The organism is Flavobacterium bomense, assembly GCF_003970355.1.
Genome location: NZ_RYDJ01000005.1, coordinates 155,374 through 199,820, shown reverse-complemented (window position 1 = coordinate 199,820; position 44,447 = coordinate 155,374). Strand labels below are relative to the sequence as shown.

Here is a 44,447-nt window from a genome sequence, read left to right as displayed (position 1 = left end):
TCGAATCTTTTTTTGAAAATAAATTTTCCTTTTGATCTAAGTAACTTGCCAGTATTTTAAAGAACTTCTAAACCATTGCGGGTGCAAAACTACACCCTTTATTCGCTTTTACAAGCTTTTTAATCCCTTTTTTTTGACCTTTTCTTAACTTTTTCTTTAACTAGCTGATATCTCGTTTTTTGAAGATCAAAGTTTTTTCTTTATAACCCTACCCGCCTCCAAAGTATACCCTTTCTTTCTCTAAAACGACTATTCCAACTGCAATACTAACACTTCGATTCCTTTTCTTTCTTTGCCAAATATTTCGAAATACAGCTATAGCTGCTCTTTTACCCGCTCTTCGTTTCGCTTTTCTAATTCATAGGGTGCTTTACCTCCATTATTGAAGTCTAAAATTAATCCAACTAATGGTTTTGTGCTATATAGATGGGATAGTGTGTTAAATTGTACTATTGCTTTTATATCCTATATATAAGGTATCATTATATACATCAAAACAACTAAAAGTTCTAAACTAAGAAAGCACGCGTTAGGGATAGTAGTGAAAAGCCCGCAAGAAAGTGGAGTGCAACGCAACTTTATGAGGACTTGTAGCGGATAGCCCGACTCCTTATATAAAAAGAGACTACTACACGCTATAGTAATTCCTCTTTTTATATATGGAGGAACGCTCAAATAATAGCTTAACGCCTTTAGTTTTCTACCTTTTATAGGGTCACGTTAGAAATTACGGATTTGTCTTGTAGCAAAATGTCACTATCACCGGCATATTGATCTTTTGATTTTATTAAAAGCCAGGTGTTTTAGTGTTTCGTTTTTAGTTTCACTAATATGAATTTGCTTTTGAGTTTTTTTTCATTAAGAATAAAACTGAGATGTCCTTTTTGTAAATCGGTTATTAGTTTGCATATCCAGTTTTACCATGCTCCGAGATTTATTTGCTTTAAACAGAATAGAAGTAATCCATTTAAACAACATAAATTTATTTAATGCATATTATTACAAACATTAATAAAAACTTATAAATAAAAAAACCCACCTTTGTAATTAGATAATTAATATATTCCCTCAGCTAAAAAAAAGAATAATTAAGGATTTTAATGAGTGGGTTACAAAAAAATTGTTGACGGAATTGCAGTATGTCCTTTCATGCTAAAAATTTGCGCTGTAATATTTTCCTTTTCTAATATTTTGAATTAGTAAACAAATACTAGAATTTTAGCGATGAAAACAGATGCCTATTGTATTCGCTTAACTTTTAACCAACCAAAAGTTGAGCGGTGCAATTCCTCTTCCACTGAATATTCCGGGGCAAACTGAACACCCTATTCCGGTTTAAACTGTACATGTGATTGCTGATGGCGATTTTATGGGTGTATCTCCCCGAATATTCCACCACCTGACTTGAACCGCCAAAAGGTTGCTTAGCAAATACCATGAATCCTGCCGGATTTGTTAGTATTCATTGCCATTTCCTAAAAGGATCACTTTATGTTTTGTGATGTTAAGAGCAATTTTCAACCCTTTTTACGGACTGTTTTATTTTAATAATCATAAGCGACTTTTACCAGAACGAATTTTAATTGTAGTTTAAATAACATATATTTACTCAATGATTAACAAAATACAGTTCGTTTAGAGGTTTTTATCCCGATCCTTCAGGAGAATTGACGTTATGTGTCAAGTATACCTAAAATCGGAGAAAAATAACGAATTATGACTGAACAATTTTCACAAAAGACACAAGAAGAATTAAAATCTTATGTTTATATTCTAATTGACCCAAGAGATAACAAAATATTCTATGTTGGAAAAGGTTATGGAAATCGTGTTTTTTCTCATATTAATGAAGCAATATTTAATCCAAGCGAAACTGAAAAATTAGAAATTATCAGAGCAATTAAAATAGAAAATTTAAAAGTAAAACACTTTATAATTAGACACGGATTAGAAGAAAATGAAGCTCTAATAGTTGAATCTGTTTTAATTGATTTTTTGACCTTTAGGGATTTTGCAGAAATTGCTAAAATTTCAAATATCGTCGCTAGACATAATTCATTTAACCAAGGAATTAAAACTGTTAATGAATGTGAAATACTTTACAATTGTGAAGAATTAAAAAAAGAAAATATTGAACATACAGTTTTAGTAATTAATATAAATAAAACATACGATAATAAACGAAAAAAGAAAAGTGAAAATCCAGTTTATGACAGACCCAATATTTACGAAGCAACTAGAGGTTGGTGGGTATTAGACAAAACAGAGCAGAAAATTCAGAGCTTGTTTTAGCCGAATATAAAGGTGTAATAAGAGCAATATTTAAACCTGAAAAATGGGTTCAAGATATTGAATATAGAGGCACAAAAAGATGGGGATTTGAAGGTTCAGAAATTATTTCAAAAGAAATTCTTGATATATATGAATAAAATAGTGCCTAAAATTAGAGGAATGGCAAATCCTATTCGTTATTTTGAAAAAATATAATAGTAAAAAAAACCAGCCAATAACATTTAGCAAACTAGAACATTTAAAACAGCCGTTCTTATGAAGAAACTCGATTGATTTCTTTCCTAAAAGCAGCCTGTTATTTTTTATTAACTTTATTCTAGTCCTTATTATAGTATTCCTTTTGCCCTATAAACCTTTATTAACCTACATTAAAAAAAAATGAAAAAATTCTCTTTATTATCCTTCATGATTCTTCTAACCATCAGCTGTGCTTCTCAAGAATCTAGCGTTGCTCGTGTTGATCCTACAAAATACATGAATACAATAACAGCTGACGAACTTAAAACGCACCTTTATATTGTTGCTTCAGACGAAATGGAAGGCCGTGAAACAGGATCTGCCGGACAAAAAAAAGCGGGGATGTACCTCATTGATCAATATAATAAAAATGCGGTTCCCTTTCCTACAGGCGCTTCCGACTATTACCAAAAAATTCCTGCTGCCTTCCTAAATGCAAAACGCAATGAAAACTTACCGGATTCTGAAAACATTTGGGCCTATATTGAGGGTTCTGAAAAACCAAATGAGGTCTTGGTCATTTCTGCCCATTACGACCACGTAGGGACAAAAAACGGAGAAATTTATAACGGCGCTGATGATGATGGTTCCGGAACTGTTGCTTTGTTAGAAATTGCACAAGCATTCCAAATAGCTAAAAAAGCAGGTCATGGTCCAAAACGCTCCATCCTATTTCTCCATGTTACCGGCGAAGAACATGGTCTACATGGCTCCCGATATTATTCTGAAAATCCTCTATTCCCATTAGCCAATACAATAACTAATATCAATATTGACATGATAGGCCGTCGCGATGATGCCCACGCCAGCAGCAATAATTACGTATACGTCATTGGTGCCAATCGATTATCAACTGATCTGGATAACATTTGTACCTTTGCAAATGCTAAATACACCAATCTTGTTTTGGATTACAAATTCAATGACCCAAAAGATCCAAATCATTTTTACGAACGTTCTGACCATTATAATTTTGCCAAAAACGGTGTGCCTTCTGTTTTCTTTTTTAATGGCGTCCATGCTGATTACCACAAACCTACTGATAGTCCGGACAAAATTGAATATGATGCCTTGACTAAAAGAGCCCAGTTTGCATTTGTAACCGCCTGGGAACTGGCAAACCGCGCCGAAAGACCTATGGTAGATAAAAAATAAAGTTAGCATTTGGGCACATCCACGCTTTCACTAGCGTTACAGCGTGGTCGGGCTATTCGTTACAATCTTTTATATCTTGTCAGGATTAAAAACCCTGACAAAATATAAAAGGATTTCCACTGCTATCCCTTGTGCAAACCCACAAGGAACGGATTGTCTCATTTATTAATTCATTTGCAGTCCAATAAAAAACTTCAAATTCTATCTAAATAATTTTACCGGACAACACTGTTTTTAAAAAATGTATATTTGACAACCTAAACTAAAAAAATGCAACTCGTTTTCGCTTCCAGCAATAAAAATAAAATTTTCGAATTACAAAGCATGCTTCCTAAAACCATAACCATTGTAAGTTTAGAAAGTATCGGTTGTCTTGAAGACATACCGGAAACAAGCGAAACGATTGAAGGCAATGCCATTCAGAAAGCAAATTACATCACTGAAAAATATGGATGCGATTGTTTTGCAGACGATACTGGACTCGAAGTCCATTCCTTAAATGGAGCACCCGGCGTTTATTCTGCCAGATATGCAGGCGAGCAACGCAATGCAAATGATAATATGACTAAATTATTAGATGCCCTTTTGGATAAAGAGGATAGAAAAGCACAATTCAAAACAGTTATAGCACTAAATCTAAACGGGAAACAATATCTGTTTACCGGAATTGCTGGTGGTGAAATAACCTTAAAGAAAACTGGTAATCAAGGTTTTGGTTACGATCCGATCTTTCAACCTGATGGCTATCAGGAAACTTTTGCCGAATTATCATTAGATATAAAAAACAAAATAAGCCATAGAGGAAAAGCAACACAAAAACTGATTCGTTTTCTAAAGACGAATAAATAAACGATTCAATTGTACTATTTTTATAACAAAAACTTGAATTCCAAATAAAAATTTCACACTAAATACACCAAATCAAAACGATTAATTTTCAAACAAAACGATAACATTCTGATAATCAAATTATAATAAATTGTAAAATCTTAAAATAGCATTAGTTTATATGAATTATAAACAGTAATTTTGCACCCTATTTTAAAAATACATATGAATAAATTTGAACAATTAGGATTGAGTGAATCGTTACTGAAGGCGATTTTAGATCTAGGATTTGAAAATCCGACCGAAGTACAGGAGAAAGCGATTCCCCTATTATTGGAAAAAGACACAGATATGGTTGCGTTGGCTCAGACAGGGACAGGGAAAACGGCAGCATTTGGATTTCCAGTTATTCAGAAAATTGATGCCAACAACAGAAATACTCAAGCATTAATTTTATCTCCAACACGCGAACTTTGTTTGCAGATTACCAACGAAATTAAAAACTACTCTAAATACGAAAAAGGTATTAATGTGGTAGCAGTTTACGGTGGAGCTAGCATTACAGATCAAGCGAGAGACATAAAGAGAGGCGCGCAAATTATTGTAGCAACTCCAGGAAGAATGCAAGATATGATTAATAGAGGTTTGGTAAACATCTCTCAAATCAACTATTGTATTCTTGACGAAGCTGACGAAATGTTGAACATGGGTTTTTACGAAGATATCGTAAACATCCTTTCTACTACGCCAGACGAAAAAAGCACTTGGTTGTTTTCAGCTACAATGCCTGCCGAAGTAGCACGAATTGGAAAACAATTCATGAAAGACCCAATTGAAATTACAGTTGGAGCTAAAAATTCAGGTTCTGCTACAGTTTCTCACGAATTTTACCTTGTAAATGCTCGTGATCGTTACGAAGCCTTGAAACGTTTAGCCGATGCTAATCCAGATATTTTCTCAGTAGTATTTTGTCGTACCAAAAGAGATACGCAAGCTGTTGCTGAAAAATTAGTTGAAGACGGATACAGTGCTGCTGCATTGCACGGAGATTTATCTCAAGCGCAACGTGATGGTGTAATGAAATCTTTTAGAGGAAGACAAATCCAAATGCTTGTCGCTACTGATGTTGCTGCACGTGGAATTGATGTTGATAACATTACTCACGTAGTAAATTACCAATTACCAGACGAAATTGAAACTTACAATCACCGTTCAGGTCGTACTGGCCGTGCTGGTAAATTAGGAACTTCTATCGTAATCGTAACTAAAAGCGAATTGCGCAAGATTTCTTCAATTGAAAGAATCATCAAACAAAAATTCGAAGAAAAAACGATTCCTTCTGGAATTGAAATCTGCGAAATCCAATTATTACACTTAGCTAATAAAATTAAAGATGTAGAAGTTGATCACGAAATTGACAACTATCTTCCTGCAATTAACAGCGTTCTTGAAGATTTATCGAAAGAGGAATTAATCAAGAAAATGGTTTCGGTTGAATTTAACCGTTTTATCAATTATTACAAGAAAACTAGAGATATTTCTAATCAAGCTTCAGGTTCTGAAAGACGTGAGCGCGACGATAGAGATGGTGCTCCGAGAGAAAACAACAATGGTGGCGCAACACGATATTTTGTGAACATAGGTTCTAGAGATAACTTTGACTGGATGTCATTGAAAGATTACCTCAAAGAAACATTAGACTTAGGTCGTGATGACGTTTTCAAAGTAGATGTAAAAGAAGGATTCTCTTTCTTTAACACAGATCCGGAACATACCGATAAAGTAATGGAAGTATTGAACAATGTTCAATTAGAAGGACGTAGAATCAATGTTGAAATTTCTAAAAACGATGGTGGCGGAAGACGTGATCATAACGGAAGAAGTTCTGGCGGAAGTTTTGGCGGAGGTCGTTCTGGTGGCGAAAGAAGTTCAGCTCCAAGAAGAGAAGGTAGTTTTGCTCCAAGAAGAGAAGGTTCTGGTGGATTTAGAAGCGACAGAAATTCTGCTCCTAGAGAAGGTGGTTTCGGAGCAAGAAGAGAAGGTGGTTTTTCATCTGACAGACCTCGAACAGAAGGTTCTGACAGAGCACCAAGACGTTCTGAAAGCTTTGGTGACACACCAAGACCAAGAAGACCAAGAAGAGACTAACATTCATTGTTAATATTCTTATAATTATATACTGAAACTACAAAATATTTAATCCTGTTTTATTACTTTTAAAGTCTTAAATCAGTTTATGAAATATTTTGTAGTTTTCTTTTTTTTAGTACTATCTGTACCTGCTTTTGCGCAAGTTAAGAAACCTTCCCAGAAAGTTGATGGTGTCATCATCAGTAACACAACTAGAGAACCATTATCTAGTGTAAACATCATTAATATTAATAAAGTCAGAGGAGCGACAACCGATTCAAGAGGCCATTTTGAAATCGATGTACAACTAAATGACACACTTCACATTACCAGTCTCGGATTCCAATCGCTTCGTGTACGAGTTACTAATGACTGGATAAAAAATAAAAGCACCAAAATACAGCTAACAGAAAAAGCAATTGCTCTTGAAGAAATAGTTATAAGACCTTTTAATCTAACCGGATATCTTGAAGTAGATACTAAAATCATTCCTATCAGTGAAAATTACCGCTACAGTATTTCCGGATTAACACAAGGATACGAGGCAGGTGAATATTCCCCAAATGCATTTGGAAGAGTATTGGGCTCCATCTTTAATCCAGCAGATATGCTTTATAATTTCTTTGGTAACAACCCCAAAGAACTCAAGAAACTAAAAGAATTAAAAAAGGATGATACCGTTCGAAATCTTTTGGAATCAAAATTCGACAGAGAAACTATTGCGGTACTTTTAGGTATTGACAAAAATGAAATTCCTGAAATTTTGCAACGCTGCAACTACTCTGATTCGTTTATAAAAACAGCAAACGACCTACAAATCATGGATGCCATCAGTGGCTGTTATGAAGAATATAAAGTTTTAAAGATAAAATAAAACATACTCTTATATTGAAATTTTGCCATTTCCATAAATTAAATCATTCCTCAATTCTTAAAGAAATTGGGGCTTTTTTAAAGTAATATTTCAAACAAATCAAAAATATTATATACATTTACCTACATCAAGAATTAAAAACAAAACCTAAATACTCCTATTATGGCAAAAAGTCAAGACGCGAAGAAAACCGCAAAGAAAGAGCCTTTAAAAACGGCTAAAGAAAAGAAAGAAGAAAAAAGAGACAAGAAAAACACTCCCAAAAGAGACTAATTATTAGTGAGCAGTGAGCAGTTTTTAGTATTCAGTTACAAATAGACTGAATACTAAAAACTGATTACTGAACACTTTGTTTTATTTGACTGGAATAGTAGCTAAAATTTCCAAAACAAATTTCCAAAATTTCTGAGAAGAAGAAATACTAGCTCTTTCATCAGGGGAATGCGCTCCGTGAATGGTTGGCCCAAAGGAAATCATATCCATATCCGGATAATTTGTCCCTAGAATTCCACATTCTAATCCTGCGTGACACGCCACTACTTTTGGTTTTTCACCGTTTTGTTTTTCGTAGATTGGCACCAAAACATCCAAAATTTCAGATTCTGAATTTGGTGTCCAACCAGGATATGCACCTGAAAATTCTACTTCACAACCCATTAGTTCAAAAGCGGAACGCAACGCATTGGCCAAATCAAATTTAGCCGTTTCAACAGAAGAACGTGTTAAACATTGTACTGAAAGTTGTCCATCACCTACAATTACTTTGGCAATATTATTCGATGTTTCTACTAAATCTGCAAAATCAGCACTCATGCTGTACACTCCGTTGTGCGCCGTATACATAGATCGTACAAAATAAAACTGAGCAATTGTAGGCATTACTCTAGCAGGAGCTGCCTCCATTTTTTCAAAAACAACTTCTAAATTTGGCTCTGTCGTTTTAAGTTCCGTTTTGATTTCGTTTACAATTTGCTGCATGTCAAAAACAAAAGCTTCATCATATACCTCGGCAATAATTACTTTAGCTTGACTTTCACGCGGAATTGCATTGCGTAAACTTCCTCCTTTTATTTCGGAGATTTGCAAACCAAAATTATCAAAACCATCAAATAACAATCGGTTCATGATTTTATTGGCATTGCCTAACCCTTTATGAATATCCATTCCGGAGTGACCGCCTTTCAGGCCTTTTACAGTAATTGTATACCCCACAGAACCTTCGGGAGTGGCCTCTTCATCATACTCTGCAGTGGCCGTCACATCAATTCCTCCTGCACAACCAATATCTATTTCATCATCTTCTTCCGTATCCATATTTAAAAGAATTTGACCTTGTAGAATACCTCCTTTTAAGTTCAGTGCTCCTGTCATTCCTGTTTCTTCGTCAATAGTAAACAAAGCTTCTATTGCAGGATGCTGAATATCAGTACTTTCTAAAATTGCCATAATCGCAGCAACTCCAAGACCGTTATCAGCACCAAGCGTTGTTCCTCGAGCACGAACCCAATCTCCATCAACATACATATCGATTCCTTGGGTATCAAAATCAAAAACAGTATCAGCATTTTTTTGGTGCACCATATCCAAATGTCCTTGAAGTACGATAGCTTTTCGGTTTTCCATACCAGCAGTTGCCGGTTTTCGGATAATTACGTTGCGAATTTCGTCTTCAAAAGTCTCTAATCCAAGGCTTTCGCCAAATTTTTTTATGAACGTAATCACACGATCTTCCTTTTTAGAAGGACGAGGCACGGCATTCAAATCGGCAAACTTGTTCCAAAGTGCTTTTGGTTCCAGACTTCTTATTTCTTGACTCATTTATTTGTGTTTGAGGTTTAACATTTACAAGTCCCAAAGTTACAAAGTTTAAATTCCTTACGGTAGTAATTGATATTGTAATTATATTTACATTTCCAAAATTCAACCATTGAAAACAAAATATTTCCTTTCCTCCTTTCTATTTATCCAAATACTACTTTTACAAATTATTTCCTTCTATCCGGAACAGGTAGAAGAATGGTATAGCAATGGTCTCTACCCGATACTTTCGTTGTTCTCGAGAACCATTCTGGGAGAAATTCCATTTTCCATAGGCGATTGTCTCTATTTCATAATTATTTTATTTGTTTTCAAATGGCTTTGGAACAAACGAAAAACATGGAAATCCAATTGGAAAGACACCCTTTTGAGTATACTGAGCTTTGTTTCGGTTTTTTACTTTTTGTTTCATGTACTTTGGGCACTGAATTATTACCGTGAACCGCTTTTTGAAAAAATGGAAATTCAAAAAGACTATTCAGATGCTGATTTGTTGGCTTTCACCAAAAAAATAATTGCCAAAACCAATGCCATTCAAAACCAACTCACAAAAAATGACAGCTTGAAAGTGGTATTTCCGTACTCTCAAGAACAGGTTTTTGAAATGAGTATGAATGGATATAAAAACCTGGAAGCGGAACATCCTTACTTCGCCTATTCAAAGCTAAGCACTAAAAAATCGCTAATTAGTTTGCCCTTGACCTACATGGGTTTTGGAGGCTATTTGAATCCGTTTACCAATGAAGCACAGGTTAATTACCTAGGTCCAATGTACAGTTTCCCCATGACTACTAATCATGAAATGGCACACCAAATAGGCTTTGCAAGCGAAAGTGAATGCAATTTTATTGGGTATTTAGCTTCGGTCAAAAATGATGATTTGTATATTCAATATTCGGGGTACAGCATGGCTTTGCGATATTGTTTAAGCAACTGGAAGGCCCGAGACGAGGTGGTTTTTAAACAATTATTAAACACTGTTCATCCCGGTATTATCAAAAACTACAAAGAAAGTGAGCATTTCTGGAAGCAATACGACACGATTATCGACAAAGGATTCCATGCTTTTTATGATCAATTCCTGAAAGCAAACCAGCAAAAAGACGGCATCGAGGGCTATAGTAAATTTATAAATTTGATGGTAAATTATTACAAGGAAAGAAGTTATGAGTTATAAATAAGACTTTAAAATTCATGATTTTCTATACTTCATCGCTGGTAAATGTCGTAAAATTTTTCTTTTTGTAGGGTCTGATAATCAAACGGCCTTCCCGATCAAAACGAATGTAGTTGTAGACCCAATTCAGGAATACGACGGCTTTATTTTTGAAACCAATCAGTGAAAACAAGTGGACAAACATCCAGACAAACCAGGCAAAAACACCGCTGAAATGGTATCCCGGCAAATCGACTACCGCTTTATTCCTTCCTATGGTTGCCATAGATCCTTTATCATTATATTCAAAAGCTTCCATGGGTTTATTTTCAATTAATTTTATTAAGTTTTCGCCCAATAATTTCCCTTGCTGCATCGCAGGTTGCGCCATCATGGGATGTCCTTGCGGATAGGTTTCGGATTCCATGGAAGCAATATCACCCACTGCAAAAATAGTATCATAACCAATCACTTGATTGAATTCATTGACCCGTATACGTTCTGCTTTTTCAACTAGTGCTGCTGCATCCAGTCCAGCAACAACCGCACCTTGAACGCCTGCTGTCCAAATCAGAGTGGCAGTTTCAAACGTTAAATTGGAATTTGTCGTTATAGTACGTCCATCATAATTAGTAACACGTACGTTTTTCCAGATTTTTACGCCTAAACTGACCAGAAATTTTTCGGCAGCTAAAGAGGATTCTTCGCTCATAGTATTCAGGATTCTATCCCCACTTTGAATGAGATTGATTTCCATTTTAGCAATATCAAGATCCGGATAATCTTTTTGGAGAATGGCTTTTTTCATTTCAGCTAAAGCACCTGATAGCTCTACTCCTGTTGGTCCTCCCCCAACCAGGACAAAATTGATGAGACTGTTTTGTTCGGCTGCATCTGTGGTTAAAACGGCTTGTTCGAAATTTTCAAGAATCAGGCTTCGAATATTGAGTGATTGCGGTATGGTTTTCATGGCCATACTGTTGCGCTCAATTTCCTTATTGCCAAAATAATTCGTTTTGGAACCCGTGGCAATCACGAGATAATCATAGCTTAATACTCCAATTTCAGCAATAATTTTTTTGTTTTCGGCATCAATTTCCTGAACATTAGTGAGTCTAAAATAAACATCATCGTATTCCTGAATGACTTTTCGAATGGGATAAGCAATAGAGCCAGCTTCAAGACCGCCTGTAGCAACTTGATACAGCAGTGGTTGGAAAGTATGGTAATTGTGTTTATCTAAAAGGACAACCTGGACTTTTTTATTTTTGAGTTTTTTAGCTAACGCAATTCCGGCAAAGCCTCCGCCTATAATAACTATTCTGGGTAAAGGTGAGTTTGGGATGTTCATTTTTATTGAAATATTTTTTAAAGGTGCTAAAGAATCAAAGATACATCGTTTTAAAATGTGAATTGACAAAGTGAAGGGTGAGAAGTAAATGGTAAAGAGTCAAATTAAACATTTTCAAAATTGGATTTTATTCCGCAAGATCAGGATTTTATTTTTTTTTAAAGTCCGTCAGAAAACTAATCGTGTAATTGAGTTTTGATAAATGTGAAAAGGCTTTTCCTTTGTTTTACGAAAGAAAAGCGTGCAATAATATAGTAGAAAACGAACGAAACGAACTAAAAAAGCAGACAACTCCCCAAAATAAATGATTGCTTTTCATTCGTTTATAATCCGTTATGATTTTGTATTTACACCCATATAGCAACAAACCTTACTTATATATTGTGTGTATTTCTGCAATGCGCTATATTTGCATTCTTAAAATAATAAACAATGATTAAGATTACTTTGCCCGACGGGTCAGTTAAAGAGTTTGCTTCAGGGGTAACACCGATGGATGTTGCTAAAAGCATTAGTGAAGGATTTGCCAGAAATGTGATTTCGGCTTCTTTTGATGGTACAACTATTGAAACCACAACTCCTTTGACGACAGACGGCAGTCTTATCTTGTATACCTGGAATGACGAGGGCGGAAAAAAAGCATTCTGGCACTCTACTTCGCATGTTATGGCACAGGTTCTGGAGGAAATGTACCCAGGAATCAAATTAACGCTCGGACCAGCAATATCTAATGGATTTTATTATGATGTGGATTTTGAAGATCAAAAAATAACGGACGCGGATTTTAAGAAAATTGAGGATCGTGTTCTTGAAATAGCAAGAGGAAAACATGAATTCAAGCTACGTCCTGTATCTAAAAAAGCCGCTTTAGAATTATACAAAGACAACGTTTATAAAACAGAAATGATAACCAATCTTGAGGACGGAACGATTACGTTTTGCGATCATGATACGTTTACTGACTTATGCCGCGGTGGTCATATTCCAAATACTGGAATCATCAAAGCGATGAAAATAATGAGTGTTGCCGGTGCCTACTGGCGCGGTGATGAAAAAAACAAACAGTTGACCCGGGTTTACGGAACTTCGTTTCCTAAACAAAAGGATCTTACGGAATACCTTTTATTACTAGAAGAGGCAAAGCGTCGCGACCATAGAAAACTAGGAAAGGAATTAGAGTTATTTGCTTTTTCACAAAAAGTTGGAGCAGGCTTACCGTTATGGTTGCCAAAAGGAGCTGCATTGAGAGATCGTTTAGAACAGTTTTTAAAAAAAGCACAGAAGAAAGCGGGTTATGAGCAAGTAATTACGCCACATATAGGTCAGAAGGAATTGTATGTCACTTCAGGACATTATGCTAAGTATGGTGCTGATAGTTTTCAACCTATAAGCACTCCTGCTGAAGGTGAAGAGTTTTTATTGAAACCGATGAACTGTCCCCATCACTGCGAAATTTATAATGTAAGACCATGGTCCTACAAAGATTTACCAAAACGTTATGCTGAATTTGGAACCGTTTACAGATACGAACAAAGTGGTGAATTGCACGGATTAACCCGTGTAAGAGGATTTACACAGGATGACGCCCATATTTTTTGTACACCGGAACAACTAGATGAAGAATTCAAGAAAGTAATTGACTTGGTATTGTATGTATTTGGTTCATTAGGATTCGAAAACTTTACCGCTCAGATTTCTTTGAGAGACAAAGAAAACAGAGATAAGTATATCGGTAGTGATGAAAATTGGGAAAAAGCAGAAAATGCGATTATTAATGCTGCTGCAGATAAAGGGCTGAACACCGTCGTTGAATATGGTGAAGCCGCTTTCTATGGTCCAAAATTGGATTTCATGGTAAAAGATGCTTTGGGAAGACAATGGCAATTAGGAACCATTCAAGTAGATTATAACCTGCCGGAACGTTTTGATTTGACCTACAAAGGATCTGACAATGAATTACACAGACCGGTGATGATTCACAGAGCTCCTTTTGGATCAATGGAACGCTTTATTGCTATTTTATTAGAACATACTGCAGGAAATTTCCCTCTTTGGTTAATGCCGGAACAAGCTATAATATTGTCTTTGAGCGAGAAATATGAAATATATGCGAAAAAAGTTTTAGATTTGCTAGAAAATCACGAAATTCGCGCCCTCATAGATAATAGAAACGAGACAATCGGGAAGAAAATCAGAGATGCCGAAATGCAAAAAACCCCGTTTATGTTGATCGTAGGTGAGGAAGAAGAGAGAAACGGAACCATCTCTATCCGTCGTCACGGACAAGAAGGAAAGGGAAATATCAGCGTTACAATAGACGAATTTGTTTCTATTGTAAATGAAGAGATCAATAAAACATTAAAAGTATTTACAGTTTAACTTAAATTATAAAGTCATAGCAATAAGAAGCAACAGAGGTTACCAACCTCGCGTAGAAAAAAAAGATGCACACAGAATAAACAGTCTTATTCGTGGTGTACAAGAAGTAAGACTTGTAGGAGAGAACATTGAGCCAGGAGTTTTTAAACTTTCGGAAGCTCTAAGATTAGCGGATCAATTTGAATTGGATCTTGTTGAGATTTCTCCAAATGCAGAACCACCGGTGTGCAAAATCATGGATTACAAGAAATTTGTTTACGAACAAAAGAAACGTGATAAGATCCTAAAAGCGAAATCTACACAAGTAGTCGTTAAGGAAATCCGTTTTGGCCCTCAAACAGATGAACATGATTATGAATTTAAGAGAAAGAATGCAGAAAAATTCTTGAAAGAAGGAGCCAAATTGAAAGCATTCGTTTTCTTCAAAGGGCGTTCAATCATATACAAGGATCAAGGTCAAATCTTATTGTTGAGATTGGCAACAGATCTTGAAGAATTTGGAAAAGTAGAAGCCATGCCTGTTCTGGAAGGAAAGAGAATGATCATGTTCATCGCTCCTAAAAAGAAAAAGTAATATCCTCCCCTAACCCTTCCGAAGGAAGGGAACAAAAAAAAAGGAGAAACAAATATAACTTCTCGTCACCCTCCCCTTTGGGAGGGCTGGGGAGAGGAAAAAATAAGTAAGTACGAATAAATTAAAACACTAGGAAAAAATGCCTAAAATGAAAACCAAATCTAGCGCCAAGAAACGTTTTAAAGTTACTGGTTCTGGAAAGATTAAAAGAAAGCATGCTTTTAAAAGTCACATTTTGACTAAAAAGTCTAAAAAACGTAAATTAGCATTGACACACTCTGCGCTAGTTCACAAAACAGATATGAAAAGCATCAAACAACAATTAAGAATTATTTAATAAGTCTTAAAGTTGCAAAGTCAAAGGTCTTAAAGCCTTTGGATATTCGACTTTAAAACTTTTGACTAAATAGTCTTTAGGTTAAAACAATTTAAAATAACCTTGGAGTACGGCCATTAAGCGCTTTTGATTTAATTCAAGCCGCCTGCTACAAAAAACAATAAAAATTATGCCAAGATCGGTAAATTCAGTTGCTAAAAGAGCAAGAAGAAAAAAAATAATGAAGCAAGCCAAAGGTTTCTTTGGTAGACGTAAAAACGTTTGGACAGTTGCTAAGAATGCGGTAGAGAAAGCAATGTGCTACGCTTACCGTGACAGAAAAGTGAACAAAAGAAATTTCCGTGCATTATGGATTCAACGTATCAACGCTGGAGCTAGATTGGAAGGAATGTCTTATTCACAATTCATGGGTAAAGTAAAAGCTAACGGAATCGAATTGAACCGTAAAGTGCTTGCTGATTTAGCAATGAATCACCCAGAAGCTTTCAAAGCAGTACTTAATAAAGTAAAATAAACGTTTTATAACTCAATTTAGATTACTTACTTATATAAAAAACCCAATCCGAAAGATTGGGTTTTTTTGTTTACATACGGTTCAGCTTAACTGCTTCTGCACCATCATTGCATTAAATTATACTTTTTGATAATGTACTTGGTAATAGGCTTTAGTGGTTTTCCCGTTACTGGGTGAAATCCTGCCATATTGAAAAGTTCTATCACTCCATCACGCTTACAATACCACACGATAGGTGTCTCTTTATTAAAGAATTGCAACGTACTACTACAATCTACTTTCTTTAATTTCATTACCTCCTCATCAATGGAACTACTAATTCCAAACTGCCCATTGTCTTTCAAGCAATCTACTGCTACATAATAATTCCCCTCCCATTTCATACAGTCCTTCTCTGGAAAAAAAATTCCTTTTACAGTATATCCCATAAAAAATAATGCCATCAAAATAGCAAGAATAATTCCTGATTTTCTCCAATGCGTATATTGAGAGATTCCTGCTAGAACATTATTAGTAGGTTTCACTAATTGAATACCAACATCGGTCATTCTCTTTTTTTGAAACGCTTTAACACTTTCTTGAGCATCTCTTTCGCTACTCTTACCATGGAGTAAATACGTATTATAAGGCCTTGGAATAAAATCTACCAAAATGGCTGCTAATTCTATTCTAGCCGCAGTATCAGAATCTTTCTGTCCTTTTAGAAAGGATATAATGGGTTTAAATTTTCCGAGATCAAAATTTTCAATTACCCGTCTCAAAGTATCCTCCGCTTTAGCATCAAAAAACATTTTAAATACATTTTCATCTGCATTAGACAGGCCATTACCCAATTTCATCAAGCATAGATTCCGCAATTGTGCAGGGGTTGGATTTAATAATATTCCCGACACTTCATCCATTTTAGATACTTGATATTCTGCTTTAATGGCACGTTTATACTCCTCAAAAGTAATTTTATTCATACTCCTATTTTGGTATTTATAAGCATTAGTCGGAAACTATCAGAATTACCGGAATTACCGGAATTCCTTTGAGAACAAACTGCACTATCCTCATTCCTTTGCTTAAGAATTCTTTGCTGTCTTGAATTGCAATCAAGACAAATGTACAAAACTAGTTCTTAAAAAAAGTGTTACAAAACAGCCTGGTCGGTCTATTCGGGAAGTATAGATGGTCCTATTCTGTTTTCAGCACACTTACTTCCCAAAAAAGCTAATCTTTTATGGTAGGCTAATCCTGATAACAATTCGATTTCGAAATCGGACTGACCAACCCATATTTAATTTTAATTCAAAAAAAATGAAAAGAATACTACTAGTATCGTGTTTAATCATTGCCGGAATTGCAATGGTTTCCTGTACCAATGACGAAGTACAAACCACTCCAGATAACAAACAACAAGTATCCGCAGATGATACAGGAGGAGGTGCGAATGGACAAACTAAAATTCCTCCTCCAAAATAACAATACAAATATAGAATTAAATCCATATCTAAAATTAATTTATGTATTTTCGGGGAATGAAACTTAAAAAGTTGAATTCCCCGTTTTTAATTTCACTCATCCTTTTATTTACAGGATTTATATCTTGCAAAAAAGAAAGTAACATTGCAACACAAATCAAAAGCAACCCGCACTACCAACAGCATTTTTTACGTGCAGAAAAACATTTTGAAAACCAAGTTTATGATAGTGCTTTTTATTACTACAACGAATCCAAATTAGCTTGTAATGAAGGAACGGATACTGGAAAAATAATTTATTCCTTATTAAAAATGGCTGTAATTCAGCAAATACAAGGGGATTATTTGAGTAGTGAAACCACGGCTACTGAGGCTATTTCCTTATTCCAAAAAACAACAAATCGCTACTACAAATGTGCTGTATACAATATATTAGGTATTAATTATGAGCGACTTTATGACTATGACAATGCAATACTCTACTATAATAAAGCACTCAATCAAATCCCGGATGAATCACAAAAAACAATCCTTACAAATAATATTGCCGTAGCGTATATAGGCAAAAATGATTACAAAAGCGCACTGCAGCTTCTGTTGCCATTAACTCTCCATACAAACATTTCAAACGATGAGGAAAATAATGCCAGGGTTCTTGATAATTTGGGCTATTGCTATTTCAAAATGGGTGATTCAAGAAGTCTTTACTATCTGAATACCGCTTTAATCATTAGAAAAAAAATAAAAGATGACTTTGGAATTACAACCAGTTATCTTAATATTGCTGAGTTCTATAAAAAATCCAATCCTGGATTATCTTATAAATATGCACAATTAGCTTACGAAAAAGCAACAAAAATTAACAATGTTGATGACCGATTGAAAGCAATCGCATTATTAATACGAAATAGCGTTGGGAAGGAAACAAAAAAATTTTCCATTCTTCACCTCCACATCAATGACAGCATCAATAAAGCCCGACAAAAAGCAAAAAATCAATTTGCAAAAATAAAATATGATTCTAAAAAAGATAAAGATGAAAATTTAGAACTAAAAACACAAAAAATAGAAAATGCACTTTTATTAGAAAAGCAAAAAAATAGAAATCTAATTTTATCCTTTGTTATCGTATTCACCTTAATAATAAGCATTTCCGCAGCAAATTTTCTTATGGCTAAAAACCGAAGAGAAAAGGTGAAAATTTCATATACCACTGAAATTCGAATTTCAAAAAAACTACATGATGAACTAGCTAACGATGTGTATCAAACCATGGCATTTGCAGAAACACAAGATTTATCCACCGCACAAAATAAAGAAGTTTTACTAACCAGCCTAGACACTATTTATTCCCGGACACGAAACATTTCCAGAGAAAACAGCACTATTGAAGCAGGAGCACTGTTTGAAACTAGTTTAAAAGAAATGATGTCCGGTTTTCAAACAAATGAAATCAATATATTAACCAATGGAATGGATACAATTCAGTGGAACGCTATAAACAGTACTAAAAAAATAACGCTTTACCGAGTGGTACAAGAGTTACTGGTCAACATGAAAAAGCACAGCCAATGCAGTTTAGTTGTATTAACTTTCAAAAAAAATAAAAATAAATTACAAGTCGATTACACTGATAATGGTATTGGAGCCACGCTTGAAGAATTAACTTCAACAAATGGACTTCAAAATGTGGAAAACCGTATTCATGCCATAAAAGGAACCCTTAATTTTGACAGTAAATCCAACAAAGGGTTTAGAGTCCGTTTTATTTTTCCAATATAATCTAGTCCATATGTTCCATAAAGTTTTAGTTGCCGAAGATTTAGACACTATAAGCATCGCAATAATTCAAGCACTAAGAGAGCTTTCTATTTTAGAAATTCACCATGCCAAATACTGTGATGAAGCTTTCCTAAAAATAAAAAGAGCCCTTCATGACAAAGTTCCCTATGACTTGTTGATTAGTGATTTATCATTTAAACCCGATCACCGTCAGGATCGATTATCCTCTGGTGAGGAACTCATTGAAGCCGTAAAAAAAGAACAGCCTGAACTTAAAACCATTGTGTTTTCGATAGAAGACAAATCCTTTAGAATAAAATCACTGTATACTAATTTAGGAATAAATGCCTATGTATCAAAAGGAAGAGACAGTATTCCGGAACTCAAGAAAACGATACAAAATATTTATAATAATAAGAACCTTCATCCATCTGAGGAAGTACGCCATGCTTTAAGAAACAAATCCCTTTTTGAAATTGAAGCCTATGATATTTTACTTTTAAAATCTTTATCCAATGGATTAACCCTGGAGGATATTGCTTCGGAATTTAAAAATTCCGGAATTATTCCTAGTGGCACCAGTAGTCTTGAAAAACGCATCAATAGGCTTAAAATATATTTCAAAGCAAACAATAACGTACATCTTATAGCCATCACTAAAGATTTAGGATTAGTCTAATTCGCATTTCAGACTATTAAAAACTAAAAAAAATATTCCAATAACGTTATTACTGCAATTTAAAAGCATCAAAAACAATCAATTGCTAAGATCATTTACAGCGCTCCAAAGATTTTTGACACGGTGATTAAATCATAAAACATAGCGGTAGAATTGATATGTTTTTTACGGTTGTACCAAAGATAAGTGATGACTAAAATTTAATGTCGTATTTTAATAAAGCACTAAATTTCTTTGCCACAGATTTCACAGATTAGCACAGATTAATTCGTTATGTAATTTTAAAAATCTTTTTAATCCTTACAATCTGTGGCAAAAACTCTTTTTAATAATTGCGACAATATATCTTTCTTGCTACTTAAGTATGCGATATTAGCTTAAATTCACTTCTTTTTTTGACCATTGTATTGGCAAATCATAGCCTGATTTTAATAAAAATGATGTCTTTACGGTTTCCCGTAAAAAATAGATTTCAAAAGTTGCTAGATTTGGTTTATAAAAAATCAAATGAAACAAATGCTCCAGTTTACAATAACCAATTTAGTATTCGCTCGATATTCCGAAGGAAGGATCTTGACAAAGGACAACTATCGGGAGTTCAAAAACCAAATAAAAAAACCCATCTTTTTTATACTGTCATTTTGCATCCTAACATCTTGCAAATCAGAACCAAAAAAACAACCTCAACACCGACAAATACTTCACAACCAAATACATCGAAAATATGATGACGATGTGTTAGTAGTACCAAAACAAACGGATACAGCTATAGACAAAAAAACAAATACGCAAACTGATTCGTTAAAAAGAAAAAATCAAATACCTCTTGCAAATCCAATACAAAGTCCAATTGGGATTGCTATACCTCAAGAAAAGCTAAAAAGCTCTTCAAGACAACGAAAAGGTAAAGTTATTTACACATCGGAACGTAAAAAAAAGAATCAATGGAAAAAATTATAATTATGAAATACATCCTGTTGTTTTCAATACAAATAGTTGTACCGAGTATCGGCGGATTATTGATATAGCGTATAAAATTCGGGAAAAACAATCCAAATGAGGAAAACCGTAAAGAAGTTATCTTTTACGGAAGTAATTTTGAAACCAATTAGCAACAAAATACTATGGAATTAACCATTCAACTAAAATCCCTAGCGGATAAAATCATTCAGTTAAAAGACAAAATCGAAACCGAAGAATCAACCAAACACGCATTTGTACTCCCATTTATCAACATGCTTGGCTATGATGCCTTCAATCCGCTTGAGGTAGTCCCTGAATTCACTGCCGATATTGGATTAAAAAAAGGAGAAAAGGTAGACTATGCTATTTTCCAGAGCGGTGAACCCATCCTAATTGTTGAATGCAAAAGCTGGAAAGAAAACCTTTCAGTGCACAGCTCACAACTATTTCGCTATTTTCATGTCACAAAAACTCGTTTTGCACTCTTAACTAATGGCATTCAATATCAATTTTATACCGATTTAGACGAGAAAAACAAAATGGACCAGAAGCCTTTTCTGGAGTTTGACATCATCAATCTCAAAGAAAATTCGATCATTGAAATTGCTAAATTCCATAAATCAAGTTTTAATGTAGATCACATTCTAAACAATGCGAGTGCTTTAAAATATACCAAAGAAATCAAAAAAGAGATTAATGACGAACTGGAAAATCCCTCGAATGATTTTATAAAACTCTTTGCTAATAAAGTATATGCTGGAAGACTTACGGAAAAAGTGATGGAAGAATTCAAAATGTTAGTTCAAAAAGCATTTAATCAATTTATCAACGAAAAAATTAATGACCGCTTGAATGCCGCACTAAATAAAGAAACAATAAAACAACAGGAAGAAAAAACGGAACCCATTGAAGAAGCGAGCAAAGTGGTTACCAGTGACGAAGAACTGGAAGCCTATCGAATTGTCGTGGCTATTCTAAGGCGTAAAATTCCTGTAAACAGAATCGTTCCTCGGGATACTCAATCCTACTTTGGGATTTTACTTGATGACAACAACCGCAAACCTTTATGCAGGTTGCATCTCAACGGAACTAAAAAATATCTTGGCCTTTTCAATGAAAACAAAATCGAAATAAAACATCACATTCAGTCAATTGATGACATTTATCAATTTGAAAAGGAATTATTGGAAACTGTTGGGGCTTATGAAGGGAAGTGATTTGCTTTGTAAAAGTATTTACAATACGAAATAAATCCTGTAATATGACCTTTAAACCTAAGTCATTAAAGTACCTGTTGCACCATAAATTCTAAAAGTTGACAAGAATATTTAATTATAATTAAACAAATGATTTTTAATAACAATTTCAGAAAAATAACGGTAACTGAAAACGGAATAATATTGACTTATAAAACACAAAAAATATTATTTTCTGAGTTAGACAAGACTCACGTTAAAGTAAATAAAATGAGGCCGGTTTATACATTTATAATTATTTGGGCATTACTATCCTTGGGTTTTCTTTCCTATTTATACCTGCAAATAGACCTAATCTTACTGATTACTTTTTTTCTGATTGTATTTATTTTTTTAAAAATGAATGAACACAAAAGCTATAGCATAAAAATTCGTTTGAAAAATGGTGAAATTATAGAAGAAAAAATATTGGCAAAATTAAAACTGGAGACTATCAACAGTATCAATGAAGTCCAAAAAGGGATTTACAACTATAAAATAAATAACAAAAAGAATTAGCTTTAGTTCCTAACTATGGTCATTTGATTGTTTATACCAAACTTTAAAAAAAATTATATGAATCTCAAAAAAAATCAAATATTAAAATTGTAATTATCTTTCAAGACTACCCGTTATTTGTACCATACTGCCTCTAGTACATACAATTATTATTATTTCAAAAAAGGAGAATCCTATAACAAGTCTAAGTAATGAAATTTCTCCTTTGTCGATATAACCAAAATAAAATACATCAGAAAACAATATTAAACAATCCATAAGACTCGAAAAATTCCTCAAATTCCATTTAATTATCATACGTTTGAGCTACTCTAATTCTATCCGTAAAAAGTGATACTAATATTCTCCTAATTAAATGAAACCCCTATTTTCCTTACTGTTCCTCTTCCTAGCCACTTTTGCTTTCGCTCAAACCAAAATCCTTTCCTGGAACATAGCCAATTTTGGAAAATCGAAATCCGAAGAAACCATTACTTATATTGCAAAAACGCTGAAAGATTATGACATAATTGCCATTCAGGAAGTGGTTGCCGGATATGGAGGCCCACAGGCAGTAGCACGATTAACAGATGAACTCAACCGAAAAGGAGCTAAATGGGAGTATGTGATCAGTGACCCCACCAGCAGCAGTGCCTATAAAACCGAAAGATATGCCTTCATTTGGAAAACGAGCAAAGTAAAGAAAATAGGAAAAGCTTGGCTCGAAAAAAAATACCATCTAGAGATTGAGAGAGAGCCTTATTATTGCACTTTTCAATATGAAAACAAACAATTCACGCTGGTGAATTTTCATGCTATTACTAAAAAAATGCAACCCGAAACCGAGATTAAATATTTCAAATTTTTACCTGATGAATATCCCACCTTGAATTTAATTTTTGCAGGAGACTTCAACTGTCCGCAATCACATTCGGTTTTCAATTCGTTGAAAAAAATGGGATTTCAATCTATTTTAGTAAACCAAAAAACCTCGTTGAAACAAGAATGCAAAAAAGAGATTTGTCTCGCTTCTGAATTTGATAATATGTATTACAAAACTTCTAAAACTACACTTCTAAATTCCGGTATTATTCCTTTTTATAAAAATTTTAGCACACTAAAAGAAGCTCGAAAAATATCCGATCACGTTCCTATTTGGTTTGAATTTTCTTTGAATTGATATCCACACCGCATTAAGTGATGTTGTGACTAATGCAATTGATATTGTTCAGGAATATTTAGACAAGGAAAATGAAGATGGAAGCGTTTAATCATTTATCTTTTACATCACAAAAGCTACCGTAACAGGTGGCTTTTTTTTTGATTTTAAATTATTTGGAGCTATTCCTGCTGTTCGTTTTATCCACGCTAAAAAGCGTGGTATACCAATACCATCAGGGCTAAAAAAACCAATCGGTACTGATTGGTTTTTTTATTCTATGTCTTTAATTTTTTCTTTTTAGCTGCAGGGAACAACACATTGTTCAAAATCAAACGGTATCCGGGTGAATTTGCATGCAAGTCCAAAACTGTAGGGGGATCGCCTACCTGATGCTGAAAATCCTCCGGATCATGACCCCCATAAAAAGTGAACATCCCTTTCCCCTTCTGCCCATGAATATAACGGGCTTCGCCATTAAGTTCACCTGTCCCCATGACTAAAACATTCGATTTTACAAGTACCGCATCAAATGATGTTGTTTGTCCCATAAATCCTTTGACAAGTTGTGTGTGATTTTGACACAACATAGTGGGAATAGGATCCCATTTTGCCGAAAATTCCATTAAGGTAAAATAATCTTTTTCCATAGGAATTCTTCGTTTAGAGGTCATATCAATATCAGAGAACTCATATTGTTCAGGTCTTCGCTCTAAGATAAAATCTTTGAAAGCAAAAGAATTACTATAATTCATCTTCGATTGGTAATTGCCTTCACTCACATCCCCATCAAACATAGCTTCGCAAATATCTACTCCATCCGCTGCAAGAGCAATATCAAAACTATCTGTTGCGGAGCACATTGCAAACATAAACCCACCTCCTATTACAAAGTCCCTAATCTTTTTAGCCACAGCTCCCTTTTCGTCAGATACTTTTGAAAACCCTAATTTTGTCGCCAGTATTTCAGCTTCTTTCTTTTGTTCAATATACCAAGGTACATTTTTATACGCTCCGTAAAACTTACCGTATTGCCCGGTAAAATCTTCGTGATGCAAGTGCAACCAGTCATAAAGCAACAATTGGTCTCCCAACACTTCCTGATCATATATAGCTGTAAAAGGAATTTCAGCATAGGTCAAGACCAGCGTCACTGCATCATCCCACGGTTGTTTCCCTTTTGGTGTATACACTGCAATCTTTGGTGCTTTCTCTAAAATAACGGATTCCATATTCTGGGACGGACTGGAGATTTCATTTAAGAGTATCACTTCTTCCTCATCAGAGATTATTTCAAAACTCACTCCTCTAATCTGGCACTCTTTGCGTATTTCCTGCGCATCAGGCACTAAAAAAGAACCGCCACGGTAGTTGAGTAGCCAGCTGACTTTGTGATTTTTTTCCAAACACCAAAACGTAATTCCATACGCCTTCAAGTGATTTTGTTGCGTAGTTTCATCCATTGGCAACAAAATAAAAGAAGCTTTTGCGGAAATTGATAGTAGAAAAATCAGAATATATATAAATCGCTTGTACATCATTGTATTGCCTTTTTATATTTCAAAGATAGAAAGGAAGCCGTTCAAATGAGAATAATTTAACTTTAAAATGAATGCACCAATCTAATTTAAATAAAACCACGTAAAAACACCTATAGCCAGACGAATTAGTATCTATAAATTTGTAACTATAACCTAATCTACATTAAATGAAAAATTTAGTACTAAATTCAAAGGAAAACAATAACCATTTTAATTTTAAAACTATTTTTAAAAAAATTGGATTTTCTTTGTTAGTAGGACTTATTGTTGTTTTTTACACTTTATGTTTTAATTATTTTCTTCTGTAATGCTAAATCGAGACCAAAAAACACCACAACCAATTGTTTCAAAAAATTATTATGCCGCGTTATCAGAAGAAATCCTATCAACTGCAAAATTAGGAAAAGATACGACTTCCCTCAGAAGACAACTTTATTATATCAGACATACAAAAATCGAAAAGAGTCTGGACACTGATGCTTTAAAAAAAACTTTTTGGATTAATATCTATAATGCTTTTTATCTCATTATTCTAAACGAAACAAAACAAGACGACACTATGTATCGTCTTAAAAGGATAAAGATTGCACGTTCCATATTCTCGTTAAATGATATTGAACATGGTATTTTAAGAAAAAATAAATTCAAAATAGGATTAGGATATGTAACCAATCCATTTTATTCTGGTTTTATAAAAACCTTAGCCGTCAGTAAACTAGACTACCGAATTCACTTTGCGTTAAGAACTACAAATTTAAATCCTGATCCGTTTGATTATTTTAATTGTGATGAAATTGAATCACAGCTTGCTACTGTCACCACTGATTTTATCAAATTTGAAACTGAATTTGACCATGAATCAAAAAAAATGATCGTATCGCAATTTCTGTTTACCTATTTACGGGATTTTGGCGGAATACAATCCATAAAAAAAATGCTGAAAACTATTTTTAAAAAAGATTTCAAAGGATATTCGTTAAAGTTCAAGCCGTATAACAGAATCGAAAAAAAGCACCATATTTCTTAGTCCATTGGCATTTGTTAAAGGAATCCCTTATCTTAAAACCTGAATTTAAGTTGTTTAAAATTTTAAAAAAATCTTCTCTTTTTTTGCAAAAAAAAGTGCATCCAGCATTGCTTTTAGTACAAATGGGTTCTGATTAATCTTCAAACGGCATAATTTCATTTTGAACCGCATACACAACCAATCCTGCAATATTCCTGGATTCTGTTTTAAGCAACAAGTTATTTCGATGTCCTTCCACCGTTCTTGGACTTATAAAAAGTTGCTCTGCAATTTCTAAGGTGCTTTTTTGATAGCAAATAAGTTTGAGTACTTCCAATTCACGTACACTCAAAAATCCACTATCAAAGTTACTTTTCGTTTTTCTAGTGTTCAAAATATTGGTTTGAATAATTTTCATGACATATTCCGTATAGTAAAATCCTTTTAAAGCCACTTCATTTACGGTTGTAAGCAATTCTTGTGGTGTCGCATTTTTTATCACATAGGAAACAGCACCAACATCAATCATATTCGCCACAAAAGATTTAGAATCATAGCTGGTTAGCGCTATAATTTTTATTTCAGGGAATTCTTTATGGATGATCTTAGTGGCTTCGACTCCATTTAAAATTGGCATTTTCAGATCCATGATAATAATATCGGGATGATTTTTAGTACTGCGAAGGTAGGAAATCAATTCATCCCCATTGGAGGCTTCAAAAACAATCTCAATATTTGTTTCCCGTTCCAGCAAAAAAGAGATTCCTTTTCTAAAAAGAATTTCATCATCTACTAAAATTATTTGAATAACATCATTCATTATTTAAAAATTAAAAGTGACCGTAATCCCTTTATTTACAGCTGAATTAATGACAATAGTGCTGTTTAAAAAAGCGACTCTACTATTAATATTTTTCATCCCAAGACCTTTTTGCTTGTCTTTATTTTTCATATCAAAACCAATTCCATTATCAGAATAAGAGCATTTTTTGAGTCCGTAATTGTCCTCAAAAAGAATAGATATGACAGTTGCCTTACCGTGCCGAATGGAATTATTGATCAACTCTTGCAAGATTCTAAATACGTGTAAATGCTTCATATTATCTTTAATATCAAAGAAGGTTGTATTTTCATAATTTACCGTGACAACTTGAGAACTATTGCATTCCATGCATAATTCTCCCACTCCTGCATCTAGTCCAAATTTATCTAAAACCGGAGGTAACAAACCGTGTGCGATTTTCCTGGAACTATCCAGCGCTTTGGCAGTCAGATTGATGATATTCTCGGTAATTGTTCCTACCTCATCTTTGGTCAAATTTGGAGTATTTAACAAATGACTGTTCAAAGACACAATATTAAGCTGAGAACTGATGTCGTCATGTAAATCTTGGGCAATACGCTTGCGCTCTTCTTCTTGCGTAATAATTACGGCACTCAATAGCTCTTTTTGATACTGGATTTCCAGATCTTTTTTTTCTAATTCTTTCTGGATAATTTTTTTTCTCGAAAAATAGAAAAACAAGATTAAGACGAATCCCATCAAAAGAAAAGCAACACAGGAATAAATAATTATTTCGATTATATCACTTTCATTTATTAATTCTGCCTTCATAAATATTTATTTAATTACTTTTTGGAAAAACTTTTTTTCCACTCTAGTAAAATGAATAATTGGTAGACTATATAGAGTCCTGAGTTCAATACCCAAGGTATTTTTGTGTATTCCAGTCTCAATATATTTGTCAAATTTCCTACTATAAATAAAATGGTGCTTCCAAATAAATAGAGTAAAATACCCATATTGATATAATAATACTCTTTTTTCTCATTTAATATGTTGTAAAGATGTAGGGTTGCGTAGCTAACTATTAAAAAAGAGGTAATGAATATTTCGAATAAATTGAATTTAAAAAACAAACTCGGATCTAGTACGTATTGAATTCCAATGACTGCTAAACCAGCATACAAACCCACTGTAACAATCTTTTTTTGATACGTCTCTTTTAATAAAACTTTGTAAAAAAAACTGAGTATTATAAACTGACCCACAAAATAAAAATGAGACAAATAAAGGTTATTAATATTAACTCTTGCCAAGACATTCGAAATTATTTGGATAACTAAAACCAACCCTAAATATCCTGTAAAAATCTTAAAGACTTTATCCTGAAGAGAAAAGCACCGGATAAATAAAACAAAATTCAAAAATAAAACCAAGAGACCTACATATATAAATACATTTAACATCTATTGTAGCATTAGAGTTTCAGGATCACAAGTAGATGGACAAGGAGACGTAAAATCATAAATATCATCTTCCGTTGCACCAGCGTCACCATTGTCTTGAGTGATCATATCAACATAAATTTGAGTTAGGGGATCATATTTTGTTCCCACAATCATTAATTTTTCTACTCCATCATCATCAACTCCTATGTATGCTCTCACTGCATCGACCCCTTCTTTGAGGACTTCTACTAAATCAATTTTAGGGATCAAAAAAGCATTTAAATGATGGTGTTTGTTATAATTTCCTTCTCGTTTAGACCATCGTTTTGCCCATCTTTGGGCTGTTTTTAACGGAATGACATTCACAACTTTTCCTTTTTTTAGGCTTCCAGAAGTAGTTTCTTGTGACATATTTGTTAGGTTTGCAGATTACGGATTTTATAAATAAAAAATTATTAGCTAAACTACTGTTTTTTATTGTTTATACAAAACCAGCTTAGTAATTATACAAGCTACAATGTTCGTTTTCAAAATAAGCACCGATTGCTCAGGTCGCTTATTTAGTTCTTGTAACCCTGAATTTGGTTTCTAGAGAATCTAATTTGTAATAGCTTTGCTGAAAGGCATTAATTTAATATGAGTACCAATGCTAAAAATAGCTTGTTTTTGAGTCATCAACCTATTAAATACAAGCTATGAACCTACCTGAATTTTCAGAGAAATACCCTGATTAAGCCACACGTAATAAGGGATTCAAAGCTAAACTACTTGAAATGGGAATTGTATGTAAAAAGTGTCAACACACCGAACATTACTTTCGTAAGGCAGATTTAAAATTTCAATGCAAAAAATGCGGTAGTCGTGTCAGTCTTCGTTCAGGCACCGTTATGGAGAATACTAATTTGCCTTTTCCAATATTGGATGCTCTGTATTGAACTCGTGATGCTGTCACAAAAGAGTTTTTCGGCATTAGAAATACAACGTATGTTGGGTCACAAACATTATGACCCCTTGGTAGGGTAAATTGCTTTAGAGTTGTCTTACTTGAGAATGCTATCAATAAAGAAGCACTCAATAATCACTGAAATAAAAATTATGAACACATTTAAAGCCTTACTCATTTTCATCACTATTGGTTTTGCCATAAATATAAATGCGCAAGAAGCCAATAGTACCGATGAACCAAAAAAAAACACAAAACAAGCTACGGTAACTTATTACCAACAACGCGCTGCAGAGGATGCAAAATATGAGCAGGAGTTTACTGCTCAAAACAACAGCGAAGACAAAGCTTTTTGGAAAGAACAAAAAAAATACGAAAAACAATTAAAGAAAAACAACAAAAAAGCTTATCGCGCCTACATTCAAGGAAAAAAAGAGGCATACGCAGAACATCACCAACATTGCAATCACGATCACCATAGCGATTATTTTTATAGCAATGCCCAGTTTTATTATTACCAATACGACAACAGACACAACTATCAGAGAAGACCAAATCGTACTATAATAAACACTCCGGTGCGAGTAAGCACTCCGAGCATTCGTTTAGGGATTTTTTAATTACGGGTAAACTATTTTTTTTTTAATAATATCTTTTTTAAGACCGACGAAATAATTTTTGTTAAAGAATTCTGATTGAAGTTTCTATGCCATATATTTATTTACTGACTAACCAAAAAGAGCATTCCTAGAGGATTTATTCCTGACACTTTCACAACACTGACAACAGATCTGTAATAATAAAACCTCTTGTAACACTTTTAAATAAATCTAATTACTGTATATTACCATCTTATCTAAAGGTGGAAATTATGAAAGACAATAAAATATTACGTTATATTAAAGACGTGTTAGAAAATAAGCCAACTGGCTGGTTGAATCTAACAACTCACAGACTAGATATTTATGACGAAAAATTGGCGAAAACTCAATTCTTAGAACAGTTTGAAATTTTATTTAATAGCAATAATTCTGAATCAAAGGCATTAGAAGAGTTACCCACTGCTTATGACTATATTCGATTAGGGCATCCATTATCTTGTATATTAGAATGGGTGATTGCCCACTTACATCATTTAAAACCAGAAAATGTAATTAGTTTTTCCTCAAAGACGACTCCGATTTTGGCAGTACTAAGGAAAAATTTATTAGCTGGCAAAAACACTCAAATTATTTACACTGGTGAATTACCAGAATTTTTTGATGTTGAAGTACTTCAGCACATTTATGGCTATACATTTGATTTAAAGAAGATTGAAAAAGAAACAGCCATTTCCAAGTTTGACGGGAGTACCATTTTCATTACGCAGCAAGATGAAATTAGCACTTTTGATTTTACCAAAAACATTGACTTTTTTATCAATGTTCATTCTGACTTTGGAAGTATTTTAGTTGTAAATGGAGACCAAAACGAAAGTTATATCCCCGAAATTCAGCATGTCAGAAGAAGAGAGACCATTGCAATGACGCCAGCCAATTGTCTTGCTATGTTGAAAATTCTGACAGCACAATCTTCTTTAGAACCAAAAGAGAATACTATCGAGACAAACAAAGCAATGGTTTTAGATTCGATTGCGACCATTACCGGAAGCAAGACAAAAGCACTAATTGCTTCCAGTGGACTATCAATTCAATATGCGGTTGTCATGGGATTAATTCATGATGCGAAGGAAAACCATAAAGGAAAGGCGATCAAAATTATTGTTCCCCCCAATTGTTACGGTGGTACAAACGACCAAGCCAGACGAGTTGCTGCTTGCATTGACTCTGTTGAAATACTGGATTTACTGGTTGACGGTGGTAAAGATATGGTTGAAAGTATTGCGCTTCTTTTAGATAAAATTGCTGACGAGGATGCTATTCCAATCATAATTGCTGAAATTCCAACAAATCCCAGAGTTGAAGTTCCGGATCTTTTCAAATTAAGCGCTACTTTGAGTAAACAGCGAAAAACTGCAACTGGTAAAATTGCTACAGATCCTATTTTTGTTTTAGATCAAACCTTTTGTCCAAATGTACACTTTTTAGGTGAAGAGGATATATTATCACCAATTAGGACCATTTCATATGTAAGCGGATCTAAATTTCCAAGTGGCGGGCAATGTACTGCGGGCTATTGTGTGGGAAATAAAAAAACGGAAGGGTTGATGAAAAAAATAGAATTTCATCTAAAACTTTGCGATAATGAGGCTACCAATCTTCAAATGGAGATTTTGGCAAAACAATTGCCTTCTATGAATCAAAGAATAAAGGATGCATATCATAATACACATGAATTTGTAAACTTCATAAAAAAAACTTTACCAGCGGCGAAAATTAATTTTGTTTCGTCAGCATTGGCAGACCAAGGATTTACCCCCTCTGTGTTTTCATTAGACCTTCCCAGTAAAGGGAACACAACGGAAGAAAAAGAAGCTCATAAAAGAGAGTTAAATCTTAGGTTAATAAATTTAATGATTAGAGAAATACCTAATGAAAGCAAGTTTTGTGTGAGTTATGGGCAGTTAAAAGGATGTTACTGGACTATTCCGGCAACATCAACTCAAGGGACTACTAAAGAGGGTGACAAAGATTACATCGTACGTGTAGCACTTTCTCCTACCATGGATTTAGAACTTCACAAAAAAGTTTTTTTAGATTTTGTCAGCCAAATTTAATTCTGATCCTATACCATTCCTCTATTTAACCTTGAAGGAAAAAACTAAGTAATGATCCATATTAACTAAAATAGAATTTTCTAATTTTTTTTTACAGAAACAGACAACCATTACAAGTAAACCACTGTGGAGGGATAGGTCAAAGATTTGGTTATTAATACCAAACAAAATTACTATTGGCTCCATAAAAAAGCTTTCAGAAAAGTATTTGAATGCTGATAAAATGATCTATTTAGTGGTAGGTGATGCTGAAACGCAGTTAAAAAAGCTGAAGAAAATTGGTTATGGAACACCAATTCTTCTGAATACACCAGCGGTAAATAAGCTGATTTAAAACTAATTTGGGTTATAAGTAATAACCATGGTATAATGTCGTATTTTAAAATCAGGATAAAATCATGTAACAATATGATTTAAAGCTGTTTTACTTAAAGTTAATTCTTTTGACTTTACGACTTTTAAACTTTCGACTTACTTACATCACTGATTCTCATAGCCGCGATAGATGTGAAAATTTTATTCACTCATTTCATCATATCGCTCCGGAACTTGGGGATCATACAGCGAACATTTGAATTCATCCATTATATTCACTAAAGTATCCATTGTTTTTCCTTCAGTGCCATAACAATCAATTTTTACACTTTGGGGCGTCATCCTGATATGAAAAGCACCTGCACCATAGTTATTTTTCCAACTGTTCTCGTCTACTTTTTCCCATTTGGAGAATACAGAAGCAATTCTGTTCAAAATGACTTGTACCGGAAGTTCTTCAAGACCTTCAATTTCAGCTTGTTCTTCTGAAACAGCTTCATAAACTTCGTGATGGTTGAGATAAATTCCCTCCAGATATTTCCAAAAAACCAATTCGTACATAGATAAAAAATTAAAAGATTAAAGAATTGAAAGATTGAAAAATGAACTTCAATTGAAGCTTTTTAATATTCAAAAGTTCCGTATTCACTGGTAATAGTCAGTTTTTTTGAAGTAGCAGCTTCTACTCTACCTACGATTTGCGCATCAACATTAAATGATTTTGAAATCGCAATAATGTCTTGTGCAACAGCTTCCGGAACATAAATTTCCATACGGTGACCGCAATTGAAAACTTGGTACATTTCTTTCCAATCCGTTTTAGATTGTTCTTGAATTAACTGAAATAATGGCGGAACTGGAAATAAATTGTCTTTTATAATGTGTAGGTTTTCTACAAAGTGTAAAATTTTAGTTTGGGCTCCTCCACTGCAATGCACCATTCCGTGAATTTGATTGGAAGAATATTGGTCTAAAATTTTCTTAATGATTGGTGCATACGTTCTGGTTGGCGAAAGCACTAATTGTCCGGCATCGATTGGTGAATTTTCAACGGCGTCTGTCAATTTTACTTGTCCAGAATAGATTAATTCTTCAGGAACTAAAGCATCGAAACTCTCCGGATATTTGGTTGCCAAATATTTCCCGAAAACATCATGACGCGCCGATGTTAACCCGTTGCTTCCCATTCCGCCATTATAGTTTTTCTCGTAGGTAGCCTGGCCAAAAGAAGCCAATCCTACAATTACATCACCGGCTTTAATATTAGCATTATCAATTACTTTGCTGCGTTTCATACGAGCAGTTACTGTTGAATCTACAATTATAGTTCGAACAATATCGCCTACATCAGCAGTTTCTCCACCTGTTGAATGAATGGTCACCCCAAAAGATTCCAGTTCTTTAATCAGTTCTTCGGTTCCGTTAATAATTGCTGAAATTACTTCAGCGGTAATCAAATTTTTATTTCTTCCAATGGTTGATGAAAGCAGAATATTATCCGTTGCACCCACGCACAATAAATCGTCAATATTCATGATTAAAGCATCTTGGGCAATGCCTTTCCAAACAGAAATATCGCCTGTTTCTTTCCAATACATGTAGGCCAAAGAGGATTTAGTTCCCGCTCCGTCAGCATGCATGATCAGACAATATTCTTCGTCTTGAGTTAAATAATCAGGGACAATTTTACAGAAAGCTTGTGGATATAATCCTTTATCAATATTTTTTATCGCATTATGAACATCTTCTTTGGATGCCGAAACACCGCGAAGCGCATATCTTTTTGAAGTATCTGAACTCATGTAGTCTAGTTGTGAAGTCTGCTTTTATGCAGGTAGTTGTGCGGCAAAGGTAATTATTTTTTTGGGTTTTGCCTATCGAGTCATCAGAAGTGTTTCTTGCTAAAATTGTCATACTAAGAATATTTGTTTACACCCTTCAATTTAGCCTTTCAAGGTGCAAAACATCAAAAAAATGTCTACCTGAAACAGATAGACATTTTTATTAAATTTCAATGGCGCAATAAATTACTCCCAATCAAGCATGCATGCGTCAAAAAATAATACTACCCTAGAGCACCGGTAAATCCAGATATTATTTGACTTATAATGACACTCGATGTGTTAATAAGTAGATTACTTCGTAAATAACAATTCTCTGTATTTTGTTAGTGTCCAAATCTCATCATCCACTAACAGCTCCAGTTTATCACAATGGCTTCTAATTTCTTCAAAAAATGGTTTTACTTTATCACAATAAGCTAGAGCCATTTCATGTGCATCAGTAATTGCATTGGCTTTCTTTCTAGCTTCGGTCATTTCATGAACTTTAGAATTGATCCCCTCAATATGTCCGGAAATTTCTTTGATTAAAATGATTTGTTCTTTTGCAATTTTTTCAAAATCAGCACCAAAAATCTCTTTTAGTCCCTTCACATTTTCAATCAAAGTGTTTTGGTAGCGAATGGCTGTTGGAATAACATGGTTTTGAGAAAGATCACCTAAAACTCTACCTTCAATTTGAATTTTCTTAGTATACTCCTCTAATTCTATTTCATAACGTGCCTCCACTTCAATATGATTCATGATACCCATTTCAGAAAACAAATCTAAAGCTTGCTTAGAAGCTCTTGCTTTTAGTGCTTCAGGAGTTGTTTTAAAGTTACTTAACCCTCTTTTACCTGCTTCAATTTCCCATGCTTCACTATATCCGTCTCCTTCAAAAAGGATTTTCTTAGAAACTTTGATGTACTCTCTCAAAACATTGAAAATAGCATCATCTTTTTTCATGTCTTTAGATTCTATCAGCGCATCTACTTCAATTTTGAAATCTTTTAATTGTTTTGCTACAATAGTATTCAAAGTCGTCATTGAATTAGAACAGTTAGCTGATGATCCTACTGCTCTGAACTCAAACTTATTTCCTGTAAAAGCGAATGGTGATGTTCTATTTCTATCTGTATTGTCCAAAAGAACATCTGGAATTTTCCCTACTACATTTAGTTTTAAGTCTGTTTTTTCTTCTGGAGATAGTTTCCCTGCAGTTACACCTTCTAATTCTGCTAGAACTTTAGTCAACTGCGCCCCAATAAATACGGATATAATTGCTGGTGGTGCTTCATTTGCCCCTAGTCTATGATCATTACTTGCAGTAGCAATTGCACCTCTTAATAAAGACTCGTAATCATTTACTGCTTTTATTGTATTGATAAAGAAAGTCAGAAACTGTAAATTACTCATTGGAGTTTTACTAGGGCTCAATAAATTCACTCCTGTATCTGTTGCCAAGGACCAGTTATTATGCTTTCCGGAACCGTTCACTCCTTTGAAAGGTTTTTCATGAAACAACACTTTCAAATCATGGCGTTCTCCTACTTTTTGCATCACATCCATCAACAAGCAGTTATGATCAACAGCAAGATTTGTTTCTTCAAAAATAGGAGCCAATTCAAATTGATTTGGTGCTACTTCATTATGACGTGTTTTCACAGGAATTCCTAACAACATGCATTCTTGTTCCAAGTCTCTCATATACATTAAGGCACGAGTAGGTATAGACCCAAAATAATGGTCATCTAATTGTTGCCCCTTAGCCGATGTATGTCCTAACAAAGTCCTACCGGTCATCATAAGATCAGGACGCGAATTTGCTAAAGATCTATCAATTAAGAAATATTCTTGTTCCCAACCTAAAGTTGCAGTTACCTTTTTTACATTTTTATCAAAATATTTACATACTTCGGTAGCAGCGTCATCCATAGCGGTCAAAGCTCTCAACAAAGGTGTTTTATAGTCTAAAGCTTCCCCCGTATAGGAAATAAAAACCGTTGGAATACACAAAGTAGTTCCAAAAATAAATGCTGGAGATGTTGGATCCCAAGCTGTATACCCTCTAGCTTCAAATGTATTTCTGATTCCACCATTTGGAAAACTAGATGCATCCGGTTCTTGTTGTACTAATTGAGCGCCACCAAATTTCTCTACTGGATCACTGCCATCATACGAAGTTTCAAAGAAAGCATCATGTTTTTCAGCGGTTGTTCCTGTAAGTGGCTGAAACCAGTGTGTATAATGAGTCACCCCTTTAGCCAAGGCCCACTCTTTCATTCCCATTGCGATATAATCCGCTAATTTTCTGTCTATTTTAGTTCCATGTTGAACTGCATCGCGCACTCCTTTAAAAGCATCTGAAGTTAAAAACTGTTTCATTGCTTTGTCATTAAAGACATTTGAACCAAAAATAGTTGATTTTCTATCAGTCTCTTCAAATTTTACTGGAACTCTGTTTGATGCTTCTTTCAAAGCTTGAAAACGTAATGATGACATACAATTTTGTTTTAATTAATTAAACCCCCTATTATTTTGATGCAAATATAATTTAATAATTACTTTTATAAAATATTACCTCTGTTTTTTATGGGTAACCACGTCAAATTTATCAAATTAACAAAAAATATTAATTATAATAACAACTTAGCAATTTAAACACCCCTATTTATTTTTACTGATATTTTCATAAAATAAAATAAACATAGACAATCACAAACAACACCAAACTTTCGATTAAATATTTATTGAAGTTAAACAATCTAAAAGTATCTTTGTGCAACTTTTTAAATATATGATATATGATTGTCTGGATTTCTTTCTTAGTAGCCGTAATGATTTTCTTGGCTCTTGATTTAGGTGTTTTCAACAAAACGCCACATATTATAAGTTCAAAAGAAGCGGGTAAGTGGACTGCAATATGGGTTACTTTATCATTCCTGTTTTCCGGCGTTATTTATTGGCTCTACAACAATAATTATATCGCAAATCCGGATCAATTAACTCCCACAACAGCATCCATAAAGTTCATTACCGGATATTTAATTGAATTATCATTAAGCATTGACAACATCTTTGTCATAGCCATAATCTTTTCTGCTTTTAAAATTCCGCCACAATACCAGCATCGTGTTTTATTTTGGGGAATATTAGGGGCAATATTCTTTAGAGGCCTAATGATCTTTTTTGGCGTTATGCTAATCAATAAATTTTCTTGGATGACGTATATTTTTGGTGCTTTCCTGATCTATACTGCCATGAAAATGTTGTTTGGAAATGAAAATGAAAAATTTGAACCTAAAAAATCATTCGTCTATAAAAGCCTAAAAAAAATAATGCCCATATCTAATCATATGGATGAGGAGCATTTCTTTGTCAAAAGAAGACACATTACTGCCGCAACCCCTCTATTTGTAGCTCTTGTGGTTATTGAAGTCATGGATGTGGTTTTTGCCATTGATAGTGTTCCTGCTATTTTAGCCATTACTAATGACCCCTTTTTAGTTTTCAGTTCTAATATTTTTGCCATTCTAGGATTGCGATCCATGTATTTCTTTCTGGCTAATATGTTAGCTAAATTTAGTTATCTGGAATACAGTCTAATTGCTATTTTAAGTTTTGTTGGTGTGAAAATGTTAACCCATGACATACTAAAAAAATACAATTATGAAATTCCGGAATGGATGTCACTGGCTTTTATAGCGGTGGCTCTTATAGTGGGAATTGTAGTTTCACTTAGAAAAAACAGCAAAGAGTTTGTCTCCTAATTTTAAGGTCTATAAAAAAAGGAAATCTTTCGATTTCCTTTTTTTTTGACTTCTCTGAAATTATAAATTTATTTTTTGAATTTCACTTTTACTAACCTTCAATGAGGACATAACTGCATCCATATTATTTTTGTTTATTGTAGAGGCAAAATTTGCTGGTACAATTACTATTCTAAAAGTTTGATTTTGTGTCCAACTGGAATCTAAAGTATTCAGATTGAAATTAGCCGCAAGAAAAATTTTAACATCAAACCTGGAATAATCAAAATTAAAATCTAATTCACCACCATTATTCAGATAATACGTTTGAGGCATTAATTTCCAAATATCTGCTCCATTTACCGTATCATACAAATGGTATACTAAAACAGAATCCGAAGAATAAATTGGCGGATCAAATACAACCAAGCTGCTATAATTATTATTGGAGTTGAACGAAGTTGTAACTTCATACACTTCAGTTCGAGGACCGTTATCAACGGTATCATATAGTTCTGTCACTTCACAACTTTGTAGAGTCATCATCCCGATGAAAACTAAAAATAAGGTAATTTTTTTCATTCGTTATCGTTTTATAATTTATATTAAAAAACTCTATTCATGAATTGTGCCAAACTTTATTTTCAAAAAAAAGTGCTTTTCAATTATGGAAAAAAAACTTAAATTATACCTAATAATCCTGGGCTTAAAAGAAACTAAAAAAGCCTCTCAGATGAAAGGCTTTTTTAAAATTTTATTACTATTCGGTTATTATTTCTCCACAACAGCCACGCCATTATTGTTTAAAATTTTGCTAAAAAACAACACATGAGAAGGTAACGCATTTTCCCAATATTCCCACGTATGCGCTCCTGGCCGTTCCGTATAATCGTGAGCAACTTTATTATAAACAAGCCTTCGGTGTAATTCTCTATTGGATTCAATCAAAAAATCATCTACACCGCAATCTATAATCAATTCCAGTTTGTTACTTTTTATTTTATCCACCATATTCAAAACTGCACTGGAGGCATATACTTCCTGTGGCGCTCCTTCAATCCCAAAAACAGGTTCCATTAATTTAGTAACTCTTTCCTTAGATTCCGGATTAATCATGCTTCCCATATCAACAGCGCCGCTCATACTTCCTGCTGCACAAAATAGTTCTGGATGTCTTGTCGAAAGATACAATGCTCCGTGACCTCCCATAGAAAGTCCCGTAATTACACGTCCTTTTCTGTTGTTTATTGTCCGATAAGTGTTGTCTACTTTCTGAATTACTTCTTTTGTAATATACGTTTCAAACTGACTTCCCTTATTCACAGGGCTATCCAGATAAAAACTGAATGTTTCTCCTTCCGGCATTACGATTATGATATTATACTGATCTGCTAAATTGTGCAATAAATTCTTATCCGGAGTTTTAGACAACCAATCATTAAAATGACCATAAGCGCCATGCAACAGATAAAGCACGGGATAATTAATCTTGCTTTTTGCATACGAACTTGGTAATACTACCGCAGCTTTATACGTTTTATTCATTGCCATACTAGGAATTTGCAATGTATCGGCTTTTGCTGCATAAGAAACTACAGTATGACCAAGAAGAAAAAATAAGAATACAATTTGAAGTTTTTTCATACTATTCGGTTTTAAGGTAAAATGTAAATATAGTACTTTAACTCGTTGGGTGTAATTAATGAAAATTTCAATTAATCTTAACTAAAAAAAATGAACCACATAGAAACATAGAAAAAAAGAGTTGGACAGCCCAATTTTTGGCTTCATATAGCTATGATTTTCTCCAAAAAAGTGAAACGACTTACATAATTTTAAAATCTATGTTTCTATGTGGTTAAAAAATTAAACGCATTGGATTACACCCAACAGCTACTTTAGAATAAATGTAATAAAGTCGCAATAATTACATGAACAAAAAAAGACCTCTCATTACTGTAAGGTCTTAAAAAAAAAATAGATCATGCCCGCCCAAAAGCGGGATAAGCGATTCACACACTTTTTGCGATGCAATTCAATACTGATTACCTTAGATCCCGCCCAAAAGCGGGATAAGCGATTCACACACTTTTTGCGATGCAAAAAGTGGTTCTCTGCTTACATATTTCTTCTGTATTGTCCACCTACTTCAAATAAAGCAGCTGTTATTTGTCCCAAGGAACAAACCTTGGTCGCTTCCATTAAATACTCGAATAAATTTTCGTTTTTAATGGCTGCTTCCTGAAGCGTATTTAAATGATCCTTCACTACATCCTGATTGGATTGATGCAAATGGTTCAACATATCAATTTGGTATTGTTTTTCTTCCTCTGTGGCGCGAATTACTTCGGCGGGGATTACTGTTGGAGAACCTTTGGAACTCAAAAACGTATTCACACCAATGATAGGAAATTCACCTGTATGTTTCAAAGTCTCATAATACAAACTTTCTTCTTGAATTTTACTTCTTTGGTACATGGTTTCCATAGCTCCAAGCACGCCACCACGTTCTGTAATTCGGTCAAATTCTAATAAAACTGCCGCTTCGACTAAATCCGTTAGCTCTTCAATAATGAAAGCACCTTGAATTGGATTTTCATTTTTGGCCAGTCCTAATTCTTTATTGATAATCAACTGAATTGCCATCGCACGACGCACAGATTCTTCTGTAGGTGTTGTAATTGCTTCATCATACGCATTGGTATGCAAGGAATTACAATTGTCATAAATGGCATACAACGCTTGCAAAGTAGTACGAATATCATTGAAATCTATTTCCTGTGCGTGCAAAGAACGTCCCGAAGTCTGAATGTGGTATTTCAACATTTGCGCACGCTCGTTAGCGCCATATTTATTTTTCATGGCTTTCGCCCAAATTTTACGTGCCACACGACCGATAACGGCATATTCAGGATCTACACCATTCGAAAAGAAAAACGATAAGTTGGGTCCAAAATCATTGATATTCATACCACGACTCAAATAATATTCTACATACGTGAACCCATTAGAGAGCGTGAAAGCCAATTGTGTAATTGGATTTGCTCCCGCTTCGGCAATATGATACCCTGAAATAGAAACCGAATAAAAGTTCCTTACATTCTTAGTAATAAAATATTCCTGTACGTCACCCATTAATCGCAACGCAAATTCAGTAGAGAAAATACAGGTATTTTGCGCTTGATCTTCTTTAAGAATATCGGCCTGAACGGTTCCACGAACTTGAGATAACGTTCTTGCTTTTATTTCGTTATACACTTCCAAAGGTAAAACCTGATCTCCGGTTACACCCAAAAGCAGCAACCCTAAACCGTTATTCCCTTGGGGCAAATCCCCTTGATAATGCGGTCTTTCAACTCCTTTTGCTGCATATATTTTGTTGATTTTTACCTCAACTTCTTTTTCAAGGCCATTTTCTTTGATGTAAAACTCACATTGTTGGTCAATCGCTGCATTCATGAAAAACCCTAATAACATAGGTGCCGGTCCATTAATAGTCATACTCACCGAAGTCATTGCATGAACCAAATCAAAACCAGAATATAATTTCTTAGCATCATCCAAACAACAAATAGAAACTCCGGCATTACCTATTTTTCCATAAATATCAGGGCGTACATGTGGATCGTTTCCGTATAAAGTCACACTGTCAAAAGCCGTTGATAATCGTTTTGCCGGTAATCCCGCACTTACATAATGAAAACGTTTGTTCGTTCTTTCCGGTCCGCCTTCTCCGGCAAACATACGAGATGGATCTTCTCCTTCACGTTTAAAAGGATATAAACCTGCGGTAAAGGGAAATTCTCCAGGAACGTTTTCCTGCAAACACCAACGTAAAATATCACCCCAAGCTTTGTACTTTGGCAATGCAATTTTCGGAATTTGAGAATGTGAAAGGGACTCCGTGTGCGTGGCCATTTTGATTTCTCTATCCCGAACTTTGAACGTATACACCGGATTCTTGTACTTGTTTACTTTCTCGTCCCAAGTCAAAATGATTTCCCAGTTGTATGGATCCAAATCCATTTTTATTTTATCAAATTGATTTAGTAAAAGATTTAAAAATATTTTGTCCTCAGCAGCACCCGGTTTTTCAGATTCTAAAGCACTTGGCAAAACCGAATCGTCATTAATTCCTGTTTTATTCAATTCAGGGATTTTTCTAGTAACCGATTCAATCGTTTTAAAAATCCCGTACAATTTCTGAGCCACTTGTTCTTGGCTAACGGCCGTAACATCATACTTCCGGTTGCTCTCGGCAATTTCAGACAAATAACGGGTTCTGTGTGGCGGAATAACGAAAATCTTCTCGCTCATTTCACGAGTGATTTGGAATGTTGATTTCAAATCAGAATTCGTTTTTTCATGGACTTTATCCATTATCGCTTTGTACAGCGTATTCATTCCCGGATCGTTGAACTGCGAAGCAATAGTCCCAAAAACCGGAAGCGTATCTAAATTCGCATCCCATAAATTATGGTTGCGTTGGTATTGTTTTTTCACGTCTCTCAATGCATCCAGAGATCCGCGTTTGTCAAATTTGTTTATCGCTACCAAATCAGCAAAATCAAGCATGTCGATTTTTTCCAATTGAGTTGCAGCGCCAAATTCAGGCGTCATTACATATAAGGATACATCAGAGTGATCCATGATTTCTGTATCGGATTGTCCTATACCTGAGGTTTCCAGGATTATGATATCATAATTTGCTGCTTTAATCACTTGGATTGCATCGGCAACATATTTAGACAAAGCCAAATTCGATTGGCGTGTGGCCAAAGAACGCATGTAAACTCGAGGGTTATTAATAGCGTTCATTCGGATTCTATCACCTAACAAGGCACCGCCGGTTTTTCTTTTTGATGGATCGACGGATATTAATCCGATAGTTTTTTCCGGGAAATCGATTAGAAAACGACGCACTAATTCATCCACCAAAGAAGATTTTCCTGCTCCACCTGTTCCTGTGATTCCAAGAACCGGAGTTTTACAACCCTGATTCTTTTTTTGGATAACTTCCAGAGTTTTGGCCGCTATGTCTGGGAAATTCTCTGCTGATGAAATAATTCTGGCAATTGCTTTTGGATTTTTTTCTTCCAAATGTTTTATTTCATCCGTCAGTTTATCTCCAACGGGATAATCAGATTGTTGTACTAAATCATTAATCATTCCCTGCAATCCCATCGCGCGACCGTCATCCGGCGCATAAATACGGGTGATTCCGTACGCTTGCAATTCGGCAATTTCAGAAGGCAGGATTACTCCTCCTCCCCCACCAAATATCTTGATTTGCCCAGCTCCTTTTTCCTGAAGCAAGTCATACATGTATTTGAAATATTCGTTGTGTCCGCCTTGATACGAAGTTATCGCAATAGCATTCGCATCTTCCTGAATCGCGGTATTGACCACTTCTTCCACACTGCGATCGTGACCCAAATGGATTACCTCAACGCCTGTAGACTGAATGATTCTACGCATAATATTGATTGCAGCATCGTGACCGTCAAAAAGCGCAGCTGCGGTAACAATTCTTACTTTATTGTTAGGGATATATGGTTTTTGTTGTTCCATTTTATGAATATGATAATTTAAGACTGCAATTTACAATTTTATTTTAAAAATTATCCGTTGTTACTGTTGGTTATTAATAAATAATAAAGTTTATGCCATGCAGGACAACAAATAGATTAAAATTGGGCTATTTTTTTTAAACATAAAACAACCCAATCTAACTTTTTTATAAACACAGATACATTTAGTTTTGAAAAACACTAATCATTACTAAAAAACAAAGCTAAAAACAAAATGCTAATGCAAAAAATTACAATCCTAATCCATTGCAAAGATCAAAAAGCAATTATTGCCTCCGTTACAAATTATATTGCCTCCATTGATGGCAATATAATCTACCTGGACCAACACGTTGATGCTAATGAGAATGTGTTTTTCATGCGTTTAGAATGTGAATTCAATACCAAAAATTGGAATATTGAAGCTATTAAAAATGATTTTCAAGCAACGTTGGCTTCACCGTTTAATATGTCCTGGGCAATGTACACCCAAGATGAAAAACCAAAAATGGCATTATTTATTTCAAAATACGACCATTGTTTGTATGATATTTTAGGACGCCACAGCGCTGGTGAATTGCCACTAGAAATTCCTTTGATAATAAGCAACCATGAGGATTTGAAACCAGTAGCAGACCGTTTTAATATTCCGTTTTATTATGTACCTTTTACCAAAGATACAAAAGCCGAAGGCGAGCAAAAACAACTGGATTTACTGAAGCAGTATACTATTGACTTTATTGTTTTGGCTCGCTACATGCAGATTATCACCCCTAAATTGATTGCGCAATACCCGAATCAAATCATCAACATTCATCATTCCTTTCTTCCTGCGTTTCCCGGGGCAAAACCCTATCACTCAGCTTTTATGAGAGGTGTTAAAATCATAGGCGCTACCAGTCATTATGTGACTGAGGAATTGGATGAAGGTCCAATTATCGAGCAGGATATTACCCGAGTTACACACAGTCATTCTATTGAAAATTTCATCATGAAAGGACGTGATCTGGAACGTACGGTTTTGGCAAGAGCCATAAAACTGCATGCCGAGAGAAAAACAATAGTATATGACAATAAAACGATAGTATTTCTATAGACTTATTACCCTTTAAAATCCAGGTCTTA

General features: G+C 34.4%; 35 protein-coding genes and 2 pseudogenes. 23 read left to right on the top strand and 14 right to left on the bottom strand.

Annotation, left to right across the window (positions count from 1 at the left end):
• Positions 1–1,348 precede the first annotated feature (1,348 nt).
• A pseudogene (locus tag EKL98_RS06940) lies at positions 1,349–1,441 on the bottom strand (transposase); the annotation flags it as partial.
• Positions 1,442–1,716: 275 nt separating this feature from the next.
• Here EKL98_RS06940 and EKL98_RS06935 point away from each other — a divergent pair.
• The 5 genes from EKL98_RS06935 to EKL98_RS06915 all read left to right on the top strand — a co-directional run bounded on the left by EKL98_RS06935 (position 1,717) and on the right by EKL98_RS06915 (position 7,516).
• Positions 1,717–2,292 carry a GIY-YIG nuclease family protein gene (locus tag EKL98_RS06935; RefSeq protein WP_233589378.1) on the top strand — a complete coding sequence of 192 codons (576 nt, stop codon included), beginning with the start codon at positions 1,717–1,719 and terminating at the stop codon, positions 2,290–2,292.
• A 378-nt stretch (positions 2,293–2,670) separates the two neighbouring features.
• Positions 2,671–3,684 (top strand): M28 family metallopeptidase, encoded by a 1,014-nt coding sequence (locus EKL98_RS06930; RefSeq protein WP_126460895.1) that lies wholly within the window; start codon positions 2,671–2,673, stop codon positions 3,682–3,684.
• A 270-nt stretch (positions 3,685–3,954) separates the two neighbouring features.
• Entirely contained in the window at positions 3,955–4,533 is a 579-nt protein-coding gene (locus EKL98_RS06925; protein ID WP_126561883.1) for a non-canonical purine NTP diphosphatase, read from the top strand.
• Between the two features lie 204 nt (positions 4,534–4,737).
• Positions 4,738–6,660, top strand: a complete 1,923-nt coding sequence (locus tag EKL98_RS06920) for a DEAD/DEAH box helicase (protein WP_126460901.1) — start codon at positions 4,738–4,740, stop codon at positions 6,658–6,660.
• An 88-nt stretch (positions 6,661–6,748) separates the two neighbouring features.
• A complete protein-coding gene (locus EKL98_RS06915; protein WP_126561882.1) occupies positions 6,749–7,516 on the top strand; it encodes a carboxypeptidase-like regulatory domain-containing protein in 768 nt (255 codons plus the stop codon).
• 354 nt (positions 7,517–7,870) lie between these two features.
• On the opposite strand, the gene EKL98_RS06905 is transcribed toward EKL98_RS06915, so the two are convergent.
• Complete coding sequence (locus tag EKL98_RS06905; protein ID WP_126561881.1) at positions 7,871–9,334, bottom strand: aminoacyl-histidine dipeptidase; 1,464 nt, start codon at positions 9,332–9,334, stop codon at positions 7,871–7,873.
• A 109-nt stretch (positions 9,335–9,443) separates the two neighbouring features.
• Between EKL98_RS06905 and EKL98_RS06900 the strand changes: the two genes are divergently transcribed.
• The gene (locus EKL98_RS06900; RefSeq protein ID WP_126561880.1) at positions 9,444–10,511 is read left to right on the top strand and encodes a DUF3810 domain-containing protein; all 1,068 of its coding nucleotides are present in this window, start codon (positions 9,444–9,446) and stop codon (positions 10,509–10,511) included.
• Positions 10,512–10,536: 25 nt separating this feature from the next.
• Here the strand turns inward: EKL98_RS06900 and EKL98_RS06895 are convergent, their stop codons facing one another.
• On the bottom strand, positions 10,537–11,841 hold the full coding sequence (locus EKL98_RS06895; RefSeq protein WP_126561879.1) for an NAD(P)/FAD-dependent oxidoreductase: 1,305 nt from the start codon (positions 11,839–11,841) through the stop codon (positions 10,537–10,539).
• A gap of 432 nt (positions 11,842–12,273) precedes the next feature.
• Here EKL98_RS06895 and thrS point away from each other — a divergent pair, with 432 nt between their 5' ends.
• From thrS to rplT, 4 genes are all read left to right on the top strand, one after another.
• Entirely contained in the window at positions 12,274–14,220 is a 1,947-nt protein-coding gene (thrS, locus tag EKL98_RS06890) for a threonine--tRNA ligase (protein WP_126561878.1), read from the top strand.
• Between the two features lie 16 nt (positions 14,221–14,236).
• Entirely contained in the window at positions 14,237–14,794 is a 558-nt protein-coding gene (gene infC / locus EKL98_RS06885) for a translation initiation factor IF-3 (protein ID WP_370273076.1), read from the top strand.
• Positions 14,795–14,933: 139 nt separating this feature from the next.
• Positions 14,934–15,131 carry a 50S ribosomal protein L35 gene (rpmI, locus tag EKL98_RS06880; RefSeq protein ID WP_022827375.1) on the top strand — a complete coding sequence of 66 codons (198 nt, stop codon included), beginning with the start codon at positions 14,934–14,936 and terminating at the stop codon, positions 15,129–15,131.
• A gap of 169 nt (positions 15,132–15,300) precedes the next feature.
• Positions 15,301–15,645: a 50S ribosomal protein L20 gene (rplT, locus tag EKL98_RS06875; RefSeq protein ID WP_035633036.1), complete on the top strand. Its 345-nt coding sequence runs from the start codon at positions 15,301–15,303 to the stop codon at positions 15,643–15,645.
• A 104-nt stretch (positions 15,646–15,749) separates the two neighbouring features.
• On the opposite strand, the gene EKL98_RS06870 is transcribed toward rplT, so the two are convergent.
• Positions 15,750–16,610, bottom strand: a complete 861-nt coding sequence (locus EKL98_RS06870; RefSeq protein WP_126561877.1) for a hypothetical protein — start codon at positions 16,608–16,610, stop codon at positions 15,750–15,752.
• Between the two features lie 337 nt (positions 16,611–16,947).
• Between EKL98_RS06870 and EKL98_RS17570 the strand changes: the two genes are divergently transcribed.
• From EKL98_RS17570 to EKL98_RS06840, 7 genes are all read left to right on the top strand, one after another.
• The gene (locus EKL98_RS17570) at positions 16,948–17,112 is read left to right on the top strand and encodes a hypothetical protein (RefSeq protein WP_156063249.1); all 165 of its coding nucleotides are present in this window, start codon (positions 16,948–16,950) and stop codon (positions 17,110–17,112) included.
• A 56-nt stretch (positions 17,113–17,168) separates the two neighbouring features.
• Positions 17,169–18,893 carry a tetratricopeptide repeat-containing sensor histidine kinase gene (locus EKL98_RS06865; RefSeq protein WP_158616092.1) on the top strand — a complete coding sequence of 575 codons (1,725 nt, stop codon included), beginning with the start codon at positions 17,169–17,171 and terminating at the stop codon, positions 18,891–18,893.
• A gap of 10 nt (positions 18,894–18,903) precedes the next feature.
• Positions 18,904–19,572 (top strand): DNA-binding transcriptional response regulator, encoded by a 669-nt coding sequence (locus EKL98_RS06860; protein ID WP_126460926.1) that lies wholly within the window; start codon positions 18,904–18,906, stop codon positions 19,570–19,572.
• A 735-nt stretch (positions 19,573–20,307) separates the two neighbouring features.
• Complete coding sequence (locus EKL98_RS06855) at positions 20,308–20,532, top strand: hypothetical protein (protein WP_126460929.1); 225 nt, start codon at positions 20,308–20,310, stop codon at positions 20,530–20,532.
• A gap of 164 nt (positions 20,533–20,696) precedes the next feature.
• Positions 20,697–21,752 (top strand): type I restriction endonuclease, encoded by a 1,056-nt coding sequence (locus EKL98_RS06850; RefSeq protein ID WP_126460933.1) that lies wholly within the window; start codon positions 20,697–20,699, stop codon positions 21,750–21,752.
• Between the two features lie 129 nt (positions 21,753–21,881).
• On the top strand, positions 21,882–22,289 hold the full coding sequence (locus EKL98_RS06845) for a tumor necrosis factor receptor family protein (protein WP_126561875.1): 408 nt from the start codon (positions 21,882–21,884) through the stop codon (positions 22,287–22,289).
• Positions 22,290–22,644: 355 nt separating this feature from the next.
• Positions 22,645–23,448, top strand: a complete 804-nt coding sequence (locus tag EKL98_RS06840) for an endonuclease/exonuclease/phosphatase family protein (protein WP_126561874.1) — start codon at positions 22,645–22,647, stop codon at positions 23,446–23,448.
• A 257-nt stretch (positions 23,449–23,705) separates the two neighbouring features.
• Here the strand turns inward: EKL98_RS06840 and EKL98_RS06835 are convergent, their stop codons facing one another.
• Positions 23,706–24,965 carry an asparagine synthetase B gene (locus EKL98_RS06835; protein WP_126561891.1) on the bottom strand — a complete coding sequence of 420 codons (1,260 nt, stop codon included), beginning with the start codon at positions 24,963–24,965 and terminating at the stop codon, positions 23,706–23,708.
• 310 nt (positions 24,966–25,275) lie between these two features.
• Here EKL98_RS06835 and EKL98_RS06830 point away from each other — a divergent pair, with 310 nt between their 5' ends.
• Positions 25,276–25,995: a DUF547 domain-containing protein gene (locus EKL98_RS06830; protein ID WP_126561873.1), complete on the top strand. Its 720-nt coding sequence runs from the start codon at positions 25,276–25,278 to the stop codon at positions 25,993–25,995.
• A 133-nt stretch (positions 25,996–26,128) separates the two neighbouring features.
• On the opposite strand, the gene EKL98_RS06825 is transcribed toward EKL98_RS06830, so the two are convergent.
• The 3 genes from EKL98_RS06825 to EKL98_RS06810 all read right to left on the bottom strand — a co-directional run bounded on the left by EKL98_RS06825 (position 26,129) and on the right by EKL98_RS06810 (position 28,617).
• On the bottom strand, positions 26,129–26,794 hold the full coding sequence (locus tag EKL98_RS06825; RefSeq protein ID WP_126460942.1) for a response regulator transcription factor: 666 nt from the start codon (positions 26,792–26,794) through the stop codon (positions 26,129–26,131).
• 3 nt (positions 26,795–26,797) lie between these two features.
• Entirely contained in the window at positions 26,798–27,589 is a 792-nt protein-coding gene (locus tag EKL98_RS06820; protein WP_126460945.1) for a sensor histidine kinase, read from the bottom strand.
• A 635-nt stretch (positions 27,590–28,224) separates the two neighbouring features.
• Positions 28,225–28,617, bottom strand: a complete 393-nt coding sequence (locus EKL98_RS06810; protein ID WP_126561872.1) for a hypothetical protein — start codon at positions 28,615–28,617, stop codon at positions 28,225–28,227.
• Between the two features lie 284 nt (positions 28,618–28,901).
• Between EKL98_RS06810 and EKL98_RS06805 the strand changes: the two are divergent.
• The 3 genes and pseudogenes from EKL98_RS06805 to EKL98_RS06795 form a co-directional block, all read left to right on the top strand.
• Positions 28,902–29,220: pseudogene (locus EKL98_RS06805) on the top strand (IS1595 family transposase); the annotation flags it as partial.
• An 81-nt stretch (positions 29,221–29,301) separates the two neighbouring features.
• The gene (locus EKL98_RS06800) at positions 29,302–29,769 is read left to right on the top strand and encodes a hypothetical protein (RefSeq protein WP_126561871.1); all 468 of its coding nucleotides are present in this window, start codon (positions 29,302–29,304) and stop codon (positions 29,767–29,769) included.
• 251 nt (positions 29,770–30,020) lie between these two features.
• Positions 30,021–31,865, top strand: coding sequence for a PLP-dependent aminotransferase family protein (locus tag EKL98_RS06795; RefSeq protein ID WP_126561870.1), 1,845 nt, complete (start codon positions 30,021–30,023; stop codon positions 31,863–31,865).
• Positions 31,866–32,381: 516 nt separating this feature from the next.
• Here the strand turns inward: EKL98_RS06795 and EKL98_RS06790 are convergent.
• The 3 genes from EKL98_RS06790 to EKL98_RS06780 form a co-directional block, all read right to left on the bottom strand.
• Positions 32,382–32,741, bottom strand: coding sequence for a hypothetical protein (locus tag EKL98_RS06790; protein WP_126460964.1), 360 nt, complete (start codon positions 32,739–32,741; stop codon positions 32,382–32,384).
• A 62-nt stretch (positions 32,742–32,803) separates the two neighbouring features.
• On the bottom strand, positions 32,804–33,982 hold the full coding sequence (locus EKL98_RS06785; RefSeq protein ID WP_126460967.1) for an AIR synthase related protein: 1,179 nt from the start codon (positions 33,980–33,982) through the stop codon (positions 32,804–32,806).
• Between the two features lie 333 nt (positions 33,983–34,315).
• Positions 34,316–36,505 (bottom strand): glutamine synthetase III family protein, encoded by a 2,190-nt coding sequence (locus EKL98_RS06780; RefSeq protein WP_126460970.1) that lies wholly within the window; start codon positions 36,503–36,505, stop codon positions 34,316–34,318.
• 302 nt (positions 36,506–36,807) lie between these two features.
• Between EKL98_RS06780 and EKL98_RS06775 the strand changes: the two genes are divergently transcribed.
• The gene (locus tag EKL98_RS06775) at positions 36,808–37,773 is read left to right on the top strand and encodes a TerC family protein (RefSeq protein WP_126460973.1); all 966 of its coding nucleotides are present in this window, start codon (positions 36,808–36,810) and stop codon (positions 37,771–37,773) included.
• Between the two features lie 60 nt (positions 37,774–37,833).
• Here EKL98_RS06775 and EKL98_RS06770 read toward each other — a convergent pair whose 3' ends face one another.
• The 3 genes from EKL98_RS06770 to EKL98_RS06760 form a co-directional block, all read right to left on the bottom strand.
• Complete coding sequence (locus EKL98_RS06770; RefSeq protein ID WP_126460976.1) at positions 37,834–38,334, bottom strand: hypothetical protein; 501 nt, start codon at positions 38,332–38,334, stop codon at positions 37,834–37,836.
• Between the two features lie 189 nt (positions 38,335–38,523).
• Entirely contained in the window at positions 38,524–39,396 is an 873-nt protein-coding gene (locus EKL98_RS06765; protein WP_126561869.1) for an alpha/beta hydrolase, read from the bottom strand.
• 474 nt (positions 39,397–39,870) lie between these two features.
• Complete coding sequence (locus EKL98_RS06760) at positions 39,871–43,323, bottom strand: methylmalonyl-CoA mutase family protein (protein ID WP_126561868.1); 3,453 nt, start codon at positions 43,321–43,323, stop codon at positions 39,871–39,873.
• Positions 43,324–43,563: 240 nt separating this feature from the next.
• Between EKL98_RS06760 and purU the strand changes: the two genes are divergently transcribed.
• Complete coding sequence (gene purU / locus EKL98_RS06755; protein WP_126561867.1) at positions 43,564–44,418, top strand: formyltetrahydrofolate deformylase; 855 nt, start codon at positions 43,564–43,566, stop codon at positions 44,416–44,418.
• The last annotated feature ends 29 nt before the right edge of the window (positions 44,419–44,447 follow it).

Coding starts and splice junctions, on each gene's coding strand:
- EKL98_RS06935 (WP_233589378.1), top strand. CDS start 1,717: ATGACTGAACAATTTTCACAAAAGACACAAGAAGAATTAAAATCTTAT.
- EKL98_RS06930 (WP_126460895.1), top strand. CDS start 2,671: ATGAAAAAATTCTCTTTATTATCCTTCATGATTCTTCTAACCATCAGC.
- EKL98_RS06925 (WP_126561883.1), top strand. CDS start 3,955: ATGCAACTCGTTTTCGCTTCCAGCAATAAAAATAAAATTTTCGAATTA.
- EKL98_RS06920 (WP_126460901.1), top strand. CDS start 4,738: ATGAATAAATTTGAACAATTAGGATTGAGTGAATCGTTACTGAAGGCG.
- EKL98_RS06915 (WP_126561882.1), top strand. CDS start 6,749: ATGAAATATTTTGTAGTTTTCTTTTTTTTAGTACTATCTGTACCTGCT.
- EKL98_RS06905 (WP_126561881.1), bottom strand. CDS start 9,334: ATGAGTCAAGAAATAAGAAGTCTGGAACCAAAAGCACTTTGGAACAAG.
- EKL98_RS06895 (WP_126561879.1), bottom strand. CDS start 11,841: ATGAACATCCCAAACTCACCTTTACCCAGAATAGTTATTATAGGCGGA.
- thrS (WP_126561878.1), top strand. CDS start 12,274: ATGATTAAGATTACTTTGCCCGACGGGTCAGTTAAAGAGTTTGCTTCA.
- rpmI (WP_022827375.1), top strand. CDS start 14,934: ATGCCTAAAATGAAAACCAAATCTAGCGCCAAGAAACGTTTTAAAGTT.
- rplT (WP_035633036.1), top strand. CDS start 15,301: ATGCCAAGATCGGTAAATTCAGTTGCTAAAAGAGCAAGAAGAAAAAAA.
- EKL98_RS06870 (WP_126561877.1), bottom strand. CDS start 16,610: ATGAATAAAATTACTTTTGAGGAGTATAAACGTGCCATTAAAGCAGAA.
- EKL98_RS17570 (WP_156063249.1), top strand. CDS start 16,948: ATGAAAAGAATACTACTAGTATCGTGTTTAATCATTGCCGGAATTGCA.
- EKL98_RS06865 (WP_158616092.1), top strand. CDS start 17,169: ATGAAACTTAAAAAGTTGAATTCCCCGTTTTTAATTTCACTCATCCTT.
- EKL98_RS06860 (WP_126460926.1), top strand. CDS start 18,904: ATGTTCCATAAAGTTTTAGTTGCCGAAGATTTAGACACTATAAGCATC.
- EKL98_RS06850 (WP_126460933.1), top strand. CDS start 20,697: ATGGAATTAACCATTCAACTAAAATCCCTAGCGGATAAAATCATTCAG.
- EKL98_RS06845 (WP_126561875.1), top strand. CDS start 21,882: ATGATTTTTAATAACAATTTCAGAAAAATAACGGTAACTGAAAACGGA.
- EKL98_RS06840 (WP_126561874.1), top strand. CDS start 22,645: ATGAAACCCCTATTTTCCTTACTGTTCCTCTTCCTAGCCACTTTTGCT.
- EKL98_RS06835 (WP_126561891.1), bottom strand. CDS start 24,965: ATGTACAAGCGATTTATATATATTCTGATTTTTCTACTATCAATTTCC.
- EKL98_RS06830 (WP_126561873.1), top strand. CDS start 25,276: ATGCTAAATCGAGACCAAAAAACACCACAACCAATTGTTTCAAAAAAT.
- EKL98_RS06825 (WP_126460942.1), bottom strand. CDS start 26,794: ATGAATGATGTTATTCAAATAATTTTAGTAGATGATGAAATTCTTTTT.
- EKL98_RS06820 (WP_126460945.1), bottom strand. CDS start 27,589: ATGAAGGCAGAATTAATAAATGAAAGTGATATAATCGAAATAATTATT.
- EKL98_RS06810 (WP_126561872.1), bottom strand. CDS start 28,617: ATGTCACAAGAAACTACTTCTGGAAGCCTAAAAAAAGGAAAAGTTGTG.
- EKL98_RS06800 (WP_126561871.1), top strand. CDS start 29,302: ATGAACACATTTAAAGCCTTACTCATTTTCATCACTATTGGTTTTGCC.
- EKL98_RS06795 (WP_126561870.1), top strand. CDS start 30,021: ATGAAAGACAATAAAATATTACGTTATATTAAAGACGTGTTAGAAAAT.
- EKL98_RS06790 (WP_126460964.1), bottom strand. CDS start 32,741: ATGTACGAATTGGTTTTTTGGAAATATCTGGAGGGAATTTATCTCAAC.
- EKL98_RS06785 (WP_126460967.1), bottom strand. CDS start 33,982: ATGAGTTCAGATACTTCAAAAAGATATGCGCTTCGCGGTGTTTCGGCA.
- EKL98_RS06780 (WP_126460970.1), bottom strand. CDS start 36,505: ATGTCATCATTACGTTTTCAAGCTTTGAAAGAAGCATCAAACAGAGTT.
- EKL98_RS06775 (WP_126460973.1), top strand. CDS start 36,808: ATGATTGTCTGGATTTCTTTCTTAGTAGCCGTAATGATTTTCTTGGCT.
- EKL98_RS06770 (WP_126460976.1), bottom strand. CDS start 38,334: ATGAAAAAAATTACCTTATTTTTAGTTTTCATCGGGATGATGACTCTA.
- EKL98_RS06765 (WP_126561869.1), bottom strand. CDS start 39,396: ATGAAAAAACTTCAAATTGTATTCTTATTTTTTCTTCTTGGTCATACT.
- EKL98_RS06760 (WP_126561868.1), bottom strand. CDS start 43,323: ATGGAACAACAAAAACCATATATCCCTAACAATAAAGTAAGAATTGTT.
- purU (WP_126561867.1), top strand. CDS start 43,564: ATGCAAAAAATTACAATCCTAATCCATTGCAAAGATCAAAAAGCAATT.